54 protein-coding genes, 3 tRNA genes, 2 pseudogenes and 1 riboswitch (1 of these 60 cut by a window edge) are annotated in these 55,783 nt (G+C 69.1%); of the genes and pseudogenes, 26 read left to right on the top strand and 33 right to left on the bottom strand.

The window, feature by feature from the left end; all coding sequences use genetic code 11:
- The 7 genes and pseudogenes from ehuD to glxA all read left to right on the top strand — a co-directional run.
- On the top strand, positions 1-407 hold the 3' portion of the coding sequence (gene ehuD, locus BIV24_RS23300; protein ID WP_071368369.1) for an ectoine/hydroxyectoine ABC transporter permease subunit EhuD. Its footprint begins 280 nt before the window's first position; 407 of the gene's 687 nt are visible here — the last part of the coding sequence; its start codon lies off the left edge, out of view; it ends in the stop codon at positions 405-407.
- Positions 397-1,194, top strand: coding sequence for an ectoine/hydroxyectoine ABC transporter ATP-binding protein EhuA (ehuA, locus tag BIV24_RS23295; RefSeq protein WP_071368368.1), 798 nt, complete (start codon positions 397-399; stop codon positions 1,192-1,194). The genes ehuD and ehuA overlap by 11 nt, the downstream gene beginning before the upstream one ends.
- 7 nt (positions 1,195-1,201) lie before the next feature.
- Positions 1,202-1,463, top strand: a pseudogene (locus BIV24_RS35635) (IclR family transcriptional regulator); the annotation flags it as partial.
- Positions 1,464-1,508: 45 nt separating this feature from the next.
- Positions 1,509-1,582, top strand: a tRNA-Lys gene (locus BIV24_RS23285).
- A gap of 521 nt (positions 1,583-2,103) precedes the next feature.
- Positions 2,104-2,177, top strand: a tRNA-Lys gene (locus tag BIV24_RS23280).
- Positions 2,178-2,722: 545 nt separating this feature from the next.
- Positions 2,723-4,660 carry a glycosyltransferase family 2 protein gene (locus tag BIV24_RS23275; protein ID WP_071368366.1) on the top strand — a complete coding sequence of 646 codons (1,938 nt, stop codon included), beginning with the start codon at positions 2,723-2,725 and terminating at the stop codon, positions 4,658-4,660.
- Positions 4,657-6,591, top strand: a complete 1,935-nt coding sequence (gene glxA, locus BIV24_RS23270) for a radical copper oxidase GlxA (protein WP_071368365.1) — start codon at positions 4,657-4,659, stop codon at positions 6,589-6,591. Before BIV24_RS23275 ends, glxA begins: the two co-directional genes overlap by 4 nt.
- A gap of 60 nt (positions 6,592-6,651) precedes the next feature.
- Here glxA and BIV24_RS23265 read toward each other — a convergent pair whose 3' ends face one another.
- The 5 genes from BIV24_RS23265 to BIV24_RS23245 all read right to left on the bottom strand — a co-directional run bounded on the left by BIV24_RS23265 (position 6,652) and on the right by BIV24_RS23245 (position 11,176).
- Positions 6,652-7,671: a glycoside hydrolase family 6 protein gene (locus BIV24_RS23265; RefSeq protein WP_071368364.1), complete on the bottom strand. Its 1,020-nt coding sequence runs from the start codon at positions 7,669-7,671 to the stop codon at positions 6,652-6,654.
- A gap of 135 nt (positions 7,672-7,806) precedes the next feature.
- Positions 7,807-8,472: a class F sortase gene (locus BIV24_RS23260; RefSeq protein WP_071368363.1), complete on the bottom strand. Its 666-nt coding sequence runs from the start codon at positions 8,470-8,472 to the stop codon at positions 7,807-7,809.
- 3 nt (positions 8,473-8,475) lie between these two features.
- On the bottom strand, positions 8,476-9,123 hold the full coding sequence (locus tag BIV24_RS23255; RefSeq protein ID WP_071368362.1) for a hypothetical protein: 648 nt from the start codon (positions 9,121-9,123) through the stop codon (positions 8,476-8,478).
- Positions 9,124-9,243: 120 nt separating this feature from the next.
- Positions 9,244-10,023 (bottom strand): HAD-IIA family hydrolase, encoded by a 780-nt coding sequence (locus BIV24_RS23250; RefSeq protein WP_071368361.1) that lies wholly within the window; start codon positions 10,021-10,023, stop codon positions 9,244-9,246.
- A gap of 139 nt (positions 10,024-10,162) precedes the next feature.
- Positions 10,163-11,176 carry a hypothetical protein gene (locus BIV24_RS23245; RefSeq protein ID WP_143064652.1) on the bottom strand — a complete coding sequence of 338 codons (1,014 nt, stop codon included), beginning with the start codon at positions 11,174-11,176 and terminating at the stop codon, positions 10,163-10,165.
- 152 nt (positions 11,177-11,328) lie between these two features.
- Here BIV24_RS23245 and BIV24_RS23240 point away from each other — a divergent pair, with 152 nt between their 5' ends.
- The gene (locus tag BIV24_RS23240) at positions 11,329-12,414 is read left to right on the top strand and encodes a Gfo/Idh/MocA family oxidoreductase (protein ID WP_071368360.1); all 1,086 of its coding nucleotides are present in this window, start codon (positions 11,329-11,331) and stop codon (positions 12,412-12,414) included.
- A gap of 6 nt (positions 12,415-12,420) precedes the next feature.
- Here the strand turns inward: BIV24_RS23240 and BIV24_RS23235 are convergent.
- Positions 12,421-12,633: pseudogene (locus BIV24_RS23235) on the bottom strand (hypothetical protein); the annotation flags it as partial.
- Positions 12,634-12,768: 135 nt separating this feature from the next.
- Complete coding sequence (locus tag BIV24_RS23230) at positions 12,769-14,334, bottom strand: serine protease (protein WP_071368358.1); 1,566 nt, start codon at positions 14,332-14,334, stop codon at positions 12,769-12,771.
- Between the two features lie 142 nt (positions 14,335-14,476).
- Between BIV24_RS23230 and BIV24_RS23225 the strand changes: the two genes are divergently transcribed.
- From BIV24_RS23225 to BIV24_RS23210, 4 genes are all read left to right on the top strand, one after another.
- Positions 14,477-15,148 carry an RNA polymerase sigma factor gene (locus BIV24_RS23225; RefSeq protein WP_107459655.1) on the top strand — a complete coding sequence of 224 codons (672 nt, stop codon included), beginning with the start codon at positions 14,477-14,479 and terminating at the stop codon, positions 15,146-15,148.
- Positions 15,145-16,239, top strand: a complete 1,095-nt coding sequence (locus BIV24_RS23220) for a CU044_5270 family protein (protein ID WP_071368357.1) — start codon at positions 15,145-15,147, stop codon at positions 16,237-16,239. The genes BIV24_RS23225 and BIV24_RS23220 overlap by 4 nt, the downstream gene beginning before the upstream one ends.
- 303 nt (positions 16,240-16,542) lie before the next feature.
- Entirely contained in the window at positions 16,543-17,559 is a 1,017-nt protein-coding gene (locus tag BIV24_RS23215; protein ID WP_071368356.1) for a hypothetical protein, read from the top strand.
- A 336-nt stretch (positions 17,560-17,895) separates the two neighbouring features.
- A complete protein-coding gene (locus BIV24_RS23210) occupies positions 17,896-21,042 on the top strand; it encodes a DEAD/DEAH box helicase (protein WP_071368355.1) in 3,147 nt (1,048 codons plus the stop codon).
- 68 nt (positions 21,043-21,110) lie between these two features.
- On the opposite strand, the gene BIV24_RS23205 is transcribed toward BIV24_RS23210, so the two are convergent.
- Positions 21,111-21,770: an ATP-binding protein gene (locus BIV24_RS23205; protein WP_071368354.1), complete on the bottom strand. Its 660-nt coding sequence runs from the start codon at positions 21,768-21,770 to the stop codon at positions 21,111-21,113.
- A gap of 226 nt (positions 21,771-21,996) precedes the next feature.
- On the opposite strand from BIV24_RS23205, the gene BIV24_RS23200 reads away from it, so the two are divergent.
- The 3 genes from BIV24_RS23200 to BIV24_RS23195 all read left to right on the top strand — a co-directional run bounded on the left by BIV24_RS23200 (position 21,997) and on the right by BIV24_RS23195 (position 23,748).
- On the top strand, positions 21,997-22,845 hold the full coding sequence (locus BIV24_RS23200) for a helix-turn-helix domain-containing protein (protein ID WP_071368353.1): 849 nt from the start codon (positions 21,997-21,999) through the stop codon (positions 22,843-22,845).
- A gap of 32 nt (positions 22,846-22,877) precedes the next feature.
- Entirely contained in the window at positions 22,878-23,075 is a 198-nt protein-coding gene (locus BIV24_RS32370) for a DUF397 domain-containing protein (RefSeq protein WP_079168470.1), read from the top strand.
- 166 nt (positions 23,076-23,241) lie between these two features.
- Positions 23,242-23,748 (top strand): hypothetical protein, encoded by a 507-nt coding sequence (locus BIV24_RS23195; RefSeq protein ID WP_071368352.1) that lies wholly within the window; start codon positions 23,242-23,244, stop codon positions 23,746-23,748.
- A 389-nt stretch (positions 23,749-24,137) separates the two neighbouring features.
- On the opposite strand, the gene BIV24_RS23190 is transcribed toward BIV24_RS23195, so the two are convergent.
- Both BIV24_RS23190 and BIV24_RS23185 read right to left on the bottom strand, forming a co-directional pair.
- On the bottom strand, positions 24,138-24,713 hold the full coding sequence (locus BIV24_RS23190; protein WP_071368405.1) for a DNA-binding protein: 576 nt from the start codon (positions 24,711-24,713) through the stop codon (positions 24,138-24,140).
- 437 nt (positions 24,714-25,150) lie between these two features.
- Positions 25,151-25,624, bottom strand: a complete 474-nt coding sequence (locus tag BIV24_RS23185) for a carboxymuconolactone decarboxylase family protein (RefSeq protein ID WP_071368351.1) — start codon at positions 25,622-25,624, stop codon at positions 25,151-25,153.
- Between the two features lie 274 nt (positions 25,625-25,898).
- On the opposite strand from BIV24_RS23185, the gene BIV24_RS23180 reads away from it, so the two are divergent.
- Complete coding sequence (locus BIV24_RS23180; protein ID WP_071368350.1) at positions 25,899-26,201, top strand: hypothetical protein; 303 nt, start codon at positions 25,899-25,901, stop codon at positions 26,199-26,201.
- A 64-nt stretch (positions 26,202-26,265) separates the two neighbouring features.
- Here BIV24_RS23180 and BIV24_RS23175 read toward each other — a convergent pair whose 3' ends face one another.
- The 6 genes from BIV24_RS23175 to BIV24_RS23150 all read right to left on the bottom strand — a co-directional run bounded on the left by BIV24_RS23175 (position 26,266) and on the right by BIV24_RS23150 (position 33,236).
- Positions 26,266-27,747, bottom strand: a complete 1,482-nt coding sequence (locus tag BIV24_RS23175; protein WP_071368349.1) for an MFS transporter — start codon at positions 27,745-27,747, stop codon at positions 26,266-26,268.
- 72 nt (positions 27,748-27,819) lie between these two features.
- On the bottom strand, positions 27,820-29,220 hold the full coding sequence (locus BIV24_RS23170) for a DUF445 domain-containing protein (protein ID WP_071368348.1): 1,401 nt from the start codon (positions 29,218-29,220) through the stop codon (positions 27,820-27,822).
- 378 nt (positions 29,221-29,598) lie between these two features.
- Positions 29,599-30,513 carry a DUF1707 SHOCT-like domain-containing protein gene (locus BIV24_RS23165; RefSeq protein WP_071368347.1) on the bottom strand — a complete coding sequence of 305 codons (915 nt, stop codon included), beginning with the start codon at positions 30,511-30,513 and terminating at the stop codon, positions 29,599-29,601.
- Between the two features lie 32 nt (positions 30,514-30,545).
- Positions 30,546-31,589 (bottom strand): ABC transporter ATP-binding protein, encoded by a 1,044-nt coding sequence (locus tag BIV24_RS23160; RefSeq protein WP_245766912.1) that lies wholly within the window; start codon positions 31,587-31,589, stop codon positions 30,546-30,548.
- 8 nt (positions 31,590-31,597) lie between these two features.
- On the bottom strand, positions 31,598-32,443 hold the full coding sequence (locus tag BIV24_RS23155) for an ABC transporter permease (RefSeq protein ID WP_071368345.1): 846 nt from the start codon (positions 32,441-32,443) through the stop codon (positions 31,598-31,600).
- A complete protein-coding gene (locus BIV24_RS23150; protein WP_071368344.1) occupies positions 32,436-33,236 on the bottom strand; it encodes an ABC transporter permease in 801 nt (266 codons plus the stop codon). Before BIV24_RS23150 ends, BIV24_RS23155 begins: the two co-directional genes overlap by 8 nt.
- Before the next feature lie 202 nt (positions 33,237-33,438).
- Between BIV24_RS23150 and BIV24_RS23145 the strand changes: the two genes are divergently transcribed.
- On the top strand, positions 33,439-35,910 hold the full coding sequence (locus BIV24_RS23145; protein ID WP_071368343.1) for a transglycosylase domain-containing protein: 2,472 nt from the start codon (positions 33,439-33,441) through the stop codon (positions 35,908-35,910).
- A 124-nt stretch (positions 35,911-36,034) separates the two neighbouring features.
- On the opposite strand, the gene bcp is transcribed toward BIV24_RS23145, so the two are convergent.
- Positions 36,035-36,502: a thioredoxin-dependent thiol peroxidase gene (gene bcp, locus BIV24_RS23140; RefSeq protein ID WP_071368342.1), complete on the bottom strand. Its 468-nt coding sequence runs from the start codon at positions 36,500-36,502 to the stop codon at positions 36,035-36,037.
- Between the two features lie 191 nt (positions 36,503-36,693).
- Between bcp and BIV24_RS23135 the strand changes: the two genes are divergently transcribed.
- From BIV24_RS23135 to BIV24_RS23120, 4 genes are all read left to right on the top strand, one after another.
- On the top strand, positions 36,694-37,032 hold the full coding sequence (locus BIV24_RS23135; protein ID WP_071368341.1) for a DUF3618 domain-containing protein: 339 nt from the start codon (positions 36,694-36,696) through the stop codon (positions 37,030-37,032).
- Positions 37,033-37,075: 43 nt separating this feature from the next.
- A complete protein-coding gene (locus BIV24_RS23130; protein ID WP_071368340.1) occupies positions 37,076-37,417 on the top strand; it encodes a GroES family chaperonin in 342 nt (113 codons plus the stop codon).
- A gap of 75 nt (positions 37,418-37,492) precedes the next feature.
- Positions 37,493-37,553: riboswitch (guanidine-III (ykkC-III) riboswitch) on the top strand.
- Between the two features lie 30 nt (positions 37,554-37,583).
- Complete coding sequence (sugE, locus tag BIV24_RS23125) at positions 37,584-37,904, top strand: quaternary ammonium compound efflux SMR transporter SugE (RefSeq protein WP_071368339.1); 321 nt, start codon at positions 37,584-37,586, stop codon at positions 37,902-37,904.
- A gap of 142 nt (positions 37,905-38,046) precedes the next feature.
- Positions 38,047-38,132 (top strand) — tRNA-Leu (locus tag BIV24_RS23120).
- A 52-nt stretch (positions 38,133-38,184) separates the two neighbouring features.
- Here BIV24_RS23120 and rdgB read toward each other — a convergent pair.
- The 4 genes from rdgB to BIV24_RS23100 all read right to left on the bottom strand — a co-directional run bounded on the left by rdgB (position 38,185) and on the right by BIV24_RS23100 (position 40,525).
- The gene (rdgB, locus tag BIV24_RS23115) at positions 38,185-38,787 is read right to left on the bottom strand and encodes an RdgB/HAM1 family non-canonical purine NTP pyrophosphatase (RefSeq protein WP_071368404.1); all 603 of its coding nucleotides are present in this window, start codon (positions 38,785-38,787) and stop codon (positions 38,185-38,187) included.
- A gap of 43 nt (positions 38,788-38,830) precedes the next feature.
- Entirely contained in the window at positions 38,831-39,229 is a 399-nt protein-coding gene (locus BIV24_RS23110; RefSeq protein ID WP_071368338.1) for a hypothetical protein, read from the bottom strand.
- Between the two features lie 163 nt (positions 39,230-39,392).
- On the bottom strand, positions 39,393-40,124 hold the full coding sequence (gene rph, locus BIV24_RS23105; protein ID WP_071368337.1) for a ribonuclease PH: 732 nt from the start codon (positions 40,122-40,124) through the stop codon (positions 39,393-39,395).
- A gap of 98 nt (positions 40,125-40,222) precedes the next feature.
- The gene (locus BIV24_RS23100) at positions 40,223-40,525 is read right to left on the bottom strand and encodes a PTS sugar transporter subunit IIB (RefSeq protein ID WP_079168469.1); all 303 of its coding nucleotides are present in this window, start codon (positions 40,523-40,525) and stop codon (positions 40,223-40,225) included.
- A gap of 305 nt (positions 40,526-40,830) precedes the next feature.
- Here BIV24_RS23100 and BIV24_RS23095 point away from each other — a divergent pair, with 305 nt between their 5' ends.
- Positions 40,831-42,081 (top strand): PTS transporter subunit EIIC, encoded by a 1,251-nt coding sequence (locus BIV24_RS23095; protein WP_071368335.1) that lies wholly within the window; start codon positions 40,831-40,833, stop codon positions 42,079-42,081.
- A gap of 68 nt (positions 42,082-42,149) precedes the next feature.
- Here the strand turns inward: BIV24_RS23095 and BIV24_RS23090 are convergent, their stop codons facing one another.
- On the bottom strand, positions 42,150-42,902 hold the full coding sequence (locus BIV24_RS23090; protein WP_071368334.1) for an MBL fold metallo-hydrolase: 753 nt from the start codon (positions 42,900-42,902) through the stop codon (positions 42,150-42,152).
- 231 nt (positions 42,903-43,133) lie between these two features.
- Between BIV24_RS23090 and BIV24_RS23085 the strand changes: the two genes are divergently transcribed.
- Positions 43,134-43,574, top strand: a complete 441-nt coding sequence (locus BIV24_RS23085) for a type II toxin-antitoxin system PemK/MazF family toxin (RefSeq protein WP_071368333.1) — start codon at positions 43,134-43,136, stop codon at positions 43,572-43,574.
- Positions 43,575-43,580: 6 nt separating this feature from the next.
- Here the strand turns inward: BIV24_RS23085 and BIV24_RS23080 are convergent, their stop codons facing one another.
- The 8 genes from BIV24_RS23080 to clpS all read right to left on the bottom strand — a co-directional run bounded on the left by BIV24_RS23080 (position 43,581) and on the right by clpS (position 49,300).
- On the bottom strand, positions 43,581-44,039 hold the full coding sequence (locus BIV24_RS23080; RefSeq protein ID WP_071368332.1) for a hypothetical protein: 459 nt from the start codon (positions 44,037-44,039) through the stop codon (positions 43,581-43,583).
- A 403-nt stretch (positions 44,040-44,442) separates the two neighbouring features.
- Positions 44,443-45,393 carry a PLP-dependent cysteine synthase family protein gene (locus tag BIV24_RS23075; protein WP_071368331.1) on the bottom strand — a complete coding sequence of 317 codons (951 nt, stop codon included), beginning with the start codon at positions 45,391-45,393 and terminating at the stop codon, positions 44,443-44,445.
- A gap of 16 nt (positions 45,394-45,409) precedes the next feature.
- Complete coding sequence (locus BIV24_RS23070; RefSeq protein WP_071368330.1) at positions 45,410-45,688, bottom strand: MoaD/ThiS family protein; 279 nt, start codon at positions 45,686-45,688, stop codon at positions 45,410-45,412.
- Between the two features lie 122 nt (positions 45,689-45,810).
- Positions 45,811-45,906, bottom strand: coding sequence for a winged helix-turn-helix domain-containing protein (locus BIV24_RS34850; RefSeq protein ID WP_216825713.1), 96 nt, complete (start codon positions 45,904-45,906; stop codon positions 45,811-45,813).
- Positions 45,907-46,006: 100 nt separating this feature from the next.
- Complete coding sequence (locus tag BIV24_RS23065; protein WP_071368329.1) at positions 46,007-46,429, bottom strand: M67 family metallopeptidase; 423 nt, start codon at positions 46,427-46,429, stop codon at positions 46,007-46,009.
- A gap of 147 nt (positions 46,430-46,576) precedes the next feature.
- A complete protein-coding gene (locus BIV24_RS23060; protein WP_071368328.1) occupies positions 46,577-48,004 on the bottom strand; it encodes an amino acid permease in 1,428 nt (475 codons plus the stop codon).
- Between the two features lie 338 nt (positions 48,005-48,342).
- Positions 48,343-48,951 (bottom strand): DUF2017 domain-containing protein, encoded by a 609-nt coding sequence (locus tag BIV24_RS23055; RefSeq protein ID WP_071368327.1) that lies wholly within the window; start codon positions 48,949-48,951, stop codon positions 48,343-48,345.
- 31 nt (positions 48,952-48,982) lie between these two features.
- Complete coding sequence (clpS, locus tag BIV24_RS23050) at positions 48,983-49,300, bottom strand: ATP-dependent Clp protease adapter ClpS (protein ID WP_071368326.1); 318 nt, start codon at positions 49,298-49,300, stop codon at positions 48,983-48,985.
- A 79-nt stretch (positions 49,301-49,379) separates the two neighbouring features.
- Here clpS and BIV24_RS23045 point away from each other — a divergent pair, with 79 nt between their 5' ends.
- Positions 49,380-50,708, top strand: coding sequence for a nicotinate phosphoribosyltransferase (locus BIV24_RS23045; protein ID WP_071368403.1), 1,329 nt, complete (start codon positions 49,380-49,382; stop codon positions 50,706-50,708).
- 247 nt (positions 50,709-50,955) lie between these two features.
- Positions 50,956-51,543: an isochorismatase family protein gene (locus tag BIV24_RS23040; RefSeq protein ID WP_071368325.1), complete on the top strand. Its 588-nt coding sequence runs from the start codon at positions 50,956-50,958 to the stop codon at positions 51,541-51,543.
- Between the two features lie 48 nt (positions 51,544-51,591).
- On the opposite strand, the gene BIV24_RS23035 is transcribed toward BIV24_RS23040, so the two are convergent.
- Both BIV24_RS23035 and BIV24_RS23030 read right to left on the bottom strand, forming a co-directional pair.
- Positions 51,592-51,924, bottom strand: a complete 333-nt coding sequence (locus tag BIV24_RS23035; protein WP_071368324.1) for a hypothetical protein — start codon at positions 51,922-51,924, stop codon at positions 51,592-51,594.
- A gap of 121 nt (positions 51,925-52,045) precedes the next feature.
- A complete protein-coding gene (locus BIV24_RS23030) occupies positions 52,046-54,388 on the bottom strand; it encodes an immune inhibitor A domain-containing protein (RefSeq protein WP_071368323.1) in 2,343 nt (780 codons plus the stop codon).
- 477 nt (positions 54,389-54,865) lie between these two features.
- Between BIV24_RS23030 and BIV24_RS23025 the strand changes: the two genes are divergently transcribed.
- Positions 54,866-55,156 (top strand): hypothetical protein, encoded by a 291-nt coding sequence (locus BIV24_RS23025; protein ID WP_071368322.1) that lies wholly within the window; start codon positions 54,866-54,868, stop codon positions 55,154-55,156.
- Between the two features lie 48 nt (positions 55,157-55,204).
- On the opposite strand, the gene BIV24_RS23020 is transcribed toward BIV24_RS23025, so the two are convergent.
- On the bottom strand, positions 55,205-55,783 hold a 579-nt coding region (locus tag BIV24_RS23020), incomplete at its 5' end, for an RDD family protein (RefSeq protein WP_107459657.1).

Below are 55,783 nucleotides of genomic sequence, written 5' to 3'. Positions count from 1 at the left end.
GGCTCACCTTCTCCGCGCTGACCACGGGTGTCGTCGCGATCGGCCTGCACTACTCGACGTACACGATGCAGGTCTACCGCGCCGGCATCGAGGCCGTGCCCACCGGACAGTGGGAGGCGGCCACCGCACTGAGCCTGCCTCCGACACGCACCTGGACGGCGGTGATCCTGCCGCAGGCGATCCGCCGGGTCGTACCGGCGCTCGGCAACTACGTGATCGCGATACTCAAGGACACGCCGGTGCTGATGGCGATCACCGTGCTCGACATGCTCGGCGAGGCACGGCTCTTCTCGCAGCAGCACTTCCAGTTCACCGAGCCGCTCACCGTCATCGGTGTGGCCTTCGTCCTGATCTCCTATCCCGCCTCCCTCCTCCTGCGAGCCCTGGAGCGACGCCTTGTCCGCTGACACCCCCCTGGTGAAGGAACCCGACGCCCAGGCCGGCCCCGCGGCGACCGCCGGCGAACTGATCCGCTTCGACCGGGTCACCAAGCGCTTCGGCGACCACACGGTCCTCGACCGGCTCGACTTCTCGGTCGACGCGGGCAAGCACGTCACGTTGATCGGCCCCTCGGGCTCCGGGAAGACCACGATCCTGCGGCTGCTGATGACTCTGGCCGAGCCCGACGAGGGCACGATCACGGTCGCCGGACAGCAGCTCTTCCCGGCCGGGGAGAAGCAGATCCGGGAGATCCGCAAGAACATCGGGATGGTCTTCCAGCAGTTCAACCTGTTCCCGAACATGAAGGTGCTGCGGAACATCACCGAGGCGCCGGTCACCGTGCTCGGCCTGTCGAAGGACGAGGCCGAGCAGCGGGCGCGCGAGCTGCTCGACCTGGTCGGGCTCAGCGACCACCTGGACAAATACCCCGGCCAGCTCTCGGGCGGCCAGCAGCAGCGCGTCGCGATAGCCCGGGCCCTGGCCATGCGCCCGCAGGTACTGCTGCTCGACGAGGTGACGTCCGCGCTCGACCCGGAACTGGTCGCCGGGGTCCTCGACGTCCTCCGTGACATCGCCCGCACCACGGACATCACGATGCTCTGTGTCACCCACGAGATGAACTTCGCCCGGGACATCTCGGACGAGGTCCTGATGTTCGACTCCGGCCGCGTCATCGAAGCGGGGTCCCCGGAGAAGATCTTCAGCACCCCTGAGCACACCCGCACCCGGGAGTTCCTCAGCGCGGTGCTGTAACCACGGGAAGGCCCTGCTCTCAGGTCTCGACGCCCGGCCGCCCGCGGTCCCGGTGCTCGGCCGGCCTCCAGGAGTACGCGATCGGCACGGGCTGCGCGGCCGTCCCGATCACCGCGGGCTCCTCGGTCGACTGTCCGGCGCTGTCCCTGCCGGTGGAGCACGCGTACCGGCCGCGCCGGGCGGCGGAACGGCCGAACAAGGGGGGCGGCCCCGTGCTGCTCCCCCCGGCGATCCGAGGGTGGTCACCAGCAGCCCTGCGGACCAGGTAGTATTTCTTTTGTCGCCGGACGCGAGAGCCGAAAGCGACAGAGTCTGCGCCGCTAGCTCAGTTGGTTAGAGCAGCTGACTCTTAATCAGCGGGTCCGGGGTTCGAGTCCCTGGCGGCGCACAGTGACGATGGCGATTCGTGTTCGCGGTAACCGTGAACACGAATCGCCATCGTCGTTTTCTGTGTGGTTTCGCGATGATCAGGTGAAGCCCACGGTCCCCCGGTGTCGGTACAGGACGGTGCCTGACCCGCACCGAGCACGGCGCCCGCGGCGGCGGCCAGCGCGAGGGCGCCGCGGGCCACCGGGCGGCCGGCCGGCCGGGAGGCGGAGGAGCAGGAGACGACGCGGCGCCGGGCGAGAACCCGCCCCGGATCGTCACGGCCTCTCGGGGAACCGACTTCCTCGAACACCGGTGCCTCCAAGCGACGCCCCTCACACTCCCGACCCATACCGGGTCGGAATTGTCCAGATTTCTGCAAATTCGTCAGTTTCACAACCGGCTACCGGGGCGCATGCCGGCGACCCGAACGACGCACCGGCTCCGTCTGCCCGGAGTACGGCCGCCTCGGACGGATGCCGCCACCCGATCTCCCGGTCGAGAGCACTCCTCCGCATCGGGTAGAGTTGTCCAGGTCAGCAGGCGCCGCTAGCTCAGTTGGTTAGAGCAGCTGACTCTTAATCAGCGGGTCCGGGGTTCGAGTCCCTGGCGGCGCACGACCGGAGAGGCCTCTCGCGAAAGCGAGGGGTCTTTCTTGCGTCCCGCCACACCCGGCCGGCCACCCGCCGGCCATGGCCCGCGCGACCCGCAGGAGCGGATCAGGACGCCCACGATCGACCGCCGGCCACCCCCGGACGCCACACGGCCCGCCGTGGCCGGGTGCACCTTTCCCTCCACGCGTGGATGACCTCAAGTGCACCAGATGACTCAAAAAAGTGTTCCAATAACCAGGTATGACCGGTAAACACCGCGTTTCCCGTCTTGCGATCATGCCGGACGCCGTAGAACCCTGGGCTCCAAAGGACTGCCGCTGCAGGGCAGTCGGGGGCTCGAACCGGTTGCGTGGCGCGGGGATGGGGCCCCGCCTGACGGATGTCGAGGGGGCATCGATGCAACCGGGAGGTCGGCTTGCCGTATCGACAGGGAGTGGAGACTCGGTGGCGCCGACCAGCCACTGACCCGTCCGTCACGGCCGAGGCAGGGCCTGAGCGGACGAAAGGACCAACGAACACGCGCCGTTGTGCGCGCGGGGGGAAGACTCATGACGCCGACGGGCGCCCGACCGAACTTAGACCCGTCAGAGACAACCCAGCTCAGGAGGTCATCGCACCGGACCGGCCACACCGGCAGCTTCCACCGGATCCGGAAGACGCTGCCGAGATACGACTACGAGCACTACAGCCGGCTCGCCGGACCGCTCACCGAACCGGACCCGGCCAAGCCGTACAAGGTCCGCTACCGCTCACTGCTCTCCCAGGAACCGCACCGCATCCGCGCCGCCCTCATGCTGGGTGCGGCGCCGCTGCTGTCACTGGCCCTGTTCGCCTGGCTGCTCCAGCCCGAGCACTGGACCGAACGCACCTACCCCGCCTACGACTTCCTGCCGACCCTCGACATCGTGATGCTCGTCTCGATCGGTCTGATCGAGTTCTTCCGCTGCATGAACGTGCTGTCGAACGCGCACGCGACGCTGGTCGCGCGCGACCCGATCCCGGTGGTGCCCGAGACCGGCACGAGAGTCGCCTTCATCACCACCTATGTCCCGGGCAAGGAACCGCTGTCGATGGTGACGAAGACCCTGGAGGCCGCCGTCCGGCTGCGGCACCGGGGCCTTCTGCACGTCTGGCTCCTCGACGAGGGTGACGACCCTGAGGTCAAGGCGGTCTGCGAGCGCCTGGGCGTGCACCACTTCACCCGCAAGGGCGTCGCGAGGTGGAACCAGCCGAAGGGCCCGCACCGCGCCAGGACGAAGCACGGCAACTACAACGCCTGGCTGGAGGCGCACGGCGACGCGTACGACTACTTCGCCTCCGTCGACACCGACCATGTGCCGCTGCCCAACTACCTGGAGCGGATGCTGGGCTTCTTCCGCGACCCGGACGTCGGCTTCGTCATCGGCCCGCAGGTCTACGGCAACTACGACAGCTTCGTCACCAAGGCCGCCGAGTCGCAGCAGTTCCTCTTCCATGCGCTGATCCAGCGGGCCGGGAACCGCTACGGCGCCCCGATGTTCGTCGGCACCTCCAACGCCGTACGGATCACGGCGCTCAAGCAGATCGGCGGTCTGTACGACTCGATCACCGAGGACATGGCGACCGGCTTCGAGATCCACCGCCACAAGAACCCGGTCACCGGGAGGAAGTGGAAGTCGGTCTACACCCCGGACGTGCTCGCCGTCGGCGAGGGCCCCGGCGCCTGGACGGACTTCTTCACCCAGCAGCTGCGCTGGTCGCGGGGCACCTACGAGACGATCCTCAAGCAGTACTGGAAGGGCTTCTTCTCACTGCCGCCGGGCAAGCTCTTCAACTACACCATGATGATCATCTTCTACCCGATGTCCGCCCTCAACTGGATCCTGGCCGCGCTGAGCTGCGCACTGTTCCTGGGCCTGGGCGCCTCGGGCGTCAACATCGACCCGACGGTCTGGCTGATGCTCTACGGCAACGCGTCGGCGCTGCAGATCGGCCTGTACATCTGGAACCGCCGGCACAACGTCTCCCCACACGAGCCGGAGGGCTCCGGCGGTGTGGCGGGCATGGTGATGTCGGCGCTGTCCGCTCCGGTCTACGCCCGCTCGCTGATGGATGCCGTGCTGCGCCGCAAGAGCAAGTTCGTGGTGACTCCCAAGGGCGATTCGACGAGCCCCGACACCCTGCTGGGGACCTTCCGGATCCACCTGTTCTTCATCCTGGTCTTCGGCGGCTCGATCGCCGCCGGCTTCCTCCTCGGCCACTCCCATCCCGCGATGATCACCTGGGCCTCGTTCGCCCTGCTGATCACGGCCTCGCCCATCATCGTGTGGCGCTGGGCGCTGCGGCGGGAGAAGAAGTCCCCGGCCTCCGCGAACGAGCCGCAGGACCCGGCGCTGCCGCCGCAGCAGACCGTGGGTGCGCACACTCCGGGCCGGCAGCCCACCTGGGCCGGGCGTGAGGGCAACGACCAGACCATGCAGATCGTCCTTGGGGGACACAAGAAATGAATGACCAGGCCGGCCGCCGTCGTGCCCGCCGCTTGGCGTTGGGCACGGCGGTGGTCCTCGTACTGGCCGGAATGAACGGGCCGTGGCTGTACCGCTTCGGGACCGAGCGATACCACCAGTACACGATCAACAAGCCTGAGTACAAAGCCGAGAACGGGCACTGGCAGATCCTCGATTTCCCCAAGGAGTACCGGCAGGACACGATCCATGCGGCGCTCCTGCACACCGGCAAGGTGCTGCTGGTCGCGGGCTCGGGCAACAACCAGGACAACTTCAACGACAAGAAGTTCGACACCCGGATCTGGGACCCGGTCAAGGGCACGATCAGGAAGATCCCCACGCCCAGCGACCTGTTCTGCACCGGCCACACCCAACTCGCCAACGGCAACCTGCTGATCGCCGGCGGTACCAAGCGGTACGAGAAGCTGCAGGGTGACGTCACCAGGGCCGGCGGCCTGATGATCGTCCACAACGAGAACCCGGACAAGCCGATCACCCTGCCCGCGGGGACGAAGTTCACCGGCAAGGCGAACGGCAAGACCTTCGTCTCCAAGGACCCCGTCCTGGTGCCGCGGGCGAAGAAGGTCTTCGCAGCCACCGGCAAGTGGCTGCGCAACGACCCCGGTGTCGGCCGTATCTATGTCGAGGCGCAAGGGAGTGGCCAGAAGTACGAGACCGGCACCGAGGACAACTACCGGGTGCAGGGCCTCACGGGTACCGACGCACACAACACGTACGGGATCGCCAACAAGCTCGGCCTCGACAAGAAGGACTTCCAGGGCATCCGGGACTCCTTCGAGTTCGACCCGGTCGCCGAGAAGTACATCAAGGTCGACCCGATGCACGAGGCCCGCTGGTACCCGACGCTCACCACCCTGAGCGACGGCAAGATCCTCAGCGTCTCCGGGCTCGACGACATCGGGCAGCTGGTCCCGGGCAAGAACGAGATCTTCGACCCGAAGACCAGGAAGTGGACGTACACCCCGAAGATCCGCCAGTTCCCGACGTACCCGGCGCTGTTCCTTATGCAGAACGGCAAGATCTTCTACTCGGGTTCGAACGCGGGCTACGGTCCGGACAACGTGGGCCGCGACCCCGGCGTCTGGGACGTGGACAGCAACAAGTTCACCAAGCTGCCCGGACTCAGCGACCCCGACATGCTGGAGACCTCCGGCACGGTGCTGCTGCCGCCCGCGCAGGACGAGAAGTTCCTGGTGATCGGCGGCGGCGGGGTCGGCGAGTCCGAGCTGTCCACCAACAAGACGCGGCTGATCGACCTCAAGGCGCCGAACCCGCGCTTCACGGACGGCCCGACCCTGGAGAAGGGCACCCGCTACCCGCAGGCATCGGTCCTTCCCGACGACACGGTGCTGGTCTCCGGCGGCTCCGAGGAGTACCGCGGCCGCAGCGACTCCAACATCCACCAGGCGCGGCTCTACCACTCGGACACCAAGAAATTCGAACGGGTGGCCGATCCGCTGGTGGGCCGCAACTACCACTCCGGCTCGATCCTGCTGCCCGACGGCCGTGTGCTGTTCTTCGGCTCCGACTCGCTGTACGACGACAAGGCCAACACCAAGCCCGGCACGTTCGAGCAGCGGCTCGAGATCTACACGCCGCCGTATCTGTACCGGGACTCGCGGCCCTCCCTGTCGGGCGGCCCGCAGACCATCGCGCGCGGCGCGTCGGGCACGTTCACCTCGCGGCACGCGTCGGTGATCAAGAAGGTCCGGCTGATCCGCCCGAGCGCGTCCACGCACGTCACGGACGTCGATCAGCGCTCGATCGCCCTGGACTTCACGACGAAGGGGGACAAGATCACGGTGACCGTGCCGAAGAACCGCAACCTCGTCCAGTCCGGCTGGTACATGCTGTTCGTCGACGACGACCAGGGCACGCCGAGCAAGGCACAGTGGGTCAAGGTGCCGTAGATCCCGCTCACTTGGGGGCGTCCTCCGCGGCGGAGGGCGCCCCTTGCCCTGTGCGGAGGGCTACGCTTTCGCCTTCGCGAGACCGAGCGCGTACGACGCCCACCAGTCGCCCGCCTTCGGGCCCCCCTTGCAGGTGCCGTCCGACTCTCCGGGGCGCTTGACCCACAGGTAGGCATCCACCAGCGGGTCCGCCGTGTTCGTCGTCGGGGCCTCACCCAGGGCCCGGCCCGGCGGATTGCACCAGCGCTGCTGCGGATTTCCGGCCGTGTACGGGCCGTTGCCGTTGCGACTGGTGTCGATCACGAAGTGCTTTCCGCCGACCTTCGCCGACAACTGCTTGCCGTACGCGATCGAGTCCTGGGTCGAGTAGAAGTTGGAGACGTTCACCGCGAAGCCGTCCGCCTGCTCGATGCCGGCCCACTGCAGCGGCTGGAAGATCTGGTCGGGGTGCTGCCAGCCCGGATTGCCCGCGTCCAGGTACACCTTGGCGTTCGGCAGCGCCTCGAGCTTGGCGATCGCGCCCTTGAGCAGGTCGTACCGCTCCTCGTGGAACTCGTCCGGGGTGCACCCGTCCACCATGTGCAGTACGCCGTCCGGCTCCAGGATCACCGTCGCATGCCGGTCCCCGATGCCCCGGGCCACGCCGTCGATCCACGTCCGGTACGCGTTGCCGTCCGCCGCGCCGCCTTGCGAGAACTGCCCGCAGTCGCGGTGGGGGATGTTGTAGAGGACCAGGATCGCCGTCCGGTCCGCCTTCTCGGCGGCCTCGGTGAACCCCTGCGCCTCCGCCTCGGGGTTCTCCGGTCCGATCCACTCCCCCGTCGGCTGCTGGGCGATCTTCCGGATCTGGTCCGCCTCGGCCTTCTTCCCGGCCCTCTCCAACGCGCCGGCCTGCCGTGCCGCGTTCCCGTCCGGGTTGACCCAGAACGGATCGGAGCCCTTCGGCCGCTGAGTGACCCCGGTGCCCGCGTCGTCCTTGTGGTCGTCCCCGCCCCCGGAGGAGGAACACCCGGCCAGCAGCAGCGCGGCCCCCAGCGCGGCCATGGCGGCCCGTGCCCCCGCACCCCTCGTTCCGTACATCCAACTCCCCCTTGGGTGTACCGCATCGGGCATCAATCGTGACATACCTGCCGCGGCACCCACGCGTTCATCCGCCGCTTGTCGGAGAGCTGTTACAGCCGCCTCCCGACATCGGGCACGCGCCGTCACGGACGGTCATGACCCCTCGCCCGTCAGATACGCCGACACGACCACGTTCGCCGAGTACGCATGGCTCGCCCGGTCGTAGACGCCGCCGCAGGTGATCAACCGCAGCTCGGCCCGGCCCGGTTGCCGTGGCCCGTAGGCCTGCCGGGCGTCGAAGCGTTCGCGGGGGAGGACCTGGACGTCCTCGATGGTGAACTCGGCGACGCGGTTGTCGTCGCGGGCCACCCGCACCGCGGCACCGGGCCGCAGACTGCTGAGCTTGTAGAAGACCCCCGGCCCGGTCTCGGTGTCGACGTGCCCCACGAACAGGGCGGTCCCGGCCGCCCCGGGTTTCACCCCGGCCGCGTACCACCCGACCACGCCCGGCTGGTCGAAGGGCGGCGGCTCGATCGCGCCCTGCGGGTCCAGGCCGCGCGCGACGACCGGTGCCTGCACCTTGATGACGGGGATGTCGACGCGCAGCGGTTCGGCCTTCCCCAACGGTTTGGCCATGGGCGGCAGTTCGGCGTCCGGGGGCCGGCCGGCGGCGGCCATGTCGCCGGTGGCCGGTGCGGAGAAGCCCTGGTGTACGCCGGTCGCCTCACGGCCCCACAGCCACAGTCCGAGCAGCAGGATCGCCCAGGTGACCCCCATCAACAGGCGTCCGGTGCCAAAGGATTGTTCACGCTCGGACACGGTTCACTCCTTGCCCCGGCCTCGGCGGACGCTCCGGACGACGATCAGGACGGCGGCGACGCTCGCGAGGACGAGACCGATGATCGCCTGCCGGGCGCCGGGGCCGCTGTTGCGGGCCTCGCCGGACGCCAGTGCCTTCAGGTGTGCGGTACCGCCGCCGCCCGCGTGCACCGGCGCGACGGGTGAGGAGCGGGCGGTCGGTGCGGAAGGGGCGGGGAAGGCCGGGATGCGGGGCACTGCCGGAACGGCCGGGGCATACGGCTCGGACGAGCCTGCCGGGCGGGGCGCCGGGCCACTCGGGGTGTCCGGCGTGGACGCCGTCGACCCGTCGACGGTGAGCACGCCCTTCACCTCCCGGCCGTCGCAGCCGACCTTGATGTCGTACCTGCCCGGAGTCAGCATGGCGCGGACCACGGTGTCACCGGTCAGCGTGCCGTTCTTGCCGACGAGCCGCGCGTCCGTGACGAACGCGTCCGACACCGCGGTACCGGTCGTGCCGGGGCACCCCCGCACGGTCAGCCGGACGCTACTGCCGGGGGCGGGGGACGCCGGGGTCAGGGAGACGTCGTGTGCGTCCGCCGTGTGCGTCGCGCGGCCGAGGACAACCGCTATGAGGGCAACCGCACAGAGAGTGAGACGAAGTGAACCCATCGTGAACCTCCCGATATCAGGAGGCTCTCCCTGCGGACACTCCGGCGCATCCGGGCGGGACCCTCGACTACTCCGTACGGGGGTGCCTGCGCCGTACGGGCGCCGGAGGCCGGCCGGGTGTCAGACGACGTCGACGAGGTCCGCGATCGAGTCCACGACGCGGGAGGGGCGGAACGGGAACCGGTCGATCTCCTCCCGCGTGGTCAGCCCGGTGAGCACCAGGAACGTCTGCATCCCCGCTTCCATGCCCGCCAGGACGTCGGTGTCCATCCGGTCACCGATCATCGCGCTGGTCTCGGAGTGCGCCTGGAGCGCGTTCAGCCCGGTGCGCATCATCAGGGGGTTCGGCTTGCCCGCGAAGTACGGCTTCTTGCCGGACGCCTTGGTGATCAGCGCCGCGACCGAACCGGTGGCGGGCAGCGGGCCCTCGGCGGACGGGCCGGTCTCGTCGGGGTTGGTGCAGATGAACCGGGCCCCGTCCTTGATCAGGCGGACGGCCTTGGTCATGGCCTCGAAGGAGTAGGTGCGGGTCTCACCGAGGACGACGTAGTCGGGCTCGTGGTCGGTCAGGATGTAGCCGATGTCATGCAGCGCCGTGGTCAGGCCGGCCTCGCCGATGACGTACGCCGTGCCGCCGGGCCGCTGGTCGTCCAGGAACTGGGCGGTGGACAGCGCCGAGGTCCAGATGTTCTCCACCGGCACGTCCAGCCCCATGCGGGTCAGGCGCGCATGCAGGTCGCGTGGGGTGTAGATCGAATTGTTGGTGAGCACGAGGAAGGGTTTGCCGGACTCGCGCAGCTTCTTGAGGAAGGCGTCGGCACCGGGGATCGGAACGCCCTCGTGGATCAGCACCCCGTCCATGTCGGTGAGCCAGGACTCGATGGGCTTGCGCTCTGCCATGTGCGATCTCCTGCCGTACGCAAGGGGGAACCGGGTACGCGGCGACAATCGGGGACGCCGCGCCGGTGGTGTGCGTCCAGGCCCCAGCGTAATCAGCACGGGTCGGCCGTGATCCCGCCGGGCACCGGGTACGCGGGGCTCAGCTGCGCGCGCGGTACAGAAGGAAGGGGGAGCCCGCCACGAGGACGCCGCCCACCACCATGAGCAGCCCGCCGATCATCGGGTCGAGGCGGTGCGCCGCGTGCGGGCCGCTGTCGGCCAGTTCGATCGCGGCCGGGCTCTGCCGCGGGGCGGGCGACCGTGTCCCCGGCCCCTTCTCCTTCGGTACGCCCTCCTTCTGCGCCTGTTCCTTCTGCGCCTGTTCCTTCTGCGCCTTCTCTTTCCCTGCGCCCTCCTTCCCTGCGCCCTCCTTCCCTGCGCCCTCCTTCCGTGCGTCCTCCTTCCGTGCGTCCTCCTTCCGTGCGTCGGTGGCGTCGGCCCTGTCCTCGATACGGAACCGGTAGTCGTTCGACTCGCCGACCCAGTACCCGTCGTTCCCGCGCCGCTGCACGATCGCGGCCTTCGCCACGACGTCATTGCGCCGGGCGTCGGGGGCGAGCGCGAGCCGCACCTTCACGGTGAGCGTGCGCCCCGGGGCCACGGTGAAGCCGGGGAGGTTGCCGTCGAAGGCGCCGACGACCTCGCTCCGGTCGGTGCGCTGGAAGGTGACCGGGTGCGCGCGGTCGCCCTCGAAGAACTCCAGCTTTGGCTGAGTGGCCGTCAGTACGCGCTTGGTGTCGACCAGGACGACCACCGGGTGGATGTGGGAGCAGGTGTGCGTGGTCGTGTTCTTGAGGTCGATGTACCAGGTGTGCTCGGCGCCGCCCGACTCGTATCGGTCGGGGCCGCCGTGGATGTAGGTGGTGAGGGGGAAGGCGTGGCCGGTGGAGCCGCCACAGGTGGGCTGCGGACCGGCCGGGAGCGCTGCGACAGATGCCTGCAGGAAGAGGACGACGGCGGCCAGGGCACAGGCCAGGAACAGGGGCAGCCGAGGCAGCAGAAGAGTGCGGGGCAGTCGAGACAGACGAGACAGACGAGGCGAGCAGGGAGGCAGGCGGGACGAACGAGACAGGTGAGGCGAGCGAGACAGGCAAAGGATTCGAGGCGGTCGCATGAAAATATGACCGACCATGGGTGGCGGCCCCCTGGGCACGCCACGCCCTGAGGGCCGGAGTCGGCGGCCCAAGTCCCCTCGATCAGCGCAGTGGGATCCGCCTCGGGGAGCCCGGTGACTCACTTCGGCGACCGGGTTGCGACAGTAGAGCCATGACTGGCACAACCCCTGGCACTGGCACCCCCCTCCGCGTGGGCCTCATCGGCTACGGCCTCGCGGGCTCCGTCTTCCACGCCCCGCTGATCGCAGCCACCGGGGGTCTCGCCCTGGACGCGGTGGTCACCTCGAACCCCGAGCGGCAGGAGCAGGCCCGCGCCGAGTTCCCGGACGTGCGCCTCGCCGCCACCGCCGACGAGCTGTGGGCCCGCGCCGGTGAGCTGGACCTGATCGTCATCGCCTCCCCGAACAAGACGCACGTCCCGCTCGCGACCGCCGCGCTCGAAGCGGGCCTGCCGGTCGTGGTCGACAAGCCGGTCGCGGGGACGGCGGCCGAAGCGCGGGAACTCGCGGCACTGGCCGAGGAGCGCGGCCTGCTGCTGTCCGTCTTCCAGAACCGCCGCTGGGACAACGACTTCCTGACCCTGCGCAAGCTGCTGACCGAGGGCGGACTCGGCGACGTCTGGCGCTTCGAGTCCCGTTTCGAGCGCTGGCGCCCGAACCTCAAGGGCGGCTGGCGCGAGTCCGGCGACCCCGCGGAGATCGGGGGTCTGCTGTACGACCTCGGCAGCCATGTCGTCGACCAGGCGCTGGTGCTCTTCGGCCCCGCGGCCTGTGTGTACGCCGAGTCGGACGTCCGCCGTCCGGGCGCGCGGTCGGACGACGACACGTTCATCGCGCTCACGCACACCAGCGGCGTCCGCTCCCATCTGTACGTCTCCGCGACGACGTCCCAACTCGGCCCGCGTTTCCGGGTGCTGGGCTCCCGGGCGGGCTATGTCAAGTACGGCCTCGACCCGCAGGAGGCGGCGCTGCGCGAGGGCGGCCGCCCCGGTCCCGGCTGGGGTGTCGAGCCCGAGTCCCTGTGGGGCCGTGCAGGCGCCGGGGAGTCCCCGCTGACCGGCGGCGGCACCCCCGTGCCGACCGTCCCCGGCGACTACCCGGCGTACTACACGGCGATCGAGAAGGCCCTGCGCGAGGGCGGCCCGAACCCGGTCACCGCGCACGAGGCGGCCGCGGCCCTGGACGTCCTCGAGGCCGCCCGGCGCTCGGCGCGCGAGGGTGTGACCGTGACGCTGTGACCGTGTTCAGCGGTACAGCACCGCTCGCTCGACCGCGCTCCACGTCGTACTGGTCACGACGTACAGCGCGGCGGCCAGCGGCATCACCGCCACGGTGACGAGGGTGAAGAAGGAGAAGAACGGCATGATCTTGGCGACCGCGCCGAGGCCGGGCATCTGCTCGCCGTCGCCGGCCAGGACCGGGTTCGCGGCCGCCATCCGCTTCGTACGCCGGTAGGTGGTATCTGCAGCGTGAGTGGCCCGATCGGCGACGGGACGCCGGAGTTCAGCTGCTCAGCGGCCGCACGGCCCCTCACGCCTCGCGGGCGGTCGGGCAGTCGGGCCCGATCGCCGTTCGCCTGCCCGGGTCACGGGTCACCGGGTGCGGTAGGCGTCGACGATGGTCTGGGTGAGGGTGTTCCCGCCGGTGTCGGTCAGCTTCGCGCGCAAGGAGACGCCGGTGCCCGCCTGCGGGTTGCGGATCGTGACGGCGCCGTTCTCGACCGGGACCTGGGTCCACGAGGCGCCGCCGTTCACGGATACCGAGACCACCAGCGAGCGCACCCGTCCGTGCGAGGCGGCACCCAGCACGGTGACGGGGACACGGAGTGTCGAGTTCGCCGCCGCCGTGCCGGTAGCGCTGAGCGCGGGCGAGAACCGCACGACGCTCACCGGCATCGAGGTCGGACCGGTCACTGCGCCCGAAGTGAAGGTCCACGACGCGGTCACGCGGGTAGCGGCGCCGGGGGCGCCTGTGCGATTCACCGTGCTGGTGAGTCGGTACGTCGCACGCCCCTGCGGCACGGTGAACTTGGCCTTTCCGGGGGTGCCGGTCTTGGTCCCGACGAGCACGCCGTTGCGGTGCAAAGTGGTCGAGGCCGACGCGTACATCGGTGACGACGGCACGTGGCCACCGCCGTCGGCGAGCAGCGGGACATCGACATTGAGGCTGTTGCCGTCACGTACGACGCCGGGACGGCCGGTGAGGAGGGGGCCGAAGACGGCGTTGTCGAAGGTGTGCGTGATCTTGCCCCCGGCGCGCACGGCGATGCCGGCGGCGGAGTAGCGGTTGGGTGCCTTGCCCGGCGCACCGGGGACCGCGTAGGTGATGTCCCAGGTACCGCGTCCGGGTGTCACGAAGTAGGTGGCCGTGCCGGGGGTCGCCAGGGTCCGGGCGACTCCGACGGTCGGTCCGACGGTCGGTTGCAGGTCGAAGGACGCTTTCCCTGCGGTGCCCGGCCGGGCCGCGCCGCGGATCTGCAAGGCGGCCAGGTCCTTCGGGGCAGGGTGACGGGTGAGCCCGGTCAGGGCGCGGGGGCCGGTGAAGGTGTAGCCGAGCGCGTAGCCGCCCTTGTCGGTCGTCCAGTACGAGTCGAACCGCTGCTTCACCGAACCGGGTTCGGCGTCGGGGCCCAGGTGTGCGACGCGCAGTTTCGACGAGGAGGTGATCAGGTTGGTCTCGCGGACGGCGCCGCCCTGCGTGACCCGGACGAACATCGCGCCGTGCTGGAAACCCGCCAAGTGGTCGGGCGGCTGTACGTCGACGGGGGCGGTGGTCCGCGCGTCGATGGTGACGGTGGTGTCGCGGTCGAGGTCGAGGCGCGGTTGGACGATCCAGTCCGTGCCGTCCGCGCCGTCACCGGTGCTCAGGGAACTGTCCAGCAGGTACCGGCCCTGGGGAAGACGCACGGTGGTCGTGCCGGAAGCGTCGTACGGGTGGGCGACCTCGTCGGCGCCCGCGCCGGAGATTCCGGTGACGTTGGTGGCGTAGGACCCGGTCAAATGGCCCGCGCGGTCAAGGTGCTTGATCGTGAGGGTGTACGTCTTGGGCGTCGCGGCGAAGGCGGCGGCGTTGCATACGGCTGTCGTGCTGCCGACCAGGGCGACGGCGAGAGCCAGATTCCGGAGGATGCTCCGGCGAGGTACGGAAGAAGTGCTCATGACCTGTACTGCGCTGCCGGGCGCCGGAGTTCCTGTGTTCCACATCACTCCGGGTGCGGGGTCGCGACCCCGGGCGACAGGCGTGGTGCACGTCACTGGAACCGGTGCGACGGAAACGGCAGAGCAGAGTGTGGAATCACTCATGAGGAATCGCTTCCGCCGCGGAGACCGCGACGCCTTGGGAGAGCTGTACGACGAGCACGCACAAGTGCTGTACCGCTATGCCCTGCGCGTGACGGGCGACTGGGCGGAGGCCGAGGACGTCGTCTCGGCGACCTTCCTGGAGGCATGGCGCGGCCGGGAGAAGCTGCACCCCGAGGGGGACGGTCTGCGCCCGTGGTTGCTGGGAATCGCCACGAACATCATGCGCGGCAACGCACGCGCACGCCGACGCCGCGAGATCGCACTCGCCCGCGTCCCGGAACGCGGCTCGATTCCGGACTTCGCCGACGATCTCGTCACGCACCTCGCGGACGCCGAGAAACTGCGCGCCGCGCACACCGCACTCGCCCGCCTGCGGCGCCGCGACCGTGAGGTCTTCACCCTCGTGGTGTGGGCCGGCCTGGACTACGCGGCCGCGGCCGAGGCACTCGGCGTGCCGGTCGGCACCGTCCGGTCACGCCTGTCCCGCGCCCGCACCCGGCTGCGCGGGCTTGCCGACGCCGAAACCCGGACCACACGCTCGCAGGCTCCGCAGGCCCGAGCCGAACGGACGCCCGCGACGCACAGCGGGGAACCCTCCACCACCCCCGACAAGCCAGTACCGGACCGCGTCCCCGCGGCCCGGTGGTCGATCCAGGAGAACCACGGATGAACACCACCCCGCGGCGCCGTACGGACCACCGGTCCGAGGAGACCGAACGCCTCGGCCTCGCAGACCTGCTGCCCCCGCCACCGGTCCCGGGCCTGGGTCCCGACCGTGAACTGCTGTTGAGGGAAGCACTGTTGCGTAAAGCCGCCCTTGCCGAACCGTCCGGCCGCGTCACCACCCGGGCCTCGCGCCCGCGCCGGCGACTGGTCCGGGTCATAGTGCCGGCCGTCGCCTGCACCTTGGCGGTCTGCGGCGTCGTGGCAGCGAACCTCACGGACACACCGGGGCGCGGCACTACCGCGGTCACGGGTGGCGGCACCCCCCGTACGCCCGAAGCGACGCAACTCCTCGACCGCATCGCACTCGCCGCCGCCGAGAAGAAGCAACCCGCCGTCCGTTCCGGCCAGTTCGTGTACGTCGAGAGCAAGGTCGCCTATGCCGGGCAGAGCGCCGCAGGAGGCCCGATCACCATGCCTCCCGTGCACACGCGGCAGGTGTGGCTGTCCGCCGACGGCAGTCGCCCCGGCCTGCTGCGCGAGGCGGGCCGGCCCGACACCCCGCTCGGCGCCGACGCGCCGGTCTACACCCTCGACGGCCCAGGGGCGACGCCCCGCCCGAGCAGCCTGGGCAAGGAGGGCCCGTCGATCGACGACCCGACCTACGAGTACGTCGCGTCGCTGCCCACCGACCCTGACGCCCTGCTGAAGCTGATCCGGGACGAGACCCGCGGACAGGGCCAGGACCCGGACCAGCGAGCATTCACCGCGATCGGCGACCTGCTGGCCGAGACCTGGGCACCACCGCAGGTCAGTTCCGCGCTCTACAAGGCCGCCGCGAAGATCCCCGGGGTCACGGTGATCCACGCCGCAGCCGACGCCACGGGGCGCGAAGGCGTTGCCGTCGCCCGTACGGCACACGGGCGGCAAACGCAGTGGATCTTCGACCGGACCACGTACGCGTTCCTCGGCGAACGATCGGTCCTCACCGAAGCCGGCGACGCAGGCCCGGCCGGGACCGTTGTCGGCACCTCCGCGGTCCTCACCAAGGCCGCGGTCGGCCGCGCCGGCGTGACTCCCGCGCCGACGACGACGTAGCGCGGCAGCCACGCACATCGGCCGCCCCGGATCGCGGTCCCACCGGGGCGGCCGATGCGCCGCGCACCTGCGACGGTTCGCGGCCTTCCGCCCATCCTGTGCGGGCCGCCTTCGTCCGCTCGGCGCTGCTCCTGTGACGACCGCCCGCTGCGCCGGGCCAGGTGTCGGCCGGCACACGAGGCCGACGGGTCGCGCCCCGTTCCCTGGCAGGCAACCCGGTGTGACAGCCCCCTCAACCCCCTCCTGCACCCCTGGCCTGCGAATCTCTCTCCTTTGCCGGTCGGCAGCAGTACGGTGTCAACCATGCGCCCCGACACGCCTGCCGAGAACGTCGACCACCACGCCGAAGCAGCACGCCTGGAGCGGGCTGCCGGCCTGTATCCCGCGGACGCGGAGCACCTGCTGCTCCAGGCCGCGGCCCACCGTGAGCTGGCCGGCGACCGCTCGGGCGCGACCGCGCTGTACGACCGCCTGCTGTCGTCCTCCGAGCCGCTGGAGAACCCCCACCTCGTACGCGCCCTGAAGGCGTCGAACCTGTGGGAGTACGACCACGAGGCGGAGGCACGGGCGATCATCGACGGCATCCGAGCGGCCTCCCCCCGGCACCCGGCCCCCTGGGTGATCGTGGCGGAGTCCCTGGAGTCGCACGACGAGCTGGAGGCGGCGGAGGAGACGTTCACGGAGGGGCTCAGGCTCCTGCTCGGCGACGCCGAGGAGCCCCCGCAGTCCACGCACGCACTCCTCTACGGCCGCCACCGGGTCCGCCGCATGCTGGCCGCCGCCCACGACGAGTGGGACACGCTGGCGGACACCCTCCACTCCTTGCCGGTCACCCTGGACGAGCTCCACGACCCGAAGCGCATCTGGTCCCTGGGCTCGGACAACCCGGCGGAGCTGGAGGCGGAGATCAGCCGCCTGCGAGCGGAACTGGGCGTATACCGGGAGGCCCTGTCCCGCCCGTTCCCGGTGGCGGTCCTGCACTGGTCGGCGCCGGAGCTGGAGGAGCTGATCGCGGCGTACCCGTCACTGGCCGCCGAGTACCCCTCCCACGAGGAGCACCTGGCGACGATAGAGACGTCCCTGCGGGAACTGGCGGCCTCGGGCACGCCCAACATCGGGATCGTGACGGGAACGGTGCCGTCGTACGAGGCGTTCGCGGCATCGGAGGGCGCGTCCCCGGAGGACGCGGCGCTGTTGCCCGAGTACGCGACGACGCTGGCTGCACGGGGGCGGGCGGTGGCTTGGCCGCCGGAGCGGGGGGCTGGGTGTTGGTGTGGGTCGGGGCGGGCCTATGAGGGGTGCCACGGGGTAGACGCGTAGCCATCCCACAAGGATTCGCAGGTTCGACCTTCGCGGCCCGCTCCCCGAGACACCGATTCCGATTGGCAGATCTGTGCCGGTTTCGGAGGTCGGGACCAGGCACTGCGGGAGCCGTGCCTGGCACAGATCTGCCCATCTCGCGACGGCTTGCCTCTCCCGCGGTCCGGGGACTCCGGCTGTGCGGATTTGGTGCAAGCGCGGCGCGCAGACGACCCGTCTGAAAACGTTCAACTTTCGTCGCGGGACGTCCGGTTGTCGGTGACGGCTGTTAGAACGGATCCGTATCGGCGCGAGAGTTCGCGCTCGAGGGTTCACCAGGGATTCGAAGGAGCAGTCGTGACGGAATCGGGGGACGTGACACAGCCGGTCGCGGGCGTCTACGAGCAGCTCATCACTCAGGACTTGCACAATCGGCTGGAGGGCCTCGAAGCCGCAGGCTGGAAGGCCGTCGACGCAGAGGTCAGCGAAGAGTCCGCACCGCACGTCCTGGCCCGACACATCGGCGAGGCTGTTGGGCGCCGACTCAGCCAACTGCCGCAGAAGAACCAGGTGGCCGCCGCCAACCAGATCATGCAGGCGCTGGCGGCCAGCGCACCCGACCCGGATGCGGACGCCACCCTCGGCGCCATCGTCGACGGCCCACGGCAACTACTCGCCCTCGCCGAACAAGAAGCGCCCGGCGTCTACGCGATGCGCCCCCTGACCCCGCTCTCGGAAACGGCGTTGATCACCAACGCACCGGACGACCCGAATCTGGGTGCCGAGTTGCGCGCCGAGCTCGCCACGGCCGACCGCATCGATCTGCTGTGCGCGTTCGTGAAGTGGCACGGTATACGCGTGTTGGAGGACGCGCTGCGCGCGGCGAAAGAGCGCAACGTCCCCATCCGAGTCATCACGACCACCTACATCGGCGCCACGGATCGCTACGCGTTGGATCGCCTGGTCCGGGAGTTCGGTGCCGAGGTGAAGATCAACTACGAGATTCGGTCGACGCGTCTGCACGCGAAGGCTTGGCTGTTCCGTCGCAAGACCGGCTTCGACACGGCCTACGTGGGCAGTTCCAACCTGTCGAAAGCCGCACTACTCGATGGCCTGGAGTGGAACGTACGGCTGTCGTCTGTCGCCACCCCCCGGGTGATCGACAAGTTCGAGGCGACGTTCGACGCGTACTGGGAGGATGTCGCCTTCGAGTCGTACGACCCCGAAAAGGATGGGGAGCGACTCGCCGACGCGTTGGCCCGGGCGGGCGGCAAGGGGTCGGGTGACGAGCTCAAGATCAGCCTGTCCGGACTCGAAGTCCAGCCGTTCCCGCATCAGCGGGACATGCTGGAGCGTCTACGCGTCGAGCGTGAGATCCGCGGCCATCACGAGAACCTCCTGGTTGCGGCAACCGGTACCGGCAAGACCGTCATGGCCGCCCTTGACTACCGGAGCCTGCGCGACAAGCTCGGCGGCAAACTCCCGCGACTGCTCTTCGTCGCCCATCGCAAGGAGATCCTGAGGCAGTCCTTGCGGACCTACCGCGAGGTACTCGGCAACGCCTCCTTCGGTGAGCTGCTCTACAACGGGGAAGACCCTCGCGAGTGGACGCATGTCTTCGCCAGCGTCCAATCCCTCAACCTCCAGCGGCTGGAACAGCTCGACCCAGGCCATTTCGACGTCATCGTCATCGACGAGTTCCACCACGCCACGGCGAGCACGTACCGCCGCGTCCTCGACCACTTCAAACCGACCGAGCTTCTCGGCCTCACCGCGACGCCCGAGAGGATGGACGGGCGCAATGTGCAGGACGAGTTCTTCCGGGGTCGGATCGCCGCCGAGATGCGGCTGTGGGAAGCCTTGGAGAACGATCTGCTGTGCCCTTTCCACTACTTCGGGGTTCCAGACGGCACCGATCTTTCCCAGCTCAGTTGGCGAGCGGGTTCCTACGATCGAGATGAGCTCGGCAATGTCTACACGGCCAGCCACGCACGGGCTCTCATCGTCATCAAACAAGTCCAGGACAAGATTTCCAACCCGGCCGCCATGCGCGCGCTGGGCTTCTGTGTGACCAAGAAGCACGCGCACTTCATGGCCGACCGCTTCCGCGAGGCAGGGTTCCAGGCCGCCTCGCTCGACAGCGACTCGAATCCCGCCGAGCGCGAGCGCACGCTGAACGACCTCAAGGCCGGCCGGATTCAGGTGATCTTCTCCGTAGACCTGTTCAATGAGGGCCTGGACATCCCAGACGTCGACACCCTGCTCCTCCTGCGCCCCACGAACAGCGCGACCGTCTTCCTCCAGCAGTTGGGACGCGGGCTGCGCCGTACACCGAACAAGCCGGTCCTGACGGTGCTGGACTTCATCGGCCAGCACAGGGCGGAGTTCCGCTTCGAGGAGCAGTTCCGTGCCCTGACCAACCTCTCCCGCAACCGCCTGGTCGACAGCATCGAGCGTGACTTCCCCCAGTTGCCCTCCGGTTGTCAGATCCTCCTGGAGGGCAAGTCCAAGGACCTCGTCCTCGACAACATCCGTACGCAGCTCAACGCCACGATCAACACGCTTGCGAAGGAGGTCAGGGACTACAGCACACCCAAGCTGACCGACTACCTGCGTGAGAGCCGTCGCGAGATCAAGGAGCTCTACAAGAGCAAGAACTCCTGGACGGCCGTCCTGCGCAAAGCCAGGCTCGTCAAGGACTCCGGTGTGCCGGGGGAAGAGGAGCTCCTCAAGCGTGTCCACGCCTTCCTCCACGTGGACGACCACGAGCGGGCCCGTGCATATCTGCGCCTCCTCGCAGACGACGCCCCCGACTACGACTCACTCTCCCCCACCGACCAGGTCTACGCCCGCATGCTGTTCTTCAACCTGTGGGACAAGGCGGGCGGCTTCTCCAGCTACCGCGAAGGCCTTGAGTCGCTGCGCGCCCAACACGCGTTCCGCAACGAATTGCAGCAGGTCCTGTTGTACGTCCTCGATCGAACCGACCACTTCCCCATCCCGCTGGACGGACCACTCAACCACCTCCCACTGAAGATCCACAGCGCCTACAACCGCTCTGAGATCCTCGCGGCCCTCGGAGTGGCCCGGCTGGGCGGCCAGATGCCCGGGGTCTTCGCCCAAGGAGTGACCTGGGTCGAGGACATCAAGACCAACGCCCTTCTCATCACCCAGGAGAAGAACGAGAGGGACTTCTCGCCCAGCGTCCGCTACAAGGACTACGCGCTCAGCCCCACCCGGTTCCACTGGGAGTCGCAGGGCACCACGCCGGAGAACTCCCCGACGGGATTGCGCTACCAGCGGCATGCCAAGGAGGGCAGCCACGTCCTGCTGTTCCTGCGCCGGTACAAGAACAACAGCATCGGCAAGTCCGAACCCTGGATGCTCCTGGGACCGGCCACCTACAAAAAGCACACCGGCAGCAAGCCGATGGCGATCACCTGGGAGCTCCAGCACGAACTTCCGGCCGATGTGTGGACGTATTCGGCCATCGCCACCGGGTAAGGAGGTCGCCCGAGAAGCTCTCGAGCGAGCAGAGAGGTGATCCTCCTGCTGCCCTGTCGAGGGCTTCCTCACCGTACGGTTCGGCAGGGCAGGCCCCCGACACCCTCGATCTGCACCTCAAAGCGCGTTTGGGCACGGTCCAAAACCTCGTCCGCGTCGCAGCCATGAGCCCGCAGCCAGTGAAGAACGTCCGTCAAGGCGTCGACCACCATGTCTTGGGTGATCAACGTTCTCAGCTTGCTCGAACTCGGCTCACTCGGCAGACGAGACGCCGTATAGAGGCTGAGCAGTGCCTCAGCCCGGGTGACACCTGCGCCTCCCACATGGCCGTGCGGCGAGGTGAGCCGCGTGGCCAGCTCGCACCAGGTGCCCTTCCGATCGGGGTAGAGCTGGACACCCCAGCGGTCGGCGACGGCGTCGACGAGGGCCATGCCGCGTCCGGCCTCGGCGTCGCAGTCCGCGTCGATGAGAGCAGGAAGGGCGCGCGTGTCGGGATCGTGGATCTCGATGCGCAGATGGGTGCCGTTCATGGAGACCGCCAGGGTCGCCGGGGTGCCGTGACCGACGTGCGTGATGACGTTGGACACAAGCTCGCTCACACAGAGTTGGGCCTGATCGACAACGTCATGCAAGCCCCAGATCCCAAGGTGCAGCCGCATGATGCGGCGCAAGGCGGCTACTTCCTCGGGCTCGGCGGCGAAGGCCACTTCCCATGGCCTCCGTGACATACACGCTTCATGGATCACGAGGACCCCTCCCGTCGTACGCCAACTCCACCCACTTAGCGGAGCGCTGTGGACACTCACCGTGAGCATCACTGACCGCCAGAATGGCGGTCGCGCATCCCTTCATGCAATGTGCACGAAGGGATTCCCACTTCTGAGTGATTGGCAAGCACACCCCTTGGCGTAAGACTGAACGCCCGCTATCCGACGGACCGTTGAAGGGGTTGAGATGGCCGGTTCACCGACGGCACGCCGCCGCCGACTCTCGATCGAGCTCAAGAAGCTCCGCGAATTGAGCGCACTCACCTGTGCCCAGGTCGGCGACGCCTTGGACTGGAGCGGTTCCAAGGTCAACCGGATGGAGACGGGGAGCGGCAGGGTCCAGCCCTCCGACATCGAAGCCTTGTGTCGGTTCTACGACACCAGCGACGAGCTGCGCGAGTTCCTGAAGTCACTGGCACGACAGGCCAAGACGCGCGGCTGGTGGCAGGTTCACGGTGCCGGCGTTCCCGAGTGGTTCAACATCTACATCGGTCTGGAGCAGGACGCCTCGACGCTTCGCCAGTACCAGTGCGAGCTGTTGCCCGGCCTCATGCAGACGGCTGCGTACGCCTCTGAGCTGTGCAAGACCGGTGCACACATGTCTCCTCAGGCCATCGATCGCGCGGTCCGCGTACGCATGGAACGCCAGACCATACTGACCCAGCCTTCGGCCCCCGACGCCTGGTTCATCGTGAACGAGGCGGCCGTTCGGAACGTCATCGGAGATCGGGCGTTGATGCGGGAGCAACTCGAGCGCATTCTGGAGTCGGTCGAACTATCGAGTGTGACCTTGCAGGTACTCCCCTTCGACTCCGACACCTATCCGGCCACGGGCTCCTTCACCATGCTCGGCTTCCCTGATCCGGGAGACCCGGACATCGTCTACCGGGACGGCATTACCGATGCCATCTACCTTGAGGGCGAGCATCATGTTCGCGAGTACACCAGGGCGTTCGACGGGCTGATGGCCGCGGCCCTGAGTCCTCAGCGCTCCAGTCAGTTGATCAAGTCCATCCTGAAGGGATACGCGAATTGAGCAAGGCAGAGGCTCCGGGCAACGATCGTCCGATGTGGTTCACGTCGTCGTACAGCAACGGTGCCGGGGGTGAATGCGTCGAGTGCGCGGCAATGGATCAAGGCGCTCTCGTACGCGACTCCAAACGCGCAGGCGGACCCGTCATCGCTGTACGGGCCCAGGCATGGCGCAGCTTCATATGCGCGTTGAGCCGTGGTGAAGTCGCGGCAGGTCGGAAGCAGCACCCATAAGCCACATCGCCGAGCCGCGCGGTCACGTCCACGGACGCGGCGTACGGCGACCGTTCGTCGGCAGGGGGACCCGCACGCGTGACACATTCTCCGGATGTGTCACACCCCGGCCGGTACACCCCCGGGGACACGGCCCGATTCCCGTCGCCAAGTGGTTGCAGAGGGGATGACGATCAGCACCCCAAGGAACCCGCTCGCGGGCACGGTCTACACCGTGACCCTTCGGGGTGTGCGGTGTGTCCGGCTCTCTGTGCTCAGCGCGCGGAGCATCGACAACCGGGAACGCTCGGACACGGATGCTCTGCTGTTGCGGGTCATCCACTGCGACTCGTGCGGGGGCCGCATGTACCTGAACAAGCAGGACAGCAGGGACACGTTCTTCAACGGTGAAACCGCCAACAATCCGAAGTCCTTTGGCGGTCTTCGAAAGCGGCTCGCCGGCTCACAGGTTCTCCCCGCCGACATGCCGGTTATCGGCAACGGCACCACCGACACGTACGCTTTCTTCGACAAACTCGAAGAACTCGTTGACCATGCGCCTGGCCTGGACGGCAGCAACGGAGCCATCTACACAAACGCTCTCGGGTTCGGGAAGATTCGTGCGGCTGCCCGCAGGGTCGGCGGAGTCAAACAGGCCCGGGAAGACCTGACGCGTAAGGAAGTCACCCGCTGAAACGGGATTCCTATTCTGGACGCCGGGCAGACTCGTACAGGCTCTGACATTCTCGCGCCGACTGTGAACGGTTCGGAAATGTACGCGGTCCGCTTCGGTTCGGACGAGGAAGACCGGGCGGTGACTGGACTCACCAACGGTGGGGTCATGGTCGATGTCCTCGGGCAGTTGAAGACACAGCCCGCTTTCCGAACCCGCGTCGAGTTCTACTGCGGCGTGGGTGTGTTCGGTGGCAAGGCCGCCGCTCGGCTGACCGGCGTCATGAACGGCTGCCACGACGCACGACCAGAGCCCCGTGCTCGTCACCCACACCCGCGGGGATGGCCCCGTGCCCGCTGCCCTTTCCGGTGTCCGGCGCGGGGCTCTCTTGGTTCTGGATGTGCCGCGCCTTACCGTTGCACCGCACGCCCCCACAGTTCCTCGGCGTGCTCGGTGAATCGGTCGAACATGCCACCCTTGCCGTGTCGGCGCAGATGCAACAGCGGGGAATCGTGGCCAACGAGACGCGCCAGATGGGGTGTTACTAGCGCCTCGCCGTCGAACCGGAAGACAGAAAGACCCACGTGGTTGATTGCGTCCAACGGGGCGGAAAGGCGCGTCGCTACGCCTTCCAGTGGGCCGATACGGTCGACGTGCTCCAGCGTGATGCGGATGCGCGTAGACACCGAGAGAGCCACATCTTCGATTTCCTCGCGCTGCCGGGTGACCTCTCCGTCTGGGTCACCGAGCAGGAACCGGACCCGGCACCCTGATTCAGCTTTGCGGCGGATTGTGTCCGCGAAATGCGGGACCTGAGTCCAGAAGAAGTAGTTCGTGTATCCGGCGAGGAACAGCTCCTTGCTCGCCGATTCGATCAGTTCAGCCCAGACCGTTGATGGGCATGCCGACCGGTATGGGTAGCTGTGAGCTAGCTCCCGGTCGTTGCCCGTTTTGACCCTTTCCGTTACCACTTTCGGCCACAACATCTCTTCGTCCACTCCCAACGCCTGGCAGGCGTCCGCTCGATTCCTCGCGTGCGGTGTGAGATCAGCATTGCTCAGCCATCGTTCCACCTGCTTCCCACACCGGCGCCCGTTTCGGGTCGCAACCATCCCCGCTCGGGGATGAGCGTCGCGTACGGGCTGCAAGGCCCGCTGCGGGATCGCTGGGCGTGTTCCGCAACGGATGAGGGACCAACCCACGGTGCGCACCGTACGCGGTCCCGACTGCGCCCCGCCCGTGCGTTGCCTCTCTGGCGCATGGGCAGGGCTTCCCTGTCCACCAGCCTTCACAGAAAGCCCCGACACCGACCGTAGCGGCGGCGGGGACGTAAGACGGCGGGAGCCCGGAGGGGCAGTGGCCCTCCGGGCTCCTGGCCCGTGCCTGCGGTGGCTGGTCCGCGACGGCGGTAGTTGGTGCGTGGTCAGCCGAACTGGCCCGGCTGGTAGTCGCCCGCAGGCTGACGGACGAGGACGTTCAAGCGGTTGTAGGTGTTGATGAGGGCGATGAGGGCCACCAGGGCGGCGAGTTGCTCCTCGTCGTAGTGCTTGGCGGCGTTCGCCCAGGCCTCGTCGGAGACGCCACCGGCCGCGTCGGCTATGCGGGTGCCCTGTTCCGTGAGCTCCAGGGCGGCCCGCTCGGCCTCGGTGAAGATCGTGGCCTCCCGCCAGGCCGCGACCAGGTTGAGGCGCACCGAGGTCTCCCCGGCCGCTGCGGCGTCCTTGCTGTGCATGTCCGTGCAGAAGCCGCAGCCGTTGATCTGGCTGGCGCGGAGCTTCACCAGTTCCTGTGTCGCGGCGGGCAGCGTCGAACCCGTGATGGCCTTGCCCGCCGAGTTGATGTACTTCCCGAACTGCGTCGCGACGGAGCTGCCGAAGAGGTTGAGACGGGCTTCCATGAGGATCTCCTTGCCGTGTTGGCGGTTACACAACATCGACGGTTCGGGCCCGGGTGGATGTGACAGATCCGGCGAGCAGTTGGGTGTGGCGTGCGTCACCCACTTGGCGGCATGGAGAGACGTCGTGCCGGAGTAGCGGCATGCCCCGGCCGACCCCGGCACCACGGCGCCCCCGCGCGCGGGGTTAGCCTCGTTTCGCCGGATGACCACCGGAATGATCAGCTACGTGGTCACCGGATGACCAGGAGATGCACCAGCGAGGAGGCAGGCAGCGATGGCGAAGGTTCCTACGGCAGTGGTGGCAGCGAGTGGGCTCGTCGGCGGGTACGGGGTCGCCCGCTGGACCAAGAAGCGGCAGCTCGGCGGGGTCGTGCTGGCCGTCGCGGGCGCCGCGGCCGCGCAGCAGTGGCGCAAGCAGGCCGGCGGGGTGGCGGCCGGGGCGCTGACCGCCGCGTACGTGGCCGCGTTCGCCGGGTCGCACCCGCTGGCCAAGAAGGTGGGCGCCTGGCCCGCCGTGTTCGGGGTGACCGGGGCTGTCGCCCTGGCCTCGTGGGCGGTGGCCGACCGGCGCGGCTAGCACCCCTGGCGGGTAGCGGCGTGGGACCGGCTCCTGCCGCAGACCGCCGCGAGCCGCAGCCCCCTCACGCGGACTTCGAGGGCGGCCGCTTCGCTTCCGCCGGTACGGCCGTCAGCGGGCGGGCGATGTCCTCCAGGGCCCGCCGCTCGGCCGGTACCGCGAGCAGCGCCGCGACCAGGCCCGCCGCGCACATCAGGGAGGCGCCGACCTGGAAGGCGAGGACCGTGTCACCGACCCTGCCGGTGTTCGTCAGGTCCGCGAACAGCAGCGGGCCGCTGATGCCGCCGACCGCGGTGCCCAGCGCGTAGAAGAAGGCGATGGCCATGGCCCGCGTCTCCATCGGGAACACCTCGGAGACCGTCAGATACGCGCTGGAGGCGCCCGCCGACGCGAAGAACAGCACCACGGCCCAGCACGCCGTCAGCGTGCCCGCGCTCAGCGAGCCCCGGCCGAACAACCAGGCCGTGCCGAACAGCAGCAGACCCGACAGCAGGTACGTCGAGGAGATCATGATCTTGCGGCCCAGCGAGTCGAAGAGCTTGCCGAGCAGCAGCGGGCCGAAGAAGTTGCCGAACGCGATGACGGCGAAGTAGTAGCCCGTGTCGCCGGTGGGGACGTCGAAGAATTTCGTCAGGATCGCGCCGAAGCCGAAGGTGATCGCGTTGTAGAGGAAGGCCTGGCCGATGAAGAGGGAGAAGCCGAGCACCGCGCGGCGTCGGTAGTCGCGGAGGACCGTACGGGCGACGGTGCCGAAGCCGATGCTCGCGCGCTGGTGGATGGTGATCCGGCCGTGAGGGCGCGGGAGCGGCCCCTTCTGAGCCCTGACCCGCCGCTCGATCGCGGACACCACCCGTTCGGCCTCCTGGTTCCTGCCGTGGATCAGCAGCCAGCGGGGGCTCTCGGGGACGTGGCGCCGCACCACGAGGATGACCAGGCCGAGGACGACGCCCAGGGCGAACGTCAGCCGCCAGCCCACGTCCTTGGGCAGGAGGTGAGTGTTCAGCGCGACGATCGACAGCATCGAGCCGCCGACCGCGCCCAGCCAGAAGCTGCCGTTGATGACCAGGTCGACACGGCCGCGGTAGTAGGCCGGGATCAGCTCGTCGATCGCGGAGTTGATGGCCGCGTACTCGCCGCCGATGCCGAAGCCGGTCAGAAAGCGGAAGAGGAAGAACCACCAGGTCTGGAAGGAGAGGGCGGTCAGGGCCGTGGCGCTCAGATAGACCGCGAGGGTGATCATGAAGAGCTTCTTGCGGCCGTAGTGGTCGGTGAGGCGGCCCCAGATGAGGGCACCGGAGCACGCGCCCGCCACATACAGCGCCGCCGCGATGCCGGTGACCTCGCCGGAGGTGATCGGCAGGCCGCTGCCCGGCTCTGACAGACGGCTCGCGATGTTGCCGACGACCGTGACCTCCAGGCCGTCGAGGATCCAGACCGTGCCGAGTCCGACCACGATCGTCCAGTGCCAGCGTGACCAGGGCAGACGGTCGAGCCGGGCGGGGATGGCGCTGGTGACCGTACCGGTCCGGGTCGTACCGACGGACATGGCTGCCTCCTCGGGGCGACGCCGGGCCCCGGGTGACGCGGTGCGCGGCCCGAGTGCCCGCGCAGCCGCGGGTTACGCCCCCAGCGTCTGCGACACCGTGTAGATCAGCAACCCCGCCAGCGAGCCGACCACCGTGCCGTTGATACGGATGAACTGCAGGTCACGGCCGATGTGCGCCTCGATCTTCCGCGTGGTGTGCTCGGCGTCCCAGCCGGCGACCGTCTCCGTGATCAGGGAGGTGATCTCCTTGCGGTAGGTCGTCACGACATGCACCGCCGCGCCCTCCACCCACGTGTCCATCTTGGCCTGCGTCTTCGGCTCGGTGGCCATGCGCTGCCCCAGCGACAGCAGCGACGCCCGCACGCGCAGCCGCAGCTGGCTGCGCTCGTCCTCGGCAGCGGACACGATCATGGACCGTACGGCCGTCCAGGCGGAGGCGATCAGGTCCTGGACCTCCCCGCGGCCGAGCACCTCGCCCTTGAGGCGCTCCACGCGCGCCCGGGTGTCGGTGTCGGACTGCAGGTCGGAGGCGAAGTCGGCGAGGAAGCGGTCGAGGGCGCCGCGCGCCGGGTGCTCGGGCGCGTCACGCATCTCGGTGACGAAGCGGAGCAGCTCCCGGTAGACGCGCTCGCCGATCTTCTTGTCGACGAAACGGGGGGTCCAGCCGGGGGCGCCGCCCTGGACGGCGGTCATGACCTGCTCGTCGTGCAGCACGAGCCAGTCATGGGCGCGGACGCAGATCAGGTCGACGAAACGTCTGTGCCCGCCGTCCGCGACGATCTTCTCCAGCATCTTGCCGAGGCCGGGCGCGATCTCCTGGGCGCCGGCACGCCGGGTGATGGCCTCGCCGACCACCGCCTGGACGTCCGAGTCGCGCAGCACGGTCAGGGCCCCGCGCAGGGCCGTCGCCAGCTCCGCCGTCACCCGGTCCGCGTGCTCCGGCTCGGCGAGCCAGGCGCCCAGCCGGCTGGCTATGCCGACAGAGCGCAGGCGCTGCCGTACGACCTCCTGGGACAGGAAGTTCTCGCCGACGAACTCACCCAGCGAGACGCCGAGCTGGTCCTTCTTCGTGGGGATGATCGCGGTGTGCGGGATGGGCAGGCCGAGCGGATGGCGGAACAGCGCGGTGACCGCGAACCAGTCCGCGAGCGCGCCGACCATGCCGGCCTCGGCGGCCGCCGCCACATAGCCGGCCCACGCGCCCGCGCCCGCACTCTGCGCCCACTTGGCGAGGGTGTACACGACCGCCACCAGGACCAGCAGCCCGGTCGCCGTGCTCTTCATCCGGCGTACGCCCCGGCGCTTCTCCTCGTCGGCGGGGGTGAAGGTGGTCATGGCACGGCCCGGCACGGCCGCCCGTCCGGCGGCCTCGGTCTCGGGGGTGCCGGAGCCGGTGAGCCGCCCCACGGCACCCTTCTCTTCCGGTTTCGTACGTTCCATCCACTCCACCCGTTCGTGTCCTCCCCTACACATTGTCCCTTGCTGACGACTCCCGGAACGGAACAGGAGTTCCCGGCGTCTGTCCGGGGGGAGGGGTTTCGGGGGCTTCTCAGGGTTGCTTCAGGGTTCCGCTCAGGGGTCCCCCGAACATCCTCCTCCGCATCACCCGTCACGATGATGGTCGACGTCGGCGCCTCGGGCTCCCGCGACGGCGATGCCCTTCCAGGGGCACCGCGGCCGGCGGGCCGACCGCGAGCGGGTGCGCAGGGACGTCAACACGCGGATACGCGGGGACACGGTCTGCGACGAGCGCCCGGCGACAGCGGCTTCCGGCGCATGGCGGAGGTCTTCGACCCGGCCTCGCTGAAGGGGGCGGCATCGGTGCAGCCGTGACGGGCGCCGAGCGGACGGTCAGTACTCGCCGCGCCGCCGCCGGTCCCGCTCCTCCCGGCGTGTCTCCCGGCGCTCCCGATGAAGTTCGCGGCGCTCCTCGTGCCGCTCCCGCAGCAGATCCCGGTGGCCCTCGAGCATCTTGTGGTGGGCCTCCTCCATGTCCTCGCGGAACGACGCGTGCAGTTCCCGGCGGGCGGCCTTGCGGTCCAGCTTCTCCTGGCGGCGCTCCTCCTTCAGTCGCTGCCGCTCGGCCCGGGTCACCTTGCGCTCGACGCCGACACCGCCCCAGAACGCGAACCCGGTGATGATCACACGTGGCGCGCCCGGCTCCGCCGGCACGCCCTCCTCGCGGTGGTCGAAGCCGCCCATGATCCCGATGCCGCGCACCACCACCTCGACGCCGGGCGGCACGATGACGTTCATCCCGCCCATGATGGCGATGCAGTTGATCTCGACCTCGCGGTGCGCGAAGTTCGCCTCCCGCAGGTCGATCTCACCGCCGCCCCAGAAGGCGAAGGAGTTGAACCGCTTCGGCGCCGTCCAGCGCCCCTTGCGCTGGAAGCCGGACATCACGGCGACGGCCCACGAGGACGACCCGCACGCCCCTCCGTCGCCGACGATCCGCTCCGCCCAACTCCCGCTCTCGACAGGCTCTTTGACCAGCGAGACGACGGGCGGAGTCACGGCTCCCGCGAGCGGCAGGTCCCGGATGATCGGCGTCAGTTCGCCGTACGTCCGCGCCTGGTAGGTGGCCTCCAGCCGCTCCTCGAACTCCTCCATGTCGAGACGGCCCTCCGCGAGGGCGTCGCGCAGGACCTCGGCGACCCGTTCACGGTCGGCGTCGGCAGCCCTGAGGTCCGGGGCGGGTTGAGCGGGGGCCTGCGGCGTCGGCCGCTGATCGTCGCTTCCCCCGGGAGACACGGCGTCGGTCATGCGGCCAGCCTACGAGGTCGCCGGGCGGGCGGCTACGACACCGTCCGCTCCGACCGGAGTTGAGGCGCGGCATCCTCCAGCGAATGCAGCATCTTCGCGATCACCGCCTCGATGTCCGGCTCCCGTACCGACAGGTCCACCAGCGGATACTCCGCCGCGATCCGCGCCACCAGCGGCGCCGCCGACCGGGACGCCGGGAAGGCCAGCCACTGCCGCGGCCCCTCCACCTTCACCACGCGCGCGGGCGGTGCCTCGATCGGCGGCAACTCCCGCTCCAGGTCGACCACGAGGGTGCGCTCGCTGTCGCCCACCTCGTGCAGCCCGGCGAGCGGACCGTCGTACATCAGTCGCCCGTGGTCGATGACCATCACCCGCGAGCACAACTGCTCGATGTCCTGCAGGTCGTGCGTGGTCAGCAGCACGGTCGTGCCGCGCTCGGCGTTCAGGTCCCGCAGGAACTCCCGGACCCTGGCCTTGGAGATCACGTCGAGGCCGATGGTCGGCTCGTCGAGGTAGAGCACCTCGGGATCGTGCAGCAGCGCCGCCGCGATATCGCCACGCATCCGCTGACCCAGCGACAGCTGCCGCACCGGCACGTCCAACAGACTGCCGAGTTCGAGGAGTTCGACGCAGCGGTCGAGGTTCTCGCGGTAACGCGCGTCGGGGATGCGGTACATGCGGTGCATCAGCCGGTAGGAGTCGATCAGCGGCAGGTCCCACCACAGGGTCGTACGCTGCCCGAACACCACCCCGATGCGCTGCGCGAGCCGCGTCCGCTCGCGGGAGGGGTCGATCCCGGCGACCCGCAGCCGGCCGCCGCTGGGCGTCAGGATCCCGGTCAGCATCTTGATCGTGGTGGACTTCCCGGCGCCGTTCGGCCCGATGTAGCCGACCATCTCGCCGCGCGCCACGGTGAAGGAAATCGAGTCGACGGCCCGCACCTGCCGCCGCTCACGGCGCAGGAACCCGGTCCGCTTGAGCACGTCGAAGACCTTCTCGACCCGGTCGAGTTCGATGAAGGCACCCTCCATGGCATCACCGCCCGCGTCGGCAGCGCCCCTGAAACCACTGTTCATCGATCCCCTCAGCTCCCCGTACTCCGGTACGAACGCAGTCCCGCACGCCACGCCAGTCCCGCCAGGGCGCAGCAGCCCGCCGCGACCAGCGGCGGCGTGAAGGCGACCCAGGCGGGCAGGTCGAGCGGATACGGCCGCCCCAGGACGTAGAGCGCGGGCAGCCAGTTGACGAAGGCGAGCGGCAGCACGAAGGTCACGCCGCGCACCAGCTCCTTCGCGAAGATGCTCGGCGGGTACTGCAGCAGCGTCTGACCGCCGTAGGTGAAGGAGTTCTGCACCTCGGAGGCGTCCTGCGCGACGAACTGGAAGGCCGCTCCCACCACGAACACGGAGCAGAAGATCGCGCCTCCGCTGAGCAGCATCAGCGGGATCATCGCCACCTTGAGCGGGGTCCACGCGATGTCGAGCGCGGAAAGGGCGTACCCGAGGACGCACACCCCCTGGACGAGCCGGCCGAGCCGGCGCACGGCGAAGCGGTCCGCGGCGACCTGTGCCAGGACGGGCGCGGGACGCACCAGCAGGGTGTCCAGCGTGCCGTCGCGCAGCCGCCGCCCCAGGCGGTCCATGGAGCCGAGCGCGAGATCCGCGAGCCCGAAGGCGGTCGCCGACAGGCCGTACAGGAAGGCGACCTCGGGCAACTGGTACCCGCCGAGCGCATCGATCCGCGAGAACATCAGCAGGATCACGACGAAGTCCAATGCCGTCGCCGCGAAGTTGCCGAGGGTGGTCATCGCGAAGGAGGCGCGGTACGCCATCGTGGAGCGGATCCACATCGCGGTGATGAGCCGGTAGGCACGCAGTCCCTCGCGGATCCGGCCATACGGCCGCGCGCCGCCGTACGCCGTCTCAGCCACCCTGGACCACCACCCGCCGTGTCGCCACCGACTGGAGCATCCGCCCGGCCGCCAGCAGCGCCGCGGCCCACGCCAACTGACGGGCGAACACGGGCAGCGGATCCGCCGCGCCCAGCAGGATGTCCGCGGGCGCCTGGATCAGCGACGCCCAGGGCAGCGCGCGGACGATCTCGCCGAGCGCGCCGGGGAAGACGTTGAGCGGCAGCAGCATCCCCGAGCAGAAGGTCGCCGTGATCCACGAGATCTGGGCGACGCCCGTCCCGTCCAGCAGCCAGAACGCGGAGAGCGCGACCAGGAAGCGGATCGCGAAGCTCACCACCACGGCGAGCGTCACGGCGGCCAGGAAGGCCAGCCAGGTCAACGGACGGGTGGGCAGGGCGAGCGGGAAGAGGAGCACGCCGGCCACCATCGGGGCCACGCCCCGGGCCAGCAGCTGGAACAGGGCCCGGCCCAAGTCCCCGGCCAGCCACCACAACTGCAGATCGGCGGGCCGGTACAGATCGATCGCGATGTCACCTGTACGGATGCGCTCCATCAGCTCGTCCTCGAAGCCGCCGCCCATCACCGAGACCGCCACGAGCAGCGCCTGCCCGATCCACACGTACGTCAACGCCTGCGCCTCGTCGTACCCCCCGAGATGGGGCCGCTCCTGCCACAGGGCGAGGTACGTGTACGCCAAGATGACCCCGAATACTGTGTTGGTGAACACTCCCGCCGCGGTCGCGGTTCGATAGGTCGCGTACCGCCGGAAGCCACCGGCGGCGACGGCGGCGTACAACCGTCCTGTCCCCACGGTCAACCCTCCTTCGGCGCATGCTGGGCGAAGCGCAGGAGCCTAGCGTGCCGCGCAAGTGGCGTACCACACGTTTTCCGCGCGACATGTCCCTCGTGCCGGGAACGGATCACTTGGTGGGACAGTCTTCAATCAGAGGGACGCAGATGGCGTTCGAGGGCGTACGGGAACATACGACGCGAAACGGGAGTCCGGCACCACGATGAGCGATGAGGCGCAGCGAAGCAGCCCGGGCGAGGCGTCCACAGAGCCGCACCCCGCGGCTCCCGGTTCCTCCCCCGGCGAGAGGCCGAAGCGGCCTGGGCGCACAGGATGGCGCCGGCTGATCCCCACCTGGCGTATGACGCTCGGCGCCTTCGTGATCGGGGTCATGCTCCTGGCCGGCCTGCTCGCGCTGGGCTACTACTTGGTCCAGATCCCGGCGGCGAACGCGGCGGCTCTCAAGCAGAGCAACGTGTACCTGTACGCGGACGGCAGCGAACTGGCCCGCGACGGCTCGGTCAACCGCGAGATCGTGCCGCTCGCGCAGATCTCCCAGCACGCCCAGCACGCGGCGCTCGCCGCCGAGGACCGCGACTTCTACACCGAGTCCGCCGTCGACCCGAAGGCGATGATCCGCGCCGCCTGGAAGACGGCCACCGGCAAGGGCAAGCAGTCCGGCTCGACCATCACCCAGCAGTATGTGAAGAACTACTACCTGGGCCAGGAGCAGACCCTCACCCGGAAGGCGAAGGAGTTCTTCATCGCGATCAAGCTGGACCGCGAGAAGAGCAAGGCCGAGATCCTCGAGGGCTACCTCAACACCAGCTACTTCGGCCGCAACGCGTACGGCATCCAGGCCGCCGCACACGCGTACTACGGCGTCGACGCGAAGGACCTCACGGTCGGCCAGAGTGCGTACCTCGCCGCCCTGCTGAACGCGCCGAGCGAGTACGACGTGGTCGCCCACCCCGAGAACAAGGCGTCGGCAGTGTCCCGCTGGAACTACGTGCTCGACGGCATGGTCAAGAAGCACTGGCTCAGCCAGGCCGAGCGGCAGAAGGTGACGTTCCCCGCGCCCGGGCAGCAGGTGTCCGGGGCCGGCATGAACGGTCAGCGCGGCTACCTGGTCGAGGCGATCAAGGGCTACCTCACCTCCCAGCAGATCCTCGACGAGGACACCCTGAGCGGCGGCGGCTACCGCATCACCACCACCCTGCAGAAGCCCGCGCAGGACGCCTTCGTCAAGGCCGTCGACGACCAGGTGATGAGCAAACTCGACAAGAAGAACCGGAAGGCCGACAACTACGTCCGCGCGGGCGGCGTCTCCATCGACCCGGCCACCGGCAAGGTCGTCGCGATGTACGGCGGCATCGACTACACGAAGCAGTACGTCAACAACGCGACCCGCCGCGACTACCAGGTCGGCTCGACCTTCAAGCCGTTCGTGTTCACCTCGGCCGTGGAGCACTTCTCCGAGACGCAGTACGGCGAGACGATCACCCCGAACACGGTGTACGACGGCACGAACGAGCGTCCCGTGGAGGGCTGGAGCGGCACGCCGTACGCGCCCGAGAACGAGGACGGCCGCTCGTACGGCGACATCAGCGTCCGCGAGGCCACGGACAGGTCGGTGAACGCCGTGTACGCGCAGATGGCGGTGGACGTCGGCCCGACCAAGGTCAAGCAGACCGCCATCGACCTCGGTCTGCCGAAGAGCACGCCCGAACTGTACCCGTCCCCCTCGATGGCGCTCGGCACGGCCACCGCGAGCGTCCTCGACATGGCGCAGGCCTACGCGACGCTCGCCAACCACGGCAAGTACGTCCCGTACACCCTGATCGAGAAAATCTCCAAGGGCGGCACGGAGGACGTCCAGCTGCCCCGGCGGCAGACGCGGGAGGCCGTGGGCCGCATGGCGGCGGACACGACCACGGTCATGCTGCAGAGCGTGGTGGACAACGGCACCGCGACCGCCGCACAGGACGCCGGCCGGCCCGCCGCCGGCAAGACGGGCACGGCGGAGGAGGACCAGGCCGCCTGGTTCGCGGGCTACACCCCGGATCTGGCGACGGTGGTCGCGGTGATGGGCCAGAACCCCGACTCGGGCAAGCACGAGTCGCTGTACAACTCGATGGGCCTGGCCCGCATCAACGGCGGCGGCGCGCCCGCGCAGATCTGGGCGCAGTACACCAGGCAGGCTCTGCAGAACAAGCCGGTGAAGGACTTCGACCTGCGTCTTCAGGCCGGGGCGGAGCAGACCGAGGAGCCCGGGGACCCCGAGGACGAGTACCTGGGCGAGGACCCGTACGACGAGGACGACGGCGGCTCGACGGGCGAGCGGAACAGCCAGGGAAGGACGGACGGCGGCGCCTCTCGGACGGGCGGCACGACCGGCACCGGGGGCACGGACACGGGCGGCGCGACGGGAGCCGGGGGCGCCCTGGGTACCGGCGACCCCACCGGGACGGGCGGCACGCCGGACACCGGAGGCACCCCCGGAACAGGCGGCACGCCCGGCACGCCCGGCACTGGGGGCACCCCCTGGTCCGGGGGAACGACCGGCACCGGGGGCACCACCGGAACGAGCGGTACGACGGGCGGGGGCGGTACGACGGGCGGGGGCGGTACAACGGGCACGGGCGGTACGACGGGCGGGGCAGGTGGCCTGGGCCTGCTGAGCCCGAAGCACTAGAACGGGCCCCGAACTCCCCCTCCCCCCGCACGTGAAACGGCCCGCACCGGATCGAACCGGTGCGGGCCGTTCGCACGGGAGGGACGCTCGGGTCGTCGCGGGACCCCTCTGATGCCCGGGTCTTTCAGATGCCCAGGTCCTTGATGATCTTCGCCGCGTGGCCGGTCGCCTTCACGTTGTACAGGGCGCGCTCGACCCGGCCCTCCTCGTCCACGATCACCGTGGAGCGGATGACACCGACGACCGTCTTGCCGTAGAGCTTCTTCTCACCGAACGCGCCGTACGCCTCCAGGACCTTCTTGTCGGGGTCGGCGAGCAGGGTGACCTTCAGGGACTCCTTCTCACGGAACTTCGCGAGCTTCTCCGGCTTGTCCGGGGAGATACCGATGACGTCGTAGCCGGCCCCCGCCAGCAGTTCCAGGTTGTCCGTGAAGTCGCACGCCTGCTTGGTGCAGCCCGGGGTCAACGCGGCCGGGTAGAAGTAGACGATGGTCTTGCGGCCCCTGCGGTCGGCCAGGGAGACCTGGTTGCCGTCGGCGTCCGGCAGAGTGAAGGCGGGGGCGGTGTCGCCGGGCTGGAGTCGCTCGCTCATCGGTACCTCACAGGGCAGGGGCGGGTTACCCGACGAGCCTAGTGCCCGGCCGCTGCCCGCCTGGGCAGCAGGCTGCTCCGGTCGCTCCGCAGGGGTGCCGAGGAGTGCGTTCGGCACGAAGCTGACAGACTGTCGACCACAGATGCAGGAATTGCACGGAACACGTCGCAAACGACCACGGAGGAAGCGCGGTGGCGGACACGTCGAGCACACCGGACACCAGAACTCCGGCGCAGATCGAGGCGGACATCAAGCGCCGCCGCGAAGCACTCGCCGAGACGCTCGACGAGATCGGCGTCCGGGTGCACCCGAAGACGATCGTCGGGGATGCCAAGGCCAAGGTCGCCTCCCGGGTCGACCACACGCTCGCACGGATGGACGTCGGCATCACGCGGCTCGTCGGCCAGGCCAAGAGGCAGCTGGTCACGGAGGAGGGCGCGCCGCGGCTGGAGCGCATCGTGCCCGCGGCCATGGTCGTGGTCGGGGTCGCGGGGCTGTTCGCCCTGAGCTCCCGGCGGCGCAAGGACTGACCCGGGGGCGCGCGAAGCCGTCGAGGACAGGTAGGTTCGGGGCGTGAGCGAGAAGACCCACCACGACAAGTTGCCCATCCGGATGCTGCACGACCGCGTGCTCGTACGGCAGGACGCCGCCGAGGGCGAGCGCCGCTCCGGAGGCGGCATCCTGATCCCCGCGACCGCGGCCGTCGGCCGGCGCCTCGCCTGGGCCGAGGTCGTCGCGGTCGGGCAGAACGTGCGGACCGTGGAGGTGGGCGACCGGGTCCTGTACGACCCGGAGGACCGCGCCGAGGTCGAGGTGCGCGGGACCGCGTACGTCCTGATGCGCGAACGCGACCTGCACGCCGTGGCGGCGGACCGCTTCGAGGGGTCGGAGGACTCCACGGGGCTGTACCTGTAATTCGTTGGAGAAAGGGGCTGGTGACCCTTGTCACCAGCCCCTTTCGTCATTTCCTCGCCGCGCGTTGTTACGTTGGACGAGCCCCGCGAGGGCCCCGACGAGACGCGCCGTACCGGGACCGCAAAGACGACGCACCCCCGTTGCACGGAAACATGGAGGTGCCGTCATGGCCTGGGTCCTGCTCGTCGTCGCCGGCCTGCTCGAGGTCGCGTGGTCGATCGGCATGAAGTACACCGATGGCTTCACCCGCCTCTGGCCGAGCCTGGCCACCGGTGCGGGCATCGTCGCGAGCATGCTCCTGCTGTCGTACTCCGCGAAGTCCCTGCCCATCGGTACGGCGTACGGGGTCTGGGTGGGCATAGGCGCGGCAGGGGCAGCGGTGCTGGGCATGGCCGTACTCGGCGAGCCCGCGACCCCCGCACGGATCTTCTTCGTGGCTCTGCTGCTGGTGTCCGTGGTGGGGCTGAAGATGACGTCGGGGCACTGAGGGCGCGCGCCTCGCGCCGAACTGCCCGACGCGGGCGGTGTCATGGTCTGCCGTGGGGGCGGGGGCGCCCCGGGACGCACGGGCTCCCCCGTACACTGAGCGACACGAAACGGCGCAGGACGATCAATTGTCCGTTTCGGGGGCGGTCGTGGCGAAATGGCATACGCGCGGGTTTTAGGTGCCCGTGGGAGAAATCCCGTGTGGGTTCGAGTCCCACCGGCCGCACCAGAAGACGGCGATGGCCCGGTCCATGAGGACCGGGCCTTTCGGTTGCCGCGCCTCAGCCCAGCAGTTCCCGCACCACCGGCACCAGCGCGCGGAACGCCTTCCCCCGGTGGCTGATCGCGTTCTTCTCCTCGGGGGCCAGTTCCGCACAGGTGCGGCTCTCGCCCTCCGGCTGCAGGATCGGGTCGTAGCCGAAGCCGTTCGTGCCGTACGGGGCGTGGCGGAGGGTGCCCCTCAGCTGACCCTCGACCACGCGTTCCGTGCCGTCCGGCAGGGCCAGGGCCGCCGCACAGGCGAAGTGGGCACCCCGGTGGGCGTCGTCGATGTCCGCGATCTGGGCGAGGAGCAGGTCCAGGTTGGCCTTGTCGTCGCCGTGCCCGCCCGCCCAGCGCGCGGAGAAGATGCCCGGTGCGCCGTTCAGGACGTCGACGCACAGACCCGAGTCGTCTGCCACCGCGGGCAGGCCCGTCGCCTTGGCCAGCGCGTGGGCCTTCAGGAGGGCGTTCTCGGCGAAGGTGACGCCGGTCTCCTTGACGTCGGGGATGTCGGGGTAGGCGTCCGCGCCGACCAGGTCGTGCGGGAGGCCCGCGTCGGCGAGGATCGCCTTCAGTTCGGCGATCTTTCCGGCGTTGCGTGTGGCGAGGATCAGGCGGGTCATGTCCACCAGTATCCGCACGGGCCGGGACCGGCTTCGCCCCGCCCTACGGCGTGCACACCTTCGTCAGTTCCCCCGCTGCATCGGTCACTGGGCCGACGTCGGGTGTGCGGTCGCCGTTTCCGACGGCGTCGCGGACGCCGGTGACCGCCTTGCGGAGGCCGTCGACCGCCTTGTTGACGTCCACGTCGTCCGTCGCGTCACCGATCTTGTCGAGGTCCTTCTCGATGGAGTCGAGAGACTCGTCGGTCTGCGCCGGGTCGTTCGCCGCGTCCTCGACGGCCTGCTGCAGGCCGGTGACGCTGTCGGCTATCGCGTCGGCGGTATGGACGCAGTCGATCGCCTTGTTGACGGCGTCGCAGCCCGCGCTCGCGCCCATGGCGGCGAGTACGGCGACGGTAACGAGTGCGGTGGCGGCGGTGCGGCGGCGGTGGCGCGCGGCCATGGAACGGTCCCCTCCCCGTGACGGTGCTGCACTTCCCGTGGACGTGCCGGCCGGCCCGGTCGCCCGGTGTCGATGGTCGTACGCGACCGCGGGTGGGCGCACGGTGTTTTCCGTGCGCCCCGGCCCGGGTCGTGCAGTTATCTCCAATAACGCCGCTCCGGCCCTACTGGGTTGCCTCCAGGGCCGTGCGCTGGATCTCCGCGAGCTGGTCGCAGCCTGCCACCGCCAGGTCGAGGAGGGCGTTCAGCTCCTTGCGGTCGAAGGGTGCCGCCTCCGCCGTGCCCTGCACCTCCACGAAGCGGCCGTCGCCGGTGCAGACCACGTTCATGTCGGTCTCGGCCCTGACGTCCTCCTCGTAGCACAGGTCGAGGAGGGGTACGCCGTCGACGATGCCCACGGAGACGGCGGCGACGGTGCCGGTCAGCGGCTGCCGTCCGGCCTTCACCAGCTTCTTGCGCTGGGCCCAGGCGACCGCGTCGGCCAGCGCCACGTAGGCGCCGGTGATCGCCGCCGTGCGGGTGCCGCCGTCCGCCTGGAGCACGTCGCAGTCGAGGACGATGGTGTTCTCGCCGAGCGCCTTGTAGTCGACGACGGCACGCAGGGAGCGGCCGATGAGGCGGCTGATCTCGTGGGTACGGCCGCCGATCTTGCCCTTGACCGACTCGCGGTCGCCACGGGTGTTGGTGGAGCGGGGCAGCATGGCGTACTCGGCGGTGACCCAGCCCTCTCCGCTGCCCTTGCGCCAGCGCGGCACGCCCTCGGTGACGGAGGCGGTGCAGAAGACCTTCGTGTCGCCGAAGGAGACGAGGACGGAGCCCTCGGCGTGCTTGCTCCAGCCACGCTCGATGGTGATGGGGCGGAGCTGTTCGGGGGTGCGGCCGTCGATTCGAGACATGGCCCCGAGCCTAGCCGTACAGAGGGAAGGGGCCGCTCTCGCGGTGGAGAGGGCCCCTTCTCTGCGGGCGCGCGGACCCGGTCGGGGTCCGCTGCGCCTCACATCATGTCTTCGATCTCCGCCGCGATCGGATCGGCGTCCGTGCCGATGACGACCTGGATGGCGGTGCCCATCTTGACGACGCCGTGGGCACCCGCGGCCTTCAGGGCGGCCTCGTTGACCAGCGAGGCGTCGTGGACCTCGGTGCGGAGTCGGGTGATGCAGCCCTCGATCTCGTCGATGTTGTCGATGCCGCCGAGCCCGGCAACGATCTTCTCAGCCTTGCTGGCCATGTCTTTCTCCCTGATCCGATCCGCTTTGTCGCAGTAACCCACAGTTGGTCCCGCTGCGCGAGCGGCCATGTCGTCGGTACCGAAGGGCGGCGTCCACGACGGAGCGACCGTCCGCCGACTGGTCTACACCAGCGGAGGAGCGGCCGCCAAACCCGGTTCGGACCGCCGGACCGACGGCTCATGAGCCTGCGACACTGGTCCCTATATGTCCAGGACCGGGAACTATGTCCGAGGCCACAGGAAGCACAGGTTCCATATCTCGCGCTTACCGTGCTACAACAGGTCTACACCACTGAGTGGTGTAGACCACACGGGTGCCGCCCACCCCCATCCCCTCGTTCCACCCCCGGCGGCATCCCGCACATGGAGGAAGTATGAGCACCGCCACCGCGACGGCGGCCCCCGCAAAGAAGCGGGGATCCGGCCTGTTCCAGGGCCTGCAGAAGGTCGGCCGCAGCCTGCAGCTCCCGATTGCCGTGCTGCCGGCTGCGGGCATCATGGTCCGGCTCGGCCAGGATGACATCTTCGGCAAGGACGGTCTCGGCTGGGACAAGGTCGCCGCCGTGTTCAACGCCGCGGGCGGTGCCATCACCGGCAGCCTGCCGATGCTCTTCTGCATCGGTGTCGCCATCGGCTTCGCCAAGAAGTCGGACGGCTCCACCGCCCTCGCCGCGCTGGTCGGCTTCCTCGTCTACAGCAAGGTGCTCCAGGCGTTCCCGCTGGTCGAACAGCACATCGAAAAGGGCAAGATCGTCGAGGCGACGTACAACGACCCCGGTGTCCTGGGCGGCATCATCATGGGTCTGCTGGCGGCCGTGATGTGGCAGCGCTTCCACCGCACCAAGCTGGTCGACTGGCTCGGCTTCTTCAACGGCCGCCGCCTGGTGCCCATCCTGATGGCCTTCGTCGGCACCCTGGTGGGTGTCTTCTTCACCCTGGTCTGGGAGCCGATCGGCAACGGCATCACCAACTTCGGTGAGTGGATGACCGGTCTCGGCGCCGGCGGCGCGGCCCTCTTCGGTCTCGTCAACCGCGGCCTCATCCCGATCGGCATGCACCAGTTCGTGAACACCGTGGCGTGGTTCCAGCTCGGTGACTTCACGAACTCGGACGGCAAGGTCGTGCACGGCGACATCACCCGCTTCCTGGCCGGTGACCCGTCCGCCGGTCTGTTCCAGTCCGGCTTCTTCCCGATCATGATGTTCGGCCTGCCTGCCGCCGCGCTCGCCATCGCGCACTGCGCCCGCCCCGAGCGCCGCAAGGTCGTGCTCGGCATGATGGTGTCCCTCGCGCTGACCTCGTTCGTCACCGGTGTCACCGAGCCGATCGAGTTCTCCTTCATGTTCATCGCGCCGGTCCTGTACGTGCTGCACGCCGTGCTCACCGCCGCGTCGATGGCGATCACGTGGGCCCTGGGTGTCCACGCCGGCTTCAACTTCTCCGCCGGCTTCATCGACTACGCACTCAACTGGCACCTGGCGACGAAACCCTGGCTGATCATCCCCATAGGACTGGTCTTCGCGGCCATCTACTACGTGACCTTCCGCTTCGCGATCACCAAGTTCAACCTCCCCACCCCGGGCCGCGAGCCCGAGGAGGAGGTCGAGGAGCTCACCAAGGCGTGAGCGCACCCTGACGTACGCGAGGGCCCCGGAACCCGATCACGATTCCGGGGCCCTCGCGCATGCCGGGGTCAGATCTCGTACGTCATCCCCGGCGCGGCCAGTTCCACCGGCCCCTGGTACACCGCGCGGGCGTCCGCCAGGTTGACCTGGGGGTCCGTCCACGGCGGAATGTGGGTGAGGACCAGGCGGCGGGCTCCGGCGCGGGCCGCGGTCTCGCCGGCCTCGCGGCCGTTGAGGTGGAGGTCCGGGATGTTCTCCTTGCCGTGGGTGAACGCGGCCTCGCACAGGAACAGGTCCGTGTCGCGGGCGAGTTCGTCCAGGGCCTCGGTCACGCCCGTGTCGCCGGAGTACGTGAGCGACCTGCCGCCGTGCTCGATCCGGATGCCGTACGCCTCCACGGGATGGCGGAGGAGCTCCGTGTGGACGGTGAAGGGGCCGATCTCGGACATGCCCGGCTTCACCGTGTGGAAATCGAAGACCTCGCTCATCGAGGAGGCGGACGGCGTGTCGGCGTAGGCCGTGGTCAGGCGCTGCTCGGTGCCCTCGGGGCCGTAGACCGGGATCGGGGCGCAGCGGCCGCCGTCGTAGCGGTAGTAGCGCGCGACGAAGTAGGCGAGCATGTCGATGCAGTGGTCGGCGTGCAGATGGCTGAGGAAGATCGCGTCGAGGTCGTAGAGACCGCAGTGGCGCTGCAGCTCGCCCAGGGCGCCGTTGCCCATGTCGAGAAGCAGCCGGAAGCCGTCGGCCTCGACGAGATAGCTCGAGCAGGCCGACTCCGCGGACGGGAACGACCCCGAGCAGCCGACGACGGTGAGCTTCATAGAGCTGGAACCTCCGCGTGGCAGAAATGCAGAAGGCATGGACGGTGACGGGGGTCGTACGATCCGTCGAGCGTAAGGGGCGAAAGGGTGGGTCGCTCCCTCGGCAGGGGCCGTTGTGGGGGAACTCACCTGTGGTGTCACCGGTTTGGCTGGAGCGGCGGCGCGCGGGGCGGCGCACGGGAGTTGCGACAGCGCGGGCGGTGGGGCGTACGCGCCGGTACCGTCATCCGTATGGACACGTCGTGGTGGCTGGCGCTGGCGGCGGTGGTGCTGCTCGCACTGGTCGCGACGCTGGTGGACGGCTGGGGGCGCGGGCAGAGCCGACGCCGCGCGGCCACGCGCGGGCGGGGGCGTCCCCGGATGCATCCCCGGCCGGCCGAGATCTGGTGGGCAAGCATGCCGCACGAGAACCGGGAGGGTGGCGGGGAGCGGCCGTGTCTGGTGCTGGCGGTGCGCGGGGACCGTGCGACGGTCGCGCAGATCACCAGCAGGTACCACGACGAGCGGGCGGGTGTGATCCCGCTGCCGCCGGGGACGGTGGCCGACGCCCACGGGCGGCCCAGCTTCCTGGAGACGGACGAACTGCGGGACGTGCCGTTGTGGGACTTCCGGCGGCGGGTGGGGGTGGTGGATCCCGTCCTGTGGGACCAGGTGCGGTACCTGGCAGGGTGAGTGTCCTCATGGCTTCCTCACCGTCACTGTGACCGTCCAGTTCTGAAGGGCCAGGCAGGAGTTCTGGCCCGGTCGCCTGGCGCACAGGGGGCGGGTCGAGCTGAGCTGTGCCGTGCCGGGCGCGACCGCGTCGAAGGCGGCGACGGCGTCGCCCGGCCGGACGGCGATTCCGGCGTTGGCGGCCTTGAGCGCGCTGCCCGTGGCGGTGACGGGGGCCCAGGGCCGGTCCGTGGTGCCGTGCAGTGTCAGCCGGATCTGCCCGCCCGTCGTCAGGCATATGGTGCGGCCGTCGTCGGCCGCGGTGAGCCGGGCCTCGGAGGTGCATCCCGTTGCGGTCGCCGTGGGGGACGGCGACGGCGACACCATGTCACCGTCGGGTGCCCCGCCGTCGCTCTGCGTTCCGCAGCCGGCGAGGAGGAGTGCCGCCATGGCGACGGTGACCTGGTGAAATGTCGTACGGCGCATGGGCAGGCCGCCTTCCTGTGCCCTTGTCCCGGTACCCGTGTTCTAGTGGGTGTCCTCGTCTCTGTGCCGGTGTGACGTTTCTCCTCGGTATCAGGATCCCCCTGCGGCCGCGACAAGGGCCCCGGCCGTGTGCACGGCCGGGGCCCTTGTCGCGGGAGTACGTCAGCTGGTCGTCGGCAGCTGAATCCAGCCTTGCCGGAACGATCCGGCGCCGCTCCGCGCCGCACCCACCGGATTCGCCTCACCACCGGCATGAACGACGGTGCACTGCGAATGAATCCCCGTAGCCGGAGGCGGCGTTGAAGTTCGAGGGCGGCTTGGCAGCTCCTTGTGCGGCGATTGGCCTGCCGATGAAAAGGCGGGACCCGGGGGCGTTTCCCCCGGGCCCCCTGGAGGGAAATCCCTATGCCCACAACTGACCCTGCAGCGTCTCGATGGCCTCTTCGGTCGTGGCCGCCGTGTAGACGCCCGTCGAGAGGTACTTCCAGCCGCCGTCGGCGACGATGAACACGATGTCCGCGCTCTCGCCCGCCTTGACCGCCTTGCGGCCGACGCCGATCGCCGCGTGCAGGGCGGCGCCGGTGGAGACTCCGGCGAAGATGCCCTCCTGCTGGAGGAGTTCACGGGTGCGGGTCACCGCGTCCGCCGAGCCGACCGAGAAGCGGGTGGTGAGAACCGAGGCGTCGTACAGCTCCGGTACGAAGCCCTCGTCGAGGTTCCTGAGCCCGTACACCAGGTCGTCGTAGCGCGGCTCGGCCGCGACGATCTTCACGTCCGGCTTGTGCTCGCGCAGATAGCGGCCGACGCCCATGAGGGTGCCGGTGGTGCCGAGGCCCGCCACGAAGTGCGTGATGGAGGGGAGGTCGGCGAGGATCTCGGGCCCGGTCGTCGCGTAGTGCGCGCCCGCGTTGTCCGGGTTGCCGTACTGGTAGAGCATCACCCAGTCGGGATGCTCGGCGGCCAGCTCCTTGGCGACGCGCACGGCGGTGTTGGAGCCGCCCGCGGCCGGGCTGGAGATGATCTCGGCGCCCCACATCGCCAGCAGGTCCCGGCGCTCCTGCGAGGTGTTCTCCGGCATCACGCAGACCATGCGGTAGCCCTTGAGCTTCGCCGCCATGGCCAGGGAGATGCCCGTGTTGCCCGAGGTCGGCTCCAGGATGGTGCAGCCCGGGGTCAGACGGCCGTCCTTCTCGGCGTGCTCGATCATGTGCAGCGCGGGACGGTCCTTGACCGAGCCGGTCGGATTGCGGTCCTCCAGCTTGGCCCATATCCGGACGTCGGCGGACGGCGAGAGCCGCGGCAGGCACACCAGAGGGGTGTTGCCCACCGCAGCCAGCGGGGAGTCGTAACGCATCGGTGATCAGCGACCGTCAGGCCATGCCGCCGGCGACAGCCGGCAGGATCGTCACGTTGTCGCCGTCGGCGACCTTGGTTTTGATGCCGTCCAGGAAGCGGACGTCCTCGTCGTTCAGGTAGACGTTGACGAAGCGGCGCAGTTCGCCGCCGTCCACGATCCGGGCCTGGATGCCCGTGTGGCGCGTCTCGAGATCGGCGAACAGCTCGGCGAGGGTCTCCCCACTGCCCTCGACGGCCTTCTGACCGTCGGTGTAGGTGCGGAGGATGGTGGGGATGCGGACCTCGATGGCCATGGTTGCGGACTCCTGTCGGAAGGTGTCGGGTCGGAGCGCGCGCGGCGGCGCGGGAGCGTGGTCGTACGCGGGGGATGCCGCGGCTCACGGCCGTAGGCGGCAGGGACGCGGCAGAGGCAGCGTCAACAGATGGCGCTGGCGAGCCTGCACAGGTCGACGTGCAGCCGCGCCACGAGCAGTGCGCCCGGCGTCTTGTCGCTCACGTCATTGAGAACCATGCGCTCATCGTAACGATTCCCGGTCCGGGTCCTGGAATGTGATCTCACATACTGGCTGGCCTCTGCTCGCACTGTGGTCAAGGAGCTCGGTAGGGCCTGCTCAGTAGGCGTCCACGACCTTGACCTCCTCCTCGGTGACCTCGCCGTCGAGGATCCGGAAGGAGCGGAACTGGAACTCGCCGAGGCCGTCGGCATCGGCCGTGGAGACCAGCACGTAGTGGGCGCCGGGCTCGTTGGCGTAGCCGATGTCGGTGCGGGACGGGTACGCCTCGGTCGCGGTGTGGGAGTGGTAGATGATCAGCGGCTCCTCGTCGCGGTCGTCCATCTCGCGGTAGAGCTTGAGCAGATCCTGCGAGTCGAACTCGTAGAAGGTGGGTGAACGGGCCGCGTTGAGCATCGGGATGAAGCGCTCGGGGCGGCCGGAGCCCACGGGGCCGGCGACCACGCCGCACGCCTCGTCGGGGTGGTCCTCGCGCGCGTGGGCGACGATCTGGTCGTAGAGGGCCTGGGTGAGGGTCAGCATGGTGGCCAGGATAAGCAGAGGGGCCGCCCCGTACCGAGGGTCGGTACGAAGCGGCCCACATGCTGGACGACCTGAGCGGCGGCGGCCGGGGCGCCACGAGTGCTCCCGGCCGCCGGACGTCCCGGAGAGGTGTCCCGGGGGGCGGCGTCAGCGCTTGCGGAAGGCCGCGGCCTGCGGGTTACGGCGCCTGAGCGCCCAGTAGGAGACACCGAGGATCAGACCCCACAGTGGCGCGCAGTACAGCGAGACCCGGGCGTCCTTGTCGACGCCCATCAGCACGATCACCATGAAGATGAACGCCAGCGCGAAGTAGCTGGTGTACGGGGCTCCCGGCGCACGGAACTCGCTCTGCGGCAGCTGTCCCCGGTTCGCCTTGGCCCGGTAGCGGATCTGGCAGATCAGGATGACGATCCAGGCCCACATGCCGGAGATGGTCGCGAAGGACACCACGTAGTCGAACGCCTTGCCCGGCCACTGGTAGTTGATCCAGACGCCGACCATCATCAGCGCGGCGGAGAACGTGGTGCCGACCAGCGGGGTACCGGTGCGCGTCAGCTTGGTGAAGAACTTCGGGCCCTGGCTGTTGAGCGCCAGGTCGCGCAGCATGCGGCCGGTGGAGTACATACCGGAGTTGCAGGAGGACAGCGCGGCCGTGAGGACCACGAAGTTGACGATGCCCGCGCCCGCGGCCAGGCCCATCTCCTCGAAGGCCTTCACGAAGGGACTCACGCCCGGGTGGAAGTTCGTCCACGGCACGACCGAGAGGATCATGATCAGCGCGCCGATGTAGAAGACGGCGATGCGCCAGGGCACGGTGTTGATCGCCTTCGGCAGCACCTTCTTGGGGTCCTTGGACTCGCCCGCGGTGACACCGACCAGTTCGACGGCGAGGAAGGCGAACATGACCATCTGCAGGGTCATCAGCGTGCCGCCGACACCGTGCGGGAAGAAGCCACCCTGGTTCCACAGGTGGCTCACGGAGGCGGTGTCGCCGGCGTCGGAGAAGCCGAGCGTCAGGATGCCCGCACAGATCAGGATCATGCCGATGATCGCGGTGACCTTGACCATGGAGAACCAGAACTCCAGCTCACCGAAGAGCTTCACGGAGATCAGGTTGGCGACGTAGAGCACGAGCGTGAAGATCAGGGCCGAGACCCACTGGGGGATGTCGAACCAGTACGTCATGTAGGCGGCCGCGGCCGTCACCTCGGTGATGCCGGTGACCACCCAGAACAGCCAGTACGTCCACCCGGTCACGAAGCCCGCGAACGGACCGATGAACTCGCGCGCGTACTCCGAGAACGAACCGGACACCGGGCGGTACATGAGCAGTTCGCCGAGCGCCCGCATGATCATGAAGATCACGCAGCCCGCGATGGCGTACGCCAGAATCAGGCTGGGACCGGCCTTGGAAATACCCTTGCCCGCACCGAGGAACAGGCCGGTGCCGATGGCACCGCCGATGGCGATCATCTGGATCTGCCGGGCACCGAGCCCGCGCTGATAACCCTCGCCGTCCTCGGCCCGCGCGGCCCCATGGCCGTCGCGATCCCGGTCGACCTGCGTCGAGGTCATGTGGTGCGCCTTTCTCCATGCCGATCCGGGCCTTTCGTCGGCCTCGAACCGGGTTCCGATCCCCCCGGATTGATGGAGTTGTTGCCTGGCCGACGGTCGCCGGCTCGGTGGCGCACCCGACCGGACATGGGTGGCGTCCTGTCGGGCGGTCGTGAAGATGTACCACGGCCGCAGCATTGATCGGCTGTCCGGTATGTGGCGCACATCACCGGAAGAAGCGGACAAAACGTCACCGAAAAGGGCGTAAACGACCGCCGTTGTGACGCGATCGTTATCCGGACTTGAACGTCCGCTGAGCGAACACCGGAGGGTGGCGCACGGGGGGTGATCCCCGCATATCAGGGCATAAGGCTCGTGACGAGGGTCTCCTGAAGGCCGCCCAGCCACAGGTAGGCCATCACCATCGGCTTGCGCGGGTCCTCGTCGGGCAGCTGGTAGAGCTCGTCGGCGTCGTCCTCGTCGGCGACCTCCAGACGGGAACCGATCGCCAGACGCAGGTCGTTCAGGGCGCCGAGCCACTGCCGAGATTTTTCGGGTGACAGTTCCAGGACGGCGGCCTCGTCGCCCACCGGAGTCAGCGCGTCCAGCGAGCGGATCACCGCGAGCGCGTTCTCGCGCTTGCCCGCGCGCAGGTCGTTCTCGGTGAAGCGGCGGAACTCGGCGGAGTGGGCGCGCCGCTCCTCCGCCTCCTCGGGCGAGGCCGGCGCATCGCCGGGGCCGCCGTAGGCGTCCGGGAACAGGCGGCGCAGCACCGGGTCGGCGGGCGGCTCGCTCGGCCCCTCCGCGAACAGTTCGGCGAGCGGGTCCTCGGGGCCGTCTGCGGCCCCGGGGCCCGGCCCGATGAGTTCCAGCAGCTGGACGGCCAGCGAGCGGATGATGGAGATCTCGACGTCGTCGAGGGCGACGGCCGCGCCGCCGCCGGGGAGCGGTTCGAAGTGTCCTGGCATGGGTCTTTTCGGTGCTTGACGGGCCTGCTGACTACTTGCGGTCCTGCTGAAGTGTGGCCCACAGACCGTAGCCGTGCATGGCCTGGACGTCGCGCTCCATCTCCTCGCGCGTGCCGCTGGACACCACCGCCCGGCCCTTGTGGTGGACGTCGAGCATGAGCTTGGTGGCCTTGTCCTTGGGGTAGCCGAAGTACGTCTGAAAGACATACGTCACATAGCTCATGAGGTTGACCGGGTCATTGTGGACGATCGTCACCCAGGGGACGTCCGGCGCGGGTACGGCGAAGGCTTCCTCCGCCGACTCGGTCTTTTCGATCTCTAGGGGTGCGGGAGCCGTCACAGGCCCCATGCTGCCACCACTGCTGGGTGCGCGCACAAACGAGGTCACAAATCGTCAGACTGACGAGATGAAGGTACGATCGTCCACCATGGAGACAGCGGACCTTGGGCTGCCGGTGGACGTTCCCTCGACGGCACTCTTCACCGACCACTACGAGCTGACGATGCTGCAGGCCGCCCTGGAGGCGGGCACCGCCGAGCGGCGGTCCGTGTTCGAGGTCTTCACCCGGCGGCTGCCGGACGGCCGCCGCTACGGCGTCGTGGCCGGCACCGGGCGCGTCCTGGACGCGGTCGAGAACTTCCGCTTCGACTCGGACGTCCTCGGTTTCCTGCGGGAACGCGAGATCGTCGACGAGGAGACCCTTCAGTGGCTGGCCGGTTACCGCTTCAGCGGCGACATCTGGGGCTACCCGGAGGGCGAGGTGTACTTCCCGGGCTCGCCGATCATGCGGGTCGAGGGCACCTTCGCGGAGTGCGTGCTCCTGGAGACCGTGATCCTGTCGATCCTCAACCACGACTCCGCCGTCGCGGCCGCCGCCTCCCGAATGGCCTCCGCAGCCGGTGACCGGCCGCTGATCGAGATGGGCGCCCGGCGCACCCATGAGCTGGCCGCCGTGGCCGCCGCACGCTCCGCCTACGTCGGCGGCTTCGCGACCACCTCCGACCTGGCCTCCGGCTTCCGGTACGGCATCCCGACGGTCGGGACGTCCGCCCATGCCTTCACGCTCCTGCACGACACCGAACGTGACGCCTTCCGGGCCCAGATCGACTCGCTGGGCCGGGACACCACGCTGCTCGTGGACACCTACGACGTCGCCGAGGCCGTCCGGGTGGCCGTCGAGATCGCGGGGCCCGAGCTGGGCGCCGTGCGCATCGACTCCGGCGACCTGCTGCTGGTCGCGCACCGGGTGCGGCAGCAGCTCGACGCGCTGGGCGCGACCGGCACGAAGATCGTCGTGACCTCGGACCTGGATGAGTACGCCATCGCCTCGCTGGCGGCGGCGCCCGTGGACGCGTACGGCGTCGGCACCCAGCTGGTGACGGGTTCCGGGCATCCGACCTGCTCGATGGTCTACAAGCTGGTCGCCCGCGCCGAGTCGGCGGACCCGAAGGCTCCGCTGGTGCCGGTGGCGAAGAAGGCGAGCGGCGGCAAGACGTCCATCGGCGGGCGCAAGTGGGCGGCCAGGCGGCTGGACGAGCACGGGGTGGCCGAGGCCGAGGTGATCGGCACCGGGCCGGTGCCGGCCGAGCTGGCGGACCGCCAGCTGCTGGTCCAGCTGGTCAAGGGCGGCCAGGTCGTCGCCCGTGAGTCGCTGGACGTCGTTCGCGACCGGCACGCGGCCGCACGCGCCAATCTGCCGCTGTCGGCGACGCAGTTGTCCCGTGGGGAACCGGTGCTTCCGACCGAATACCTGTGACGTCTTTCTGAAGGGTTCAAGGGCGACCCTGGAGGTAAGGGCGGAGTGTGGCTTCGGCCTGCCCGGTCCGCGGGCGCATGAACGGGCGGCCGGCGGGAATGCAACGGCAGCGCACCCGCGCATCCGATCCGCCCCGGCATGCCCCTCCCGTCCCGCCCCTGAAGTCTCTAGGCTCGGTAGTCCATCCGGACGGCCGGGCCCGCACCCCTCCCCCACCGAACCGCCGCCAAGCCGAAGGACATCGACCATGCGCCGCGCCCTGATCGTCGTAGACGTGCAGAACGACTTCTGTGAAGGCGGCAGCCTCGCGGTGGCCGGGGGCGCCGATGTGGCCGCCGCGATCACGGAGCTGATCGGGCAGGCCCCCGCCGGGTACCGCCATGTCGTCGCCACCCGTGACCACCACATCGCCCCGGGTGGGCACTTCGCCGACAATCCCGACTACGTCCACTCCTGGCCCGCGCACTGCGTGGCGGGCACGGAGGGAGTGGGCTTCCACCCGAACTTCGCCCCGGTGGTCACCTCCGGCATGGTCGACGCGGTGTTCGACAAGGGCGCGTACTCGGCGGCCTACAGCGGGTTCGAGGGCGCCGACGAGAACGGGGTGCCACTGGGCGACTGGCTGCGGGCGCGGAAGATCGACGAGGTGGACGTGGTGGGGATCGCCACGGACCACTGCGTGCGGGCCACCGCTCTGGACGCGGTGCGGCAGGGCTTCCGTACGCAGGTCCTGCTGGACCTCACCGCCGGGGTGTCCGAGGCGGCCACGGAACGGGCGCTGGAGGAGCTCCGGGAGGCCGGGGTGGAGCTGTCCGGCAAGCCGGTCGTGTCGTAACCGGGCCGGGGACCGCACCGACCCGGACGCACCGCCCGAGGGCTGCGCTCACGCCTGCGCCGTCGGCCTCCTCAGCAGCGCCCTGATCGGGTGCCACAGCTCCTGGGACAGCTCCTGGCCCGCGCCGTCGGGTGCGGTGCGCCAGATCAGGCCGTCGGGGTGGTGCAGGACCGCGGTGATCTCGTCGGGGGTCGGTGGGGCGACGTTGCCGCGCAGGTAGACGGCGCGCAGGCCCAGGTTGCGCAGACGTGTCAGCGCCCGGGCGCGGTTCCGGGCGAGGACGAGCACGCGGACGGAGCCGCTGCCTGACCCCGGGCTGGGCAGGTTCAGCGCCACCACCACGCTGCCGTTCGGCAGCTTGCAGAAACCTCCTGCGGCCATTCGGTCACGCCCCCGTTCCGGTCGGTGTCCATCAGCGCGCCACAGAACGCACCTAAACACGATCGGCGGCGACCCGCCACGGGATCGCCGCCGATGCACTTCTGACCTGCGAAGATGTGGACTACTTCACCGCGGGCCCGACCTTGAGCTCCATCACGGAGCCGCCCTTGGTCACGTTGTCGATCTTGATCTTGGTGTTGGTGTCAGTGATCTTGACGCCGGCAGTCGGGTTCGACTCGTCGTAGTAGGTGTTGGTGTGGTCGTTGAAGACCGGCACCCCCTTCTGCGACTTGATCGTCACCGGCACGCCAGCCCTGTGCAGCGTGATCGCGTCGGTGCTCTCCAGGGTGAACGGCGAGTCGTAGGCCTGGAACCGGTTGCGCAGCAGCGTGCCGTCGGCCCACCTCAGCGGCGTCGGGTGCGAGTCGACCGGCAGGATCAGACCGGTGCCCTTGTGGGCGGCGGTGTTGTTGTCCGCCTGCGAGCGGTCCCACTTCCAGATCAACAGGCCGTTCTGGTACGGGATGTGCTCCACCCAGTCCGGACGGGTCGTCGAGAAGCCGAAGTTGTACGGGCCGACCTTCAGGGTCTTGTCGTACGACACGTACTGCCGGTTCTCGGCGATGTAGTACTGCTCGTAGTCCTTGGTGAAGGACGCGCCGATCCGGGAGAAGCCGTTCGCCGTCCAGGCCGCGTCCGCGCTCTCCGCGTCGTCGGAGAAGACGGCCGAGCCGTCCGCGGTCACCGCGATCTCGTCGGCCGCGAAGCCCTTGAGCGCCACACCGCCGTCGGTCTGGTAGCGGAAGCGCAGGTCGATCTTCTTGCCCGCGTAGGCGTCCAGCGGGTACGACAGCTTCGCGTACGCGTCGATCGAACCGGTCAGGGCCGGCTTGTCGCTGGCGTCGCGCGGGACCGGCTGACCGTTCACCGTGCCGTCGAGAGCGGTCCAGTTGGTGCCGCCGTCGGCCGACACCTCGGCGTAGAGGAAGTCGTAGCCGGCCTCGATGTCGTACCAGCCGTCCAGGGACAGCGTGGCCGAGGACTTGCCGGTGAGGTCGACCGAGCGGGTCAGCGTGTTGCGCAGGTCGTTGCCGCTGCCGCTCCACCACTGGGTCTGACCCTGGGCCGGGGGGACCACCTCGGTGGTGACGGCCTTGTCGGGCAGCGAGACGACCAGCGCCTGCTTGTCCTTGGTGTTGTACTCGGCCACGCCCAGCTTGTGCGAGGACTTCACGCCGGCCTTGGCCGTGTCGTAGTCGAGCCAGCCCAGCTGGAGCTTGTCCCAGGCGTTCATGTCGCCGGGCATGTCACCGATGGCTTCCTTGCCCGTGCCCAGCCAGGAACCGGACGACATCAGCGTCCAGAACCCGGTGGAGTTCTCGCCGCCGTTGGTGTCGTACTCGTCCGGCAGGCCGAGGTCGTGGCCGTACTCGTGGGCGAAGACGCCGAGTCCGCCGTTCTCCGGCTGGATGGTGTAGTCGCCGACCCAGATGCCGGTGTCGCCGATCTGGGTGCCGCCGAGCTTGTTGGCGTCGGGGCCGGTGACACCGGCGTCGGTGCCGAAGGCGTACCAGCGGTGGGCCCAGATGGCGTCCGTGCCCTGGGCGCCGCCGCCCGCGGACTCGTCCTCGCCGGCGTGCACGATCTGGAAGTGGTCGATGTAGCCGTCGGGCTCGTTGAAGTTGCCGTCGTTGTCGTAGTCGTAGCGGTCCCACTGGTCGAACTGGGCGAGCTCGGCGCGGATCTCGGCCGTGGACATCCCCTCGGCCTTGCGGTCGGCGACCCAGGCGTTGACGCCGTCCTGGACCGCGTACCAGGCAGCGGAGTCGTCGGCCTCGTTGGAGCCGTAACGGGCCTCGTTATAGGGGATCTTGACCCAGTCGGTCACCTCACCGTCGACCGAGTAGCGACCCGAGGACTGCGCCTCGTAGTACTTCTTCAGCGACTCGGTGTCCTTGCCGGTGCCGAAGTACAGGTCCTGGTAGTGCTTCTGGTTGTAGTCCGCCCGCCAGTCCGTGCTGTTGTCGTTCTTGCGGTCGGGCGCGGCGATCTCGTTGTGCAGCGGGCCGGGCGTGCCGCCGTAGCGGCTGTCGACCTTGTCGCCGAACTCGACCAGGATCGTGAAGATCTTGTCGGTCTTCTCACGGCCGAGCTCGACGTACTTGCTGTCGCCCTTCTTGCCCTTGAGCTGGACGACGTTCGAACCGTCGTTGTTCTTGACCTTCGCCTTGCCGGACACGACCTGGCTGAGCGCTTCTTGGCGCTGAGCCTCCTGGGTCTTGCTCAGTGGGCCGTCGAAGTCGTGCTCCTTCTGCTTCTCCGGCTGCGGGTCGTGCCGGTTCACGGCGGCGGGATCCGACGGCGTGTTCGCCTCCGCCACCGCGAAGGTCGCGAACGTGGCGGAGGCGGCCGCGAGCGTCACGCCTATCGCGGCCACTCTGAACGTCCAGGGCCTACTGGTCACTTGAAGTCCTCCCCGACGCGTCCGATCACGCGGATGACGAATCGATCGTGAGAGGTCCGCGCGCGGTGTACGCGTGTGTCAAGTGACGACATTTGACCGGAGGTTCAGAAGAAAAGACAGATCTTGACTTGGACAGGCCAAGTGCATTACTGAGAACTGGCGTTCGCCATACGATCGGCATAATCGCCTGTCAACCGGCGCGCGCATAGGTCCAGTCGGTGGACTGCATGAATCCGTGCGCCCCCCATGCACCGACACCGTGGGTTAGGTCACGCTTACCAACTGTTCCGCTCGGGCATGCAGGCGAATAGAGTCGACAGGCGAACTGCTGGAACGGCGATGGATTGCCCTGTCGACACCGTTGTCATCCCGTGATTCCCAGTCAGACCCGTTGTGCCCCACAAGCCCCATAGTTGCCCGCATCCTCCCCCATAGCGTGAGGCACGGGGGGAGGCCACCCCACCCCGAGGAATGGCCATGCCTCGTCCGACTGCCGCACAGCTCGCCTACGGTTCCTGCACCGTGATCTTCTCCACCCTCGCCATGCTGCTGCTGTCACAGACGAGTTCGGGCCTCGGCATCGCCGTGATCGCCCTTGCGGCGCTCGCGCTCGGGCTGCTCGTCGCCCTGACGGTCCCCATGCCGAAGTCCGCGTCGGCCGCGGCCGGACGGTCCGCCGACCGGATGCCCGCCGCAGCCGTGCGTCCCGGGACGTCGGTCGGATCCGCCTCGCGCACCGAGTCCGTACGCGAACCGGCGGGCCCGTGACACACAGGCCCGCCGTACACCACCGCCGCCCCTTCGCTCAACGCCCCCTCACTCCGTGCTGACTTCTACCGTCTTGGCCGCCTTGTCGTGCAGGCCCTGCTTGTAGGGCCGGTCGAAGAAGCTCCAGCCGCCGCAGATGATGGTCCAGACGCAGGCGCAGCAGAACGCGAACGGGAGCCACAGCACCGCCGCGCGGATCAGGGCGGTCTGCACCGAGGGGGTGGAGCCGTCGGCGAGGTTGGCCACCCGCATCTTCAGCAGCTTCTTGCCGAACGTCTGCCCCGACCTGCTGATCATGAAGGTGTCATAGCCGACGTAGAGGATGGCGGCGATCACCGACTGTCCGAGGGACTTGCCGGACTGGACCTGGTCGGCGTTGACGTTGTAGTTGGTGGTGTGGAACGCCAGGGACAGCAACCAGACGACCACCCCGACGAGGATCATGTCGATGATCCGCGCGAGCACGCGCTTGAGGCTGTCGGCGAGCGGGGGCATTCCGGCCAGGGGGTCCCTGCCGACGTACGGGCCCCCTCCGTAGGGCGGGGGCGTGCCGTACGGGCCTCCGGCGCCGGGGGGAGGTGCGCCATAAGGGGGTTGGCCACCGGGCGGGGGTGCACCGTACGGAGG

The sequence above is a fragment of the Streptomyces colonosanans genome, from assembly GCF_001866645.1.
GTDB lineage: Bacteria > Actinomycetota > Actinomycetes > Streptomycetales > Streptomycetaceae > Streptomyces > Streptomyces colonosanans.
This window is presented reverse-complemented; position numbering and strand designations above follow the sequence as displayed.

Coding starts and splice junctions, on each gene's coding strand:
- BIV24_RS23190 (WP_071368405.1), bottom strand. CDS start 24,713: ATGTTGTGGCCGAAAGTGGTAACGGAAAGGGTCAAAACGGGCAACGAC.
- BIV24_RS23185 (WP_071368351.1), bottom strand. CDS start 25,624: ATGGAAGCCCGTCTCAACCTCTTCGGCAGCTCCGTCGCGACGCAGTTC.
- BIV24_RS23045 (WP_071368403.1), top strand. CDS start 49,380: ATGGAGACAGCGGACCTTGGGCTGCCGGTGGACGTTCCCTCGACGGCA.
- BIV24_RS23180 (WP_071368350.1), top strand. CDS start 25,899: ATGGCGAAGGTTCCTACGGCAGTGGTGGCAGCGAGTGGGCTCGTCGGC.
- BIV24_RS23250 (WP_071368361.1), bottom strand. CDS start 10,023: ATGGCAGAGCGCAAGCCCATCGAGTCCTGGCTCACCGACATGGACGGG.
- BIV24_RS23035 (WP_071368324.1), bottom strand. CDS start 51,924: ATGGCCGCAGGAGGTTTCTGCAAGCTGCCGAACGGCAGCGTGGTGGTG.
- BIV24_RS23145 (WP_071368343.1), top strand. CDS start 33,439: ATGAGCGATGAGGCGCAGCGAAGCAGCCCGGGCGAGGCGTCCACAGAG.
- BIV24_RS23090 (WP_071368334.1), bottom strand. CDS start 42,902: ATGAAGCTCACCGTCGTCGGCTGCTCGGGGTCGTTCCCGTCCGCGGAG.
- BIV24_RS23085 (WP_071368333.1), top strand. CDS start 43,134: ATGGACACGTCGTGGTGGCTGGCGCTGGCGGCGGTGGTGCTGCTCGCA.
- BIV24_RS23060 (WP_071368328.1), bottom strand. CDS start 48,004: ATGACCTCGACGCAGGTCGACCGGGATCGCGACGGCCATGGGGCCGCG.
- rdgB (WP_071368404.1), bottom strand. CDS start 38,787: ATGACCCGCCTGATCCTCGCCACACGCAACGCCGGAAAGATCGCCGAA.
- BIV24_RS23095 (WP_071368335.1), top strand. CDS start 40,831: ATGAGCACCGCCACCGCGACGGCGGCCCCCGCAAAGAAGCGGGGATCC.
- BIV24_RS23205 (WP_071368354.1), bottom strand. CDS start 21,770: ATGTCACGGAGGCCATGGGAAGTGGCCTTCGCCGCCGAGCCCGAGGAA.
- sugE (WP_071368339.1), top strand. CDS start 37,584: ATGGCCTGGGTCCTGCTCGTCGTCGCCGGCCTGCTCGAGGTCGCGTGG.
- glxA (WP_071368365.1), top strand. CDS start 4,657: ATGAATGACCAGGCCGGCCGCCGTCGTGCCCGCCGCTTGGCGTTGGGC.
- BIV24_RS23040 (WP_071368325.1), top strand. CDS start 50,956: ATGCGCCGCGCCCTGATCGTCGTAGACGTGCAGAACGACTTCTGTGAA.
- BIV24_RS23240 (WP_071368360.1), top strand. CDS start 11,329: ATGACTGGCACAACCCCTGGCACTGGCACCCCCCTCCGCGTGGGCCTC.
- BIV24_RS23070 (WP_071368330.1), bottom strand. CDS start 45,688: ATGGCCATCGAGGTCCGCATCCCCACCATCCTCCGCACCTACACCGAC.
- BIV24_RS23170 (WP_071368348.1), bottom strand. CDS start 29,220: ATGTGTAGGGGAGGACACGAACGGGTGGAGTGGATGGAACGTACGAAA.
- BIV24_RS23160 (WP_245766912.1), bottom strand. CDS start 31,589: ATGAACAGTGGTTTCAGGGGCGCTGCCGACGCGGGCGGTGATGCCATG.
- BIV24_RS32370 (WP_079168470.1), top strand. CDS start 22,878: ATGTGGTTCACGTCGTCGTACAGCAACGGTGCCGGGGGTGAATGCGTC.
- bcp (WP_071368342.1), bottom strand. CDS start 36,502: ATGAGCGAGCGACTCCAGCCCGGCGACACCGCCCCCGCCTTCACTCTG.
- BIV24_RS23065 (WP_071368329.1), bottom strand. CDS start 46,429: ATGCTGACCCTCACCCAGGCCCTCTACGACCAGATCGTCGCCCACGCG.
- clpS (WP_071368326.1), bottom strand. CDS start 49,300: ATGGGGCCTGTGACGGCTCCCGCACCCCTAGAGATCGAAAAGACCGAG.
- BIV24_RS23165 (WP_071368347.1), bottom strand. CDS start 30,513: ATGACCGACGCCGTGTCTCCCGGGGGAAGCGACGATCAGCGGCCGACG.
- BIV24_RS23230 (WP_071368358.1), bottom strand. CDS start 14,334: ATGAGCACTTCTTCCGTACCTCGCCGGAGCATCCTCCGGAATCTGGCT.
- BIV24_RS23255 (WP_071368362.1), bottom strand. CDS start 9,123: ATGGGTTCACTTCGTCTCACTCTCTGTGCGGTTGCCCTCATAGCGGTT.
- BIV24_RS23225 (WP_107459655.1), top strand. CDS start 14,477: ATGAGGAATCGCTTCCGCCGCGGAGACCGCGACGCCTTGGGAGAGCTG.
- BIV24_RS23265 (WP_071368364.1), bottom strand. CDS start 7,671: ATGTACGGAACGAGGGGTGCGGGGGCACGGGCCGCCATGGCCGCGCTG.
- BIV24_RS23100 (WP_079168469.1), bottom strand. CDS start 40,525: ATGGCCGCTCGCGCAGCGGGACCAACTGTGGGTTACTGCGACAAAGCG.
- BIV24_RS23220 (WP_071368357.1), top strand. CDS start 15,145: ATGAACACCACCCCGCGGCGCCGTACGGACCACCGGTCCGAGGAGACC.
- BIV24_RS23175 (WP_071368349.1), bottom strand. CDS start 27,747: ATGTCCGTCGGTACGACCCGGACCGGTACGGTCACCAGCGCCATCCCC.
- BIV24_RS23080 (WP_071368332.1), bottom strand. CDS start 44,039: ATGCGCCGTACGACATTTCACCAGGTCACCGTCGCCATGGCGGCACTC.
- BIV24_RS23110 (WP_071368338.1), bottom strand. CDS start 39,229: ATGGCCGCGCGCCACCGCCGCCGCACCGCCGCCACCGCACTCGTTACC.
- BIV24_RS23075 (WP_071368331.1), bottom strand. CDS start 45,393: ATGCGTTACGACTCCCCGCTGGCTGCGGTGGGCAACACCCCTCTGGTG.
- BIV24_RS23195 (WP_071368352.1), top strand. CDS start 23,242: ATGACGATCAGCACCCCAAGGAACCCGCTCGCGGGCACGGTCTACACC.
- BIV24_RS23275 (WP_071368366.1), top strand. CDS start 2,723: ATGACGCCGACGGGCGCCCGACCGAACTTAGACCCGTCAGAGACAACC.
- BIV24_RS23215 (WP_071368356.1), top strand. CDS start 16,543: ATGCGCCCCGACACGCCTGCCGAGAACGTCGACCACCACGCCGAAGCA.
- rph (WP_071368337.1), bottom strand. CDS start 40,124: ATGTCTCGAATCGACGGCCGCACCCCCGAACAGCTCCGCCCCATCACC.
- BIV24_RS23025 (WP_071368322.1), top strand. CDS start 54,866: ATGCCTCGTCCGACTGCCGCACAGCTCGCCTACGGTTCCTGCACCGTG.
- BIV24_RS23055 (WP_071368327.1), bottom strand. CDS start 48,951: ATGCCAGGACACTTCGAACCGCTCCCCGGCGGCGGCGCGGCCGTCGCC.
- BIV24_RS34850 (WP_216825713.1), bottom strand. CDS start 45,906: ATGGTTCTCAATGACGTGAGCGACAAGACGCCGGGCGCACTGCTCGTG.
- BIV24_RS23200 (WP_071368353.1), top strand. CDS start 21,997: ATGGCCGGTTCACCGACGGCACGCCGCCGCCGACTCTCGATCGAGCTC.
- BIV24_RS23245 (WP_143064652.1), bottom strand. CDS start 11,176: ATGCGACCGCCTCGAATCCTTTGCCTGTCTCGCTCGCCTCACCTGTCT.